The sequence below is a fragment of the Ectothiorhodosinus mongolicus genome (genome assembly GCF_022406875.1).
In the GTDB taxonomy this organism is placed as follows: Bacteria; Pseudomonadota; Gammaproteobacteria; order Ectothiorhodospirales; family Ectothiorhodospiraceae; genus Ectothiorhodospira; species Ectothiorhodospira mongolica.
Window position 1 is genome coordinate 1,486,926 of record NZ_CP023018.1, and the last position, 55,122, is coordinate 1,542,047.

62 protein-coding genes and 1 tRNA gene (2 of these 63 running past the window's edge) are annotated in these 55,122 nt (G+C 55.9%); 45 read left to right on the top strand and 18 right to left on the bottom strand.

The genetic code is table 11. From position 1 onward, the window contains the following. From CKX93_RS07205 to CKX93_RS09585, 4 genes are all read left to right on the top strand, one after another. Positions 1–1,001: the 3' portion of an ATP-binding protein gene (locus tag CKX93_RS07205; RefSeq protein ID WP_076756045.1), read on the top strand. The gene continues 4 nt to the left of window position 1, outside the view; only the last 1,001 of its 1,005 coding nucleotides appear in the window; the start codon falls outside the window, past its left edge; its stop codon occupies positions 999–1,001. Continuing rightward, positions 998–2,110 (top strand): metal-dependent hydrolase, encoded by a 1,113-nt coding sequence (locus tag CKX93_RS07210; RefSeq protein ID WP_076756046.1) that lies wholly within the window; start codon positions 998–1,000, stop codon positions 2,108–2,110. Before CKX93_RS07205 ends, CKX93_RS07210 begins: the two co-directional genes overlap by 4 nt. A 124-nt stretch (positions 2,111–2,234) precedes the next feature. Next, positions 2,235–2,411, top strand: coding sequence for a DUF1016 N-terminal domain-containing protein (locus CKX93_RS07215; RefSeq protein WP_159435531.1), 177 nt, complete (start codon positions 2,235–2,237; stop codon positions 2,409–2,411). Between the two features lie 12 nt (positions 2,412–2,423). Then, positions 2,424–2,597: a PDDEXK nuclease domain-containing protein gene (locus CKX93_RS09585; protein ID WP_420828615.1), complete on the top strand. Its 174-nt coding sequence runs from the start codon at positions 2,424–2,426 to the stop codon at positions 2,595–2,597. On the opposite strand, the gene CKX93_RS07220 is transcribed toward CKX93_RS09585, so the two are convergent. The 6 genes from CKX93_RS07220 to CKX93_RS07240 all read right to left on the bottom strand — a co-directional run bounded on the left by CKX93_RS07220 (position 2,548) and on the right by CKX93_RS07240 (position 6,399). Next, complete coding sequence (locus CKX93_RS07220) at positions 2,548–2,727, bottom strand: hypothetical protein (RefSeq protein ID WP_159435532.1); 180 nt, start codon at positions 2,725–2,727, stop codon at positions 2,548–2,550. The genes CKX93_RS09585 and CKX93_RS07220 overlap by 50 nt on opposite strands. Then, positions 2,658–2,978, bottom strand: coding sequence for a hypothetical protein (locus CKX93_RS09590; protein WP_420828616.1), 321 nt, complete (start codon positions 2,976–2,978; stop codon positions 2,658–2,660). Before CKX93_RS09590 ends, CKX93_RS07220 begins: the two co-directional genes overlap by 70 nt. 127 nt (positions 2,979–3,105) lie before the next feature. Beyond that, positions 3,106–4,473, bottom strand: coding sequence for a hypothetical protein (locus tag CKX93_RS07225; RefSeq protein WP_076756047.1), 1,368 nt, complete (start codon positions 4,471–4,473; stop codon positions 3,106–3,108). Between the two features lie 102 nt (positions 4,474–4,575). Beyond that, positions 4,576–5,502 (bottom strand): metallophosphoesterase, encoded by a 927-nt coding sequence (locus CKX93_RS07230; RefSeq protein ID WP_076756048.1) that lies wholly within the window; start codon positions 5,500–5,502, stop codon positions 4,576–4,578. 10 nt (positions 5,503–5,512) lie between these two features. Further along, positions 5,513–5,791 carry a hypothetical protein gene (locus tag CKX93_RS07235; protein WP_076756238.1) on the bottom strand — a complete coding sequence of 93 codons (279 nt, stop codon included), beginning with the start codon at positions 5,789–5,791 and terminating at the stop codon, positions 5,513–5,515. Between the two features lie 14 nt (positions 5,792–5,805). Further along, positions 5,806–6,399 (bottom strand): hypothetical protein, encoded by a 594-nt coding sequence (locus tag CKX93_RS07240; RefSeq protein ID WP_143339962.1) that lies wholly within the window; start codon positions 6,397–6,399, stop codon positions 5,806–5,808. Positions 6,400–6,532: 133 nt separating this feature from the next. On the opposite strand from CKX93_RS07240, the gene CKX93_RS07245 reads away from it, so the two are divergent. After that, positions 6,533–7,237, top strand: coding sequence for a HEPN domain-containing protein (locus CKX93_RS07245; RefSeq protein ID WP_200799833.1), 705 nt, complete (start codon positions 6,533–6,535; stop codon positions 7,235–7,237). A 27-nt stretch (positions 7,238–7,264) separates the two neighbouring features. Here CKX93_RS07245 and CKX93_RS07250 read toward each other — a convergent pair whose 3' ends face one another. Continuing rightward, complete coding sequence (locus tag CKX93_RS07250; RefSeq protein WP_076756050.1) at positions 7,265–7,591, bottom strand: hypothetical protein; 327 nt, start codon at positions 7,589–7,591, stop codon at positions 7,265–7,267. A 342-nt stretch (positions 7,592–7,933) separates the two neighbouring features. Between CKX93_RS07250 and CKX93_RS07255 the strand changes: the two genes are divergently transcribed. From CKX93_RS07255 to CKX93_RS07275, 5 genes are all read left to right on the top strand, one after another. Then, on the top strand, positions 7,934–9,361 hold the full coding sequence (locus tag CKX93_RS07255; RefSeq protein WP_076756051.1) for a COG3014 family protein: 1,428 nt from the start codon (positions 7,934–7,936) through the stop codon (positions 9,359–9,361). Positions 9,362–9,366: 5 nt separating this feature from the next. Then, complete coding sequence (locus tag CKX93_RS07260) at positions 9,367–9,807, top strand: putative periplasmic lipoprotein (protein ID WP_076756052.1); 441 nt, start codon at positions 9,367–9,369, stop codon at positions 9,805–9,807. 56 nt (positions 9,808–9,863) lie between these two features. Continuing rightward, entirely contained in the window at positions 9,864–10,478 is a 615-nt protein-coding gene (lpoB, locus tag CKX93_RS07265) for a penicillin-binding protein activator LpoB (RefSeq protein ID WP_076756053.1), read from the top strand. A gap of 66 nt (positions 10,479–10,544) precedes the next feature. After that, on the top strand, positions 10,545–11,972 hold the full coding sequence (locus tag CKX93_RS07270) for a hypothetical protein (RefSeq protein WP_076756054.1): 1,428 nt from the start codon (positions 10,545–10,547) through the stop codon (positions 11,970–11,972). Between the two features lie 2 nt (positions 11,973–11,974). Continuing rightward, on the top strand, positions 11,975–13,195 hold the full coding sequence (locus CKX93_RS07275) for a CsgG/HfaB family protein (RefSeq protein ID WP_084178704.1): 1,221 nt from the start codon (positions 11,975–11,977) through the stop codon (positions 13,193–13,195). Positions 13,196–13,283: 88 nt separating this feature from the next. On the opposite strand, the gene CKX93_RS07280 is transcribed toward CKX93_RS07275, so the two are convergent. Then, positions 13,284–13,676, bottom strand: coding sequence for a porin family protein (locus CKX93_RS07280; RefSeq protein ID WP_076756056.1), 393 nt, complete (start codon positions 13,674–13,676; stop codon positions 13,284–13,286). Between the two features lie 127 nt (positions 13,677–13,803). Between CKX93_RS07280 and CKX93_RS07285 the strand changes: the two genes are divergently transcribed. The 6 genes from CKX93_RS07285 to CKX93_RS07310 all read left to right on the top strand — a co-directional run bounded on the left by CKX93_RS07285 (position 13,804) and on the right by CKX93_RS07310 (position 17,512). After that, the gene (locus CKX93_RS07285; RefSeq protein WP_076756057.1) at positions 13,804–14,805 is read left to right on the top strand and encodes a helix-turn-helix transcriptional regulator; all 1,002 of its coding nucleotides are present in this window, start codon (positions 13,804–13,806) and stop codon (positions 14,803–14,805) included. A 204-nt stretch (positions 14,806–15,009) separates the two neighbouring features. Further along, on the top strand, positions 15,010–15,303 hold the full coding sequence (locus CKX93_RS07290) for a HigA family addiction module antitoxin (RefSeq protein ID WP_076756058.1): 294 nt from the start codon (positions 15,010–15,012) through the stop codon (positions 15,301–15,303). Then, the gene (locus CKX93_RS07295) at positions 15,245–15,658 is read left to right on the top strand and encodes a hypothetical protein (protein ID WP_200799845.1); all 414 of its coding nucleotides are present in this window, start codon (positions 15,245–15,247) and stop codon (positions 15,656–15,658) included. Before CKX93_RS07290 ends, CKX93_RS07295 begins: the two co-directional genes overlap by 59 nt. Before the next feature lie 447 nt (positions 15,659–16,105). Further along, positions 16,106–16,564, top strand: coding sequence for a type IV toxin-antitoxin system AbiEi family antitoxin domain-containing protein (locus CKX93_RS07300; protein WP_076756060.1), 459 nt, complete (start codon positions 16,106–16,108; stop codon positions 16,562–16,564). Positions 16,565–16,607: 43 nt separating this feature from the next. Next, positions 16,608–17,009 (top strand): DUF3293 domain-containing protein, encoded by a 402-nt coding sequence (locus CKX93_RS07305; RefSeq protein WP_076756061.1) that lies wholly within the window; start codon positions 16,608–16,610, stop codon positions 17,007–17,009. A gap of 32 nt (positions 17,010–17,041) precedes the next feature. Beyond that, a complete protein-coding gene (locus CKX93_RS07310; protein WP_076756062.1) occupies positions 17,042–17,512 on the top strand; it encodes a Dps family protein in 471 nt (156 codons plus the stop codon). A gap of 66 nt (positions 17,513–17,578) precedes the next feature. Here the strand turns inward: CKX93_RS07310 and CKX93_RS07315 are convergent. Continuing rightward, a tRNA-Leu gene (locus tag CKX93_RS07315) sits at positions 17,579–17,665 on the bottom strand. Between the two features lie 105 nt (positions 17,666–17,770). On the opposite strand from CKX93_RS07315, the gene rnr reads away from it, so the two are divergent. From rnr to CKX93_RS07365, 10 genes are all read left to right on the top strand, one after another. Further along, positions 17,771–20,005, top strand: coding sequence for a ribonuclease R (rnr, locus tag CKX93_RS07320; RefSeq protein ID WP_076756063.1), 2,235 nt, complete (start codon positions 17,771–17,773; stop codon positions 20,003–20,005). 4 nt (positions 20,006–20,009) lie between these two features. Further along, positions 20,010–20,753 carry a 23S rRNA (guanosine(2251)-2'-O)-methyltransferase RlmB gene (rlmB, locus tag CKX93_RS07325; RefSeq protein WP_200799834.1) on the top strand — a complete coding sequence of 248 codons (744 nt, stop codon included), beginning with the start codon at positions 20,010–20,012 and terminating at the stop codon, positions 20,751–20,753. Positions 20,754–20,864: 111 nt separating this feature from the next. Next, positions 20,865–21,290: a 30S ribosomal protein S6 gene (gene rpsF, locus CKX93_RS07330; protein ID WP_076756241.1), complete on the top strand. Its 426-nt coding sequence runs from the start codon at positions 20,865–20,867 to the stop codon at positions 21,288–21,290. Positions 21,291–21,321: 31 nt separating this feature from the next. Further along, positions 21,322–21,546: a 30S ribosomal protein S18 gene (rpsR, locus tag CKX93_RS07335; RefSeq protein ID WP_076756065.1), complete on the top strand. Its 225-nt coding sequence runs from the start codon at positions 21,322–21,324 to the stop codon at positions 21,544–21,546. A 68-nt stretch (positions 21,547–21,614) separates the two neighbouring features. Continuing rightward, on the top strand, positions 21,615–22,493 hold the full coding sequence (locus CKX93_RS07340; RefSeq protein ID WP_234982845.1) for a YybS family protein: 879 nt from the start codon (positions 21,615–21,617) through the stop codon (positions 22,491–22,493). A gap of 39 nt (positions 22,494–22,532) precedes the next feature. Next, on the top strand, positions 22,533–22,982 hold the full coding sequence (gene rplI / locus CKX93_RS07345) for a 50S ribosomal protein L9 (protein WP_076756066.1): 450 nt from the start codon (positions 22,533–22,535) through the stop codon (positions 22,980–22,982). A 51-nt stretch (positions 22,983–23,033) separates the two neighbouring features. After that, positions 23,034–24,431, top strand: a complete 1,398-nt coding sequence (gene dnaB, locus CKX93_RS07350; RefSeq protein ID WP_076756067.1) for a replicative DNA helicase — start codon at positions 23,034–23,036, stop codon at positions 24,429–24,431. Next, a complete protein-coding gene (gene alr, locus CKX93_RS07355; protein ID WP_076756068.1) occupies positions 24,428–25,507 on the top strand; it encodes an alanine racemase in 1,080 nt (359 codons plus the stop codon). Before dnaB ends, alr begins: the two co-directional genes overlap by 4 nt. A 45-nt stretch (positions 25,508–25,552) precedes the next feature. Further along, positions 25,553–26,746, top strand: a complete 1,194-nt coding sequence (locus tag CKX93_RS07360) for an O-succinylhomoserine sulfhydrylase (RefSeq protein WP_420828603.1) — start codon at positions 25,553–25,555, stop codon at positions 26,744–26,746. Next, a complete protein-coding gene (locus CKX93_RS07365) occupies positions 26,736–27,881 on the top strand; it encodes a DUF4147 domain-containing protein (RefSeq protein WP_076756069.1) in 1,146 nt (381 codons plus the stop codon). Before CKX93_RS07360 ends, CKX93_RS07365 begins: the two co-directional genes overlap by 11 nt. Here CKX93_RS07365 and CKX93_RS07370 read toward each other — a convergent pair. Then, positions 27,878–28,603: a UDP-2,3-diacylglucosamine diphosphatase gene (locus tag CKX93_RS07370; protein WP_076756070.1), complete on the bottom strand. Its 726-nt coding sequence runs from the start codon at positions 28,601–28,603 to the stop codon at positions 27,878–27,880. The genes CKX93_RS07365 and CKX93_RS07370 overlap by 4 nt on opposite strands. A 9-nt stretch (positions 28,604–28,612) precedes the next feature. Further along, positions 28,613–29,122 (bottom strand): peptidylprolyl isomerase, encoded by a 510-nt coding sequence (locus tag CKX93_RS07375; protein ID WP_084178707.1) that lies wholly within the window; start codon positions 29,120–29,122, stop codon positions 28,613–28,615. Between the two features lie 180 nt (positions 29,123–29,302). Here CKX93_RS07375 and gltX point away from each other — a divergent pair, with 180 nt between their 5' ends. After that, the gene (gene gltX, locus CKX93_RS07380) at positions 29,303–30,724 is read left to right on the top strand and encodes a glutamate--tRNA ligase (RefSeq protein WP_076756244.1); all 1,422 of its coding nucleotides are present in this window, start codon (positions 29,303–29,305) and stop codon (positions 30,722–30,724) included. Between the two features lie 10 nt (positions 30,725–30,734). Then, complete coding sequence (gene cysS / locus CKX93_RS07385; RefSeq protein ID WP_076756245.1) at positions 30,735–32,129, top strand: cysteine--tRNA ligase; 1,395 nt, start codon at positions 30,735–30,737, stop codon at positions 32,127–32,129. 16 nt (positions 32,130–32,145) lie between these two features. On the opposite strand, the gene folD is transcribed toward cysS, so the two are convergent. After that, positions 32,146–33,009, bottom strand: coding sequence for a bifunctional methylenetetrahydrofolate dehydrogenase/methenyltetrahydrofolate cyclohydrolase FolD (gene folD / locus CKX93_RS07390; RefSeq protein ID WP_076756072.1), 864 nt, complete (start codon positions 33,007–33,009; stop codon positions 32,146–32,148). A gap of 276 nt (positions 33,010–33,285) precedes the next feature. Between folD and CKX93_RS07395 the strand changes: the two genes are divergently transcribed. The 9 genes from CKX93_RS07395 to CKX93_RS07435 all read left to right on the top strand — a co-directional run bounded on the left by CKX93_RS07395 (position 33,286) and on the right by CKX93_RS07435 (position 40,190). Continuing rightward, positions 33,286–34,836: a 2-isopropylmalate synthase gene (locus tag CKX93_RS07395; protein ID WP_076756073.1), complete on the top strand. Its 1,551-nt coding sequence runs from the start codon at positions 33,286–33,288 to the stop codon at positions 34,834–34,836. Next, positions 34,829–35,629 (top strand): uracil-DNA glycosylase, encoded by an 801-nt coding sequence (locus CKX93_RS07400; protein WP_234982846.1) that lies wholly within the window; start codon positions 34,829–34,831, stop codon positions 35,627–35,629. The genes CKX93_RS07395 and CKX93_RS07400 overlap by 8 nt, the downstream gene beginning before the upstream one ends. Continuing rightward, the gene (gene rimI / locus CKX93_RS07405; protein WP_076756075.1) at positions 35,626–36,090 is read left to right on the top strand and encodes a ribosomal protein S18-alanine N-acetyltransferase; all 465 of its coding nucleotides are present in this window, start codon (positions 35,626–35,628) and stop codon (positions 36,088–36,090) included. Before CKX93_RS07400 ends, rimI begins: the two co-directional genes overlap by 4 nt. A gap of 69 nt (positions 36,091–36,159) precedes the next feature. Further along, a complete protein-coding gene (locus CKX93_RS07410) occupies positions 36,160–36,579 on the top strand; it encodes a hypothetical protein (RefSeq protein ID WP_076756076.1) in 420 nt (139 codons plus the stop codon). Further along, entirely contained in the window at positions 36,572–37,114 is a 543-nt protein-coding gene (locus CKX93_RS07415) for an RNA polymerase sigma factor (protein ID WP_076756077.1), read from the top strand. The genes CKX93_RS07410 and CKX93_RS07415 overlap by 8 nt, the downstream gene beginning before the upstream one ends. Continuing rightward, entirely contained in the window at positions 37,111–37,491 is a 381-nt protein-coding gene (locus CKX93_RS07420) for a hypothetical protein (protein WP_076756078.1), read from the top strand. The genes CKX93_RS07415 and CKX93_RS07420 overlap by 4 nt, the downstream gene beginning before the upstream one ends. Further along, positions 37,491–37,949 (top strand): DUF3106 domain-containing protein, encoded by a 459-nt coding sequence (locus tag CKX93_RS07425; RefSeq protein ID WP_076756079.1) that lies wholly within the window; start codon positions 37,491–37,493, stop codon positions 37,947–37,949. Before CKX93_RS07420 ends, CKX93_RS07425 begins: the two co-directional genes overlap by 1 nt. A gap of 33 nt (positions 37,950–37,982) precedes the next feature. Further along, on the top strand, positions 37,983–39,584 hold the full coding sequence (locus tag CKX93_RS07430; RefSeq protein ID WP_076756080.1) for a peptide chain release factor 3: 1,602 nt from the start codon (positions 37,983–37,985) through the stop codon (positions 39,582–39,584). A 33-nt stretch (positions 39,585–39,617) separates the two neighbouring features. Then, a complete protein-coding gene (locus CKX93_RS07435; protein WP_076756081.1) occupies positions 39,618–40,190 on the top strand; it encodes a hypothetical protein in 573 nt (190 codons plus the stop codon). A gap of 10 nt (positions 40,191–40,200) precedes the next feature. Here CKX93_RS07435 and wrbA read toward each other — a convergent pair whose 3' ends face one another. Further along, positions 40,201–40,800 (bottom strand): NAD(P)H:quinone oxidoreductase, encoded by a 600-nt coding sequence (gene wrbA, locus CKX93_RS07440; RefSeq protein WP_076756082.1) that lies wholly within the window; start codon positions 40,798–40,800, stop codon positions 40,201–40,203. A 73-nt stretch (positions 40,801–40,873) separates the two neighbouring features. On the opposite strand from wrbA, the gene CKX93_RS07445 reads away from it, so the two are divergent. Then, positions 40,874–41,614, top strand: a complete 741-nt coding sequence (locus tag CKX93_RS07445; RefSeq protein ID WP_076756083.1) for a LysR family transcriptional regulator — start codon at positions 40,874–40,876, stop codon at positions 41,612–41,614. A gap of 13 nt (positions 41,615–41,627) precedes the next feature. On the opposite strand, the gene CKX93_RS07450 is transcribed toward CKX93_RS07445, so the two are convergent. From CKX93_RS07450 to CKX93_RS07460, 3 genes are read right to left on the bottom strand one after another with little or no spacing between them, the layout of a single operon-like run. Continuing rightward, positions 41,628–44,393 carry a valine--tRNA ligase gene (locus CKX93_RS07450; protein WP_076756084.1) on the bottom strand — a complete coding sequence of 922 codons (2,766 nt, stop codon included), beginning with the start codon at positions 44,391–44,393 and terminating at the stop codon, positions 41,628–41,630. Positions 44,394–44,436: 43 nt separating this feature from the next. Next, on the bottom strand, positions 44,437–44,865 hold the full coding sequence (locus CKX93_RS07455; RefSeq protein ID WP_076756085.1) for a DNA polymerase III subunit chi: 429 nt from the start codon (positions 44,863–44,865) through the stop codon (positions 44,437–44,439). A gap of 10 nt (positions 44,866–44,875) precedes the next feature. Continuing rightward, positions 44,876–46,369, bottom strand: a complete 1,494-nt coding sequence (locus CKX93_RS07460) for a leucyl aminopeptidase (RefSeq protein ID WP_076756086.1) — start codon at positions 46,367–46,369, stop codon at positions 44,876–44,878. A 99-nt stretch (positions 46,370–46,468) separates the two neighbouring features. Here CKX93_RS07460 and lptF point away from each other — a divergent pair, with 99 nt between their 5' ends. Continuing rightward, on the top strand, positions 46,469–47,569 hold the full coding sequence (lptF, locus tag CKX93_RS07465) for an LPS export ABC transporter permease LptF (RefSeq protein WP_076756087.1): 1,101 nt from the start codon (positions 46,469–46,471) through the stop codon (positions 47,567–47,569). Continuing rightward, on the top strand, positions 47,566–48,624 hold the full coding sequence (gene lptG / locus CKX93_RS07470; protein WP_076756088.1) for an LPS export ABC transporter permease LptG: 1,059 nt from the start codon (positions 47,566–47,568) through the stop codon (positions 48,622–48,624). Before lptF ends, lptG begins: the two co-directional genes overlap by 4 nt. Here lptG and CKX93_RS07475 read toward each other — a convergent pair. Then, positions 48,598–49,119, bottom strand: coding sequence for an RDD family protein (locus CKX93_RS07475; protein ID WP_143339965.1), 522 nt, complete (start codon positions 49,117–49,119; stop codon positions 48,598–48,600). The two genes, lptG and CKX93_RS07475, sit on opposite strands and share 27 nt — an antisense overlap. A 122-nt stretch (positions 49,120–49,241) precedes the next feature. Between CKX93_RS07475 and CKX93_RS07480 the strand changes: the two genes are divergently transcribed. The 4 genes from CKX93_RS07480 to CKX93_RS07495 are packed head-to-tail and all read left to right on the top strand — an operon-like array spanning position 49,242 to position 53,136. Beyond that, positions 49,242–50,720: an NfeD family protein gene (locus tag CKX93_RS07480; protein ID WP_200799835.1), complete on the top strand. Its 1,479-nt coding sequence runs from the start codon at positions 49,242–49,244 to the stop codon at positions 50,718–50,720. After that, on the top strand, positions 50,717–51,487 hold the full coding sequence (locus tag CKX93_RS07485; protein WP_076756089.1) for a slipin family protein: 771 nt from the start codon (positions 50,717–50,719) through the stop codon (positions 51,485–51,487). Before CKX93_RS07480 ends, CKX93_RS07485 begins: the two co-directional genes overlap by 4 nt. Further along, complete coding sequence (gene xerD, locus CKX93_RS07490) at positions 51,484–52,380, top strand: site-specific tyrosine recombinase XerD (protein ID WP_076756090.1); 897 nt, start codon at positions 51,484–51,486, stop codon at positions 52,378–52,380. The genes CKX93_RS07485 and xerD overlap by 4 nt, the downstream gene beginning before the upstream one ends. A gap of 27 nt (positions 52,381–52,407) precedes the next feature. Continuing rightward, positions 52,408–53,136, top strand: a complete 729-nt coding sequence (locus CKX93_RS07495; protein ID WP_076756091.1) for a DsbC family protein — start codon at positions 52,408–52,410, stop codon at positions 53,134–53,136. On the opposite strand, the gene trxA is transcribed toward CKX93_RS07495, so the two are convergent. Beyond that, positions 53,133–53,969, bottom strand: a complete 837-nt coding sequence (trxA, locus tag CKX93_RS07500; protein WP_076756092.1) for a thioredoxin — start codon at positions 53,967–53,969, stop codon at positions 53,133–53,135. The genes CKX93_RS07495 and trxA overlap by 4 nt on opposite strands. Before the next feature lie 138 nt (positions 53,970–54,107). Here trxA and parE point away from each other — a divergent pair, with 138 nt between their 5' ends. Then, on the top strand, positions 54,108–55,122 hold the 5' portion of the coding sequence (gene parE / locus CKX93_RS07505) for a DNA topoisomerase IV subunit B (protein ID WP_076756093.1). The gene runs 878 nt beyond the window's last position; the window shows 1,015 of its 1,893 coding nt (coding positions 1–1,015); the start codon lies at positions 54,108–54,110; its stop codon lies beyond the right edge, outside the window.

The window sequence follows — 55,122 nt, forward strand, 5'->3', positions numbered from 1 at the left end:
CAGCGATATCTCATGCCACCCGACCGCCTCAGCTGGAAGATCAGCCTGAGAGCTTTAATCCGCTTGTCGGTCGCAATTACGAAGTCAATCGTCTGTTAGAGACTTTGCAAAAAGACCTCAGCGTCCTCGTTACAGGCCAGGAGGGCATCGGCAAAGTCAGCGTCCTGCGTCGCGTTTATGAAAAGCTCAGCGAGACAGACATTTGTATTTGGGTGCCGCGCAGGAGCACCAAGGAACAACTTGTAGAGTGCATCCGACAGCTGCACGAAAAGGTAGGCTTTCCGGAGGGGCACGGCCTGATACCCGAGCGGCTGCGTCACAAGGCATCGACTCATGCAGAGCGTTGGGAATGGATGGAGCGCTCGGTCAATCGCCTGCGCATTTCGGATTGCATCAAACTTATTGAGACGGTCATCGCCAGTGCCGACCAGCCAATCGTCCTATTTGTCGAGAGCTTGGATGTCACTCCAACCCAAGCAGAACATCTGGTCCGGGTATTTGGCCCTGCCACAGTGGCTGCCGCGATGATCACTACCAATTGCCGCATTCGTGTAAAAAAGCTCCTGTGGAAATTCCAGTCAAGCAATCGTTTGGAGCTTAAGCCACTCAGTGCTGATGCCACGAAAACCATTGTCCGGCGGTGGCTCATCGACAATCCTTTGACGTTTGAGGGATATGTCACGCCAAAGAAGTTTGAAAAGATGGTGGTGCGTGAAAGTAGGGGCATACCGGCGGCGATTGTGGGCATCCTTCAAGTGGCTGCCGCGGAGAAGGTCATCACAGAAGAGAACTTTTACGAGCTCAACCATCAAGCCAGCGAGCGTGGCATTGATTTAACGCCGTTTCTCATTATTTTAATCGCAGCGGCGGTGGCGTCCAAGTTTATAGGTCGGGGTATTAGCTCTACCGAGCTGTACCTGGTTGCCGGTATTGGCATCGGTTTGGGCATTATCGTGCGCTACATCCTCTTTCCACTGCTCGCGGACCCGAAAAAGAAATGATCGCGCCGACTCATATCATCGGTGGTCAGCTATCCTATTTCATAGCGTGTTGGTTGAGCGGGCATCCCCCAGATTTGGTTGAGACGCTGGTGGCTGGCTTTGCGGCTTTGTTACCCGATCTGGACCACCCAAAAGCCTTTATTGCTCGGGTTACTCCCCTGCCTAAACAGATAAGAGCGCTTTTTGGGAAGCATCGCACGGTCACTCACAGCTTGATTGCCATTGTGCTGGTCTGGCTAGTCACTAGGTTAGTACCTGATGGCATCGGTCTGGCCATCTTTGCCGGGTACTTATCTCACGTCTTTCTCGACATACTGACCAAGTCAGGCGTGGCGCTATTCTGGCCATCGCGAGCCACGATTTACTTCCCAGGCAATATTGATTACCGCATTACAGTCATGGGTCGAAGCGAACTAGGCTTCGCGCTCTTGCTATTAATTTTGTGGGCTCCCGCCCTTTGGGCTGCTCATCATAATGCGGGTTTTCTTGGCACGGTCCGCGACATGATCGGCGACATGCAAGCCGCACGCGATCACTTTGATCAACATCGCCACGAGGCGGAGTGGTGGCTCAACGTCCGTGGGATGCATAACCTGACCTATGAAACAATCGATGGGCACTACAAAATCATGGGCCACTACCGCGCCGATGGATTAATCCTAGAGACCCCCGAGGGGCCGCGGTCCATTTGCCGATCCAATGCGTGTGACTGGTTTGCCACCCACGCTGTTATTCAAAGAGGCATGCCGGCTCGGACTTCCAGCAAGTATGTGAGAACCCGCGCTATCCGTGCCGAGACCTTGCGCGATCTTTTAGAGCTCTACGAGCAAATTGGCGAGGTTTACCTCATTGGCCAACTTCAAGCGGAAGGGATTCGTGCCGACCCGCCGACGATTACAGTCAGTGAAAGTGGGGTTAGACTCAACTTTGCCCAACCTTCTCAAATCTGGCATTGGTCGGGCCGGATCACTGAGGTCAGCTTGAGAGTCCAGATTCGTCATGAGCCAGGGGTTCGAGTACCTCCCTTGGAGGTACCTCCAGCATTAGAGGAGCCTCCAGATCCCACTATCGGTATCCACCCACTCATGTTGCCATACTTCCCGGACTAGTAAGATTGTTTGAGTGATTTTTGGTTTTGCTGCACAGGTGCGCCTGAAACCAACCATGACCTGATCAGCACTCATCGGTAACGCCGACTATCAAGCATGGTTGAAGGAGATCAAACAGCGCCTGATGTCTGCGTCCAACCTCAAATACTGCTTGCGCTTCTACCTTTTCTTCGCCAATGACCTCGGATCACCAGCAACGCCATTTGGTCAACAGCCTGTTGACCAAATTCCTTGGGGGCATAACATCCTGATCTTTACCAAGTGTGCCAGCGTGGACGAAGCAGGTTTCTATATCGCCTAGACCATCGGCCTGCTGCTGTGCCGAGACAAGAACAATATCGAGGTGGAGTTCGCCCTGCGCGATTTAAGCAAACCCATGGGGGTGAGTGAATACACTCTCGTGGAAACTCTGCCCGATAACCTGAAGGGTGCGTTGCCTACTGTTGAGGAAATGGAGCAGGATTTGCGGCTTCTAAAAAGTGGTTGAGGCGTGTTTCCCAGTCTTGCATGGTCATGGGGATGTTGCGCTCGGCCATGGCATAGATTTTCATGGTGAACTCTTTGATGATGCCCGTGGCCCATTTGCGAGACTGCTCCTCGCCTTCAATCTCGGCCACGATGGCAGCGCGACCTTTGCAAACAACCGACTGGGGTAGATGAAAGAGTCTTTGGTTTTGATTGCATCGTCTTTGATATGGGGCGTGATGACGTTATCGGGTAATTCGGCATAGCGAATGCTGTCGTCGCCAGCTTCGATATAGCTGGCGAAGTTTTCTCTGATAAAGCGATAGAATTGCACGCCAAGTACATATTGCTTGAAACCCCAGCTATCCACAGCCCCACGAACATCATTGACGATGGCCCAGATCTGGCGTTGGAGGCCTGCGGCATTGAGCTAATGAATCACTTGGACCAATACCGCCGGGGAAGTGTCTACTTTGAACTGTGCGCTTGACGGAGAGGTTTACGATTCGATTGATGCCCGCCTAGGGGTGCTATACAGCATCCTCTTCGCTTGATTCCTCGGCATTCGCACGCATCTTCGGTGGTGGCGCGACCCATGCCTTGAGGTGTTGACCAACATGCTCATAGAAGCTCGGCACGATCTGCTCCAACTCCTCAATGAATTTGCTTCGCCCCGTAAAGGCCCTATGGTTCGTAGACTCCATCCAAATCTCAAAATATGCAGGGGCGGGAGTTTCTTGCTGATCTTTCGGGTATATGAGCAATGGCTCCTTTCGCAAAATAGCCAGCCGCACTGGCGAACCATCCGCAGATCGACCTGGAGCTTTGGCCCGCACCCAAATGTCAAACGGCACATCCACACCGCTTGAGGCCTCAGGGATTTGCCTTAATAACCAGTTCACGCGGGCTTGCGTCGACTTTTTGTCCTGAGGAGCAGTCAGCGTCATCTGGCAGGTAATGACCTTGCTGCATAAATCAGCCTTCACGTCTAAAGGCGCGGCAGCATCAGGCACCACAATCTGGGTGCGAAGGCACTTCTCCTTGACCAGCAGATCACAGTCATCATTCAAGCGCTGCCCGGGATTCTGCCGATGCGCACGTGGCAACTTCGTTTCGGCGCGCGCTTTAACCTTAGTCCACAGTTGAAGACAGAGCTCACGTTGCTCTTGATGCCAGCTTGCTACGGTATTCTGAACCTCCGGAGATGAAGCCTTAAGCTTGCTATCGCGTCGGCACCTTTGCGCCAGTTCGGTCCATTCCGTATTCATCTGGGTGAAACCTTTCACACCACTTTTGGGTGAATTGAAATAGGCCACGACCTCCTGAAGGATATAACGCTGATCCGGGTTATCAATATCATCACTCTCAAGCAGAACCTGAGCTTGCGTCAGTAAGAAGGTCCAGGACCAATGGTACAACTCAAGCTTCTGCAGCCGACGCCGATCAATCGCTACCGGATGATGATCCGGCATCGCTACAAATTGATTACTGATGGTGATGACCGCATCGAACCCATATTTCTTCGCATAATCTACATACTGACTGACCTGCTTTTCCTTCAGATCATCCGAGTCTGTTTTCGCCTCGATAAGCGCTTTCCACTCTTTCTGGCCTGTTCTAAGCACCAGGGCACCATCAGGCCGACCATTGTCTTCTTGTTCAAGTAACGGTCGATCCCCCAAGAAAATCACTTCGGTCAAAGCCGAGATAAGGGTACGATCACCCACCCGACGCCCAATCGACTGCAGCATCACGCGACGGAATGCCTCAACTGAAATCAGTGCAGAAAGCAAAATAGAAACAGCTCTGCGCTCTACCGCGCCTGGAGATACAGTAGGGATCAGTCTAGCCGGAAGACCTTTGAAATTTGGTGTGGCTTTTTTCGCATCTTTCTTCATTACTTTCATTCTCTTTATTGGTTTTACCAAGAGTATCAGATATGTAAAGTGCCTGCTTTATTCCGACATCAGTGTACCTAAGGGCTCTACTAGCGACACCAATCACTCGACAGCAACAAACCGATCCTGGCGCAGCTTGGTCTCGCCATCCCAGCGGTAGGCCACCAGCTGGCCTGGCTGATGTTTATTGGCGATGCTGTAATCCAAGCAGGCCACAGTATCGGTCAGTGGTCCCACCGGACCACTCCACCAGTAATGACCGAAGAGAACCGGCATGGCGTTGTCATAACCCAAAAAGCTGGAGGCCTCGATAATCTTGTCGGGTAAGTCCAGTTGCTCTATATCTGGAATAATCAGCGCATCTTTGAGGAGCAGATCCCTGTCCTCCCACCAACGCAGCCTGGCCATGGTGCGCACAGTGCCGCCCTTGTCCTTAAACGACAAACCATTGGGCAGCTTCAGCTCGTATCCCTTGATCAGGTTCTCCACGGCATTGTAGACAGCATCACCCTTAGCATTGGCTGGCGCCCAAGCCTCCGGGGTTAACTGGTTATTGGCGGTGAGGTAGGGGGCTAGATCCTGGATGCTCTTTCCGCACCAAGTCGCATGCACAATGCGTAAGCCCTCGAGTTCCAGAAACAAGGGCAGGGTGGCAAACCATTTAATCGCATCGGCATATTGCTCAGAGCCTTCACCCAGTTGATCGAGAAACCGCTGATGATCCGCCCGGCGATGCGTGGTGTGTTTGCGTAGGTGCTCACCTGAGTTGTCGGGGTGTGGGGTGGCAAAAGACACGGCATTGAACTCATGGTTACCCATGACCGCCAGCGCATGGCCGCATTCCACCATCTCACGAGCAATCTGGATCACCTCCACCTGAGCCGGCCCGCGATCCACGAAGTCCCCCAAAAAGACTGCCTGGCGCTCGGGATGCTGCCAGCCTGAGTCGGAGGGCTTATAGCCAAGCTTCGTCAGGAGCCGCTTTAGCGGATCTGCATACCCGTGTATATCTCCGATAACGTCGTACATGTATTTTCCTTTACGTGCTGACTTTCCATCCGCCAGCGATCAGATCATCTATTGTGTCATAGGAAGCCAGCGGTATATGGGACTGGACATCGAACAAGCGAAACCGGCAGTTCAGCGCATCTTGAAATTCCATATACCCATACCGCCCATCGAGGTGATTAAAACAGCACCCCTGGTTCTCGCCGGCGGCGCTGAATAAAAAGGCCACTGGGTCCACCTTTTCCAGAATCTCGCGGGTATAGGCCTGCTGCTCTTTGCTCCAAGCTTTTCTCTTCTCTTGATGCACCATCACCCGCTCTCCCATTAAATCCAGAGGGCCCAAGCGTCTTGAAACACGGCCGGAATCCCCGCCTGCTCACACACGCGCACCGTATGCCCCGTGCCACCGGCCATCGGGTCGGTCGGGTCCACGTAGAACAAAGCGCAGATCGGTTTGGGAAACTCATCAGAAAACCCCGCCACTTTCATCGTGTCCCGAATCAGATAAGCGGCCTTCGCCCCGGCGCGGCCAGGCTTGTCGGCTTGTTTCACCAAGCCGGCATTGCGCGGTGTCGCAGTGACGGTTAACTCCATCATTGAGCGTTTTTGTTCATCGCTCAGATCCTCGGGTGATACATAAGTCGCCCCCGGGTATTGGGCACTTTTGCGATGCCCAGGGTAGGGCGTGATGATTTGTAGGCGTTGGCTATCCACTTGTGCCACCCCATCAGAGAACGCCGCATCTGCTCCTTCGGCATTACCCGAGCGAAAGCGGAGTTGTAAATAGCGCGATGCCAATAAGGCAGCCACTTGTGTGGCCTTCAAAGCCGCATCGGCAGGAATATCTCGTCGGCCCTCAAGAAGCACCACCCCATCGGGTGATGCCTGAACCCATTGATCGAATGTGTTGAGTGTCATTTTGCCCATCCCATTACTTTACCTTTGACCTCAGTATAGGGATGGCAGCGTCATTTCATGTCGCCCGGATCAGAAACTAGACATCAAGAGGCGATCGCGCGAGGATAAACCTCTATCGGAAATCATCTGGGGGATGGCGTTGGATCTGGATTACCCTTCTTTAAAAGAGCGCCACCGTGCCCTCCGTGATGGGTTCGATCCTTCGCTATCCCTGCGTATCCACCGAGCCCTTAGCTGGCTGCAGCGTGCGGAGCAGGAAACCGACGATCCCGATGCGCGGTTTATCTTCCTGTGGATTTCATTTAACGCCGCTTATGCCAACGAAATCCCCGCGGACCTTGCCAGAACCCCAGAGCAATCCCGGTTCCTGCAATACCTTCAGCGCTTGGTGGATGTCGACCGCGAGAAGCTCCTCTACAAGCTGATCTGGGAACAGTTCCCAGGACCCATTCGCCTGCTCATCGATAACCCCTATGTCTTCAAACCCTTCTGGCAGTTTCAGAACGGCCATATCAGCCAAAGCGAATGGGAAACCGCCTTCAGTAAAGCCAAGTCAGCGGCTCATCGCGCTCTGTCAGAAGGCAATTCCTACATTGTGTTATCGATCGTCTTCCAACGCCTGTATATCCTGCGCAACCAAGTGGTCCACGGCGGTTCCACCTGGAATAGCGCTGTGAACCGAGAGCAGCTCAACGATGGCGTCGCCATCATGACCCAGCTCGTTCCCCTCATCATCGATCTGCTGATGCAGCATCCCAATGAAGACTGGGGTAAGCCCATCTATCCTGTGGTGGAGGATGTCACCACGGGGCGGGGCAGCAGTGCCCGATCTGCTTAATCGATCTTAGATCGGGCGCACCCAACATCACTCCTCGAGCATTTTTCGGATTTTCTTTTCGATCAGCCGCTCCATGGGGTCGGTCTGCAGCTGACTTTTCTCCCAGTCAATCCGCCAATCCTCCATGGGGATGCCTTTGAGTTCGCAGCAGGAGAGCTCGTACATGAGCGTCAGGTCGTAATCGCTGCGGGCGGTATCGAGCCGCCGATGCGGCCACAGCGCCTGCACGCGGCCATCAACCATCGAGACATCATCAAAGCGCTCGGCAAAGAAATCAAAATGCTGGGGTTCCGCGGTGATCACAATGGTCACTGGAAGCCCGAAAGGACCATAGGGTTTGGGTGATTCAGTCATGGCTATTCCTTAAGAGAGACGGCGCTTTTGCACCAAGATGCCTGTATTGGAGCATGGCCTAGCGACATTTTGTGTCGTTCTGCATGACGGGTATTCAGCTCACTCAGGAGGACTGGTAATGCCCTTCCATGAGATGAGTTCCAATCGTCAAACAGCCAATGCCTGGCTAGGTTTAAGAATTTTTTAATGAGCAAGATTTTTTTCGATAAATGTCTGCTATGCTTTTCGCGTGATCTTGATATATTTTTGGGGAATATTTTTTAAATTAACTAAATCAAGACATGATATAAATAATTTAACTTGTTGTTTTTCTTAAATTTTGGGTCTTCAGGGGTCGGCATCATGTTCTTTGTAGGTATGCAACGCAGAATCGTAAGCGTGGTAAGCAAGCGCAATGGGAAAGTGGCAGCTCTTCTGTTGGTGCTTGCATTGGGTTTGCAGGGCTGCGGCGCAACTTTACAAACAAGAAACGCCAACCTCGACAACCAACTCGCCACTGGTGATTTTGTTGGAGCTGCTCTTGCGGTTGAACAAAGCATGGGTTTGGCCTCTCGAGACGTCAATAATCTGCCACCGGTTGAGTTCAAATCGCGTAACGTTTTGGACCATCTTGATGCGGCGAAAGCATGGCTGCTTGCTGGGGACGATCAGAGGGCAATGCAGCACTTCGAAGCCGCAGAAATTGTCCTGGGAGATGTAGATCGAGATGGTAACATTGCTCGCGGGGCGCAACAGGTGGGTGGCGCATTGCTGGGTGATGGCGCCATGGTTTACCGGCCTAGCCCTTCCGAAGCAGTGCTTATCAACTACTACAAAGCTATTCTATTTATGAGAGACGGCCGTCATGACGATGCGCGCGTTGAGCTCAATCGAGCTGACGAACGTACTCGCAGGGCCGTCGCGCGTTACAGTCGGGAACTCGATGAGGCTCGTAGCGAGGCTCGACAACGAGGAGCGTCGGAGGTCAATGCAAGCTCTTTTGCCGCAACGCATTACCCCGAGATGCAGACCTGGCAACCTTATACCGATTTTGTGTTACCGCCAGCGACTTATCTGCAGGCACTTTTTCTCGGGTTACAGGGAAATGCTTCAGATACTGAGTCAGCGCGAAATCTGATGCAGCGAGTTGTGGATATGACCGACAACCCCTCTGCGCACCGTGATCTGCAAATGCTTTCTCAAGGAAACTTGTGTCCTGAGAACAATTGCGTTTGGGTTATTTCAGAGCACGGACTCGGGCCGACTCTGGTGGAGAAGCGAGTGGATTTGCCTGTTCCCACCTCCAACGGATTCGTGGTCGTAAGCATAGCTCTTCCGTCGCTAGTCACTCGCACCAATGATGCCACCCCCTACTTTCGACTCGTAAGCGGACAGAACGAATTCTCTTTAGAACCGTTAGCATCTATGGATCGCACGGTTCAGACTGAATTTACCAAACGATTCCCCGCTATGGTAGCCCGAGCCACTGCTGGAGCAGTGGCAAGAGCAGTGGTCCAAGATGAGATTGGCAGAAGACATGGCGCCTTAGCTGGTTTTGTGGCAAGCGTGGCTTCTATGGCTACGACCAATGCGGATGTGCGCATGTGGCGCTCCATGCCCGGCGGCTTTTCAGCAGCACGTTATAGCTATCAGCCCGGTTCAACCATTACTATTCGGTCTGTCTCCGGCGATCAGACGGTGACGCTCAACGGTACCGGACCTCAGATTATTTACATCAAGCAAGTTGGTCCGACCGCCGCACCCATCGTTACACAGCTGCTGGGAGCTTGATTATTATGTTTGCGATCTTTAATCGTCACGGCAATCAGTCTGGCGTGGTTCCACCATTCCAGTTGATTTTCATCTCTTTTGCACTGCTATCAGCCCTTTTTCTCACAGCTTGTATGCCGCCTCCGATGGATGATCGCCCATTTTGGTACGATCGAGTCGCCGTTGCCGATAATGTGCGCAGTCTTGAGTTGCTTGATGTTCGCGAGAACTATGCTCCGGATGGCACACCAATGGTTGTTCTAGTTGCCAGGTCGGGCGCTGTCAGCCGCCAGAATCTTCGAGCTAGGGCTCTTTGGTTCGATGGTAATGGGACGCCGATCAGAACAACGGTATCCAATTGGCAGCAAAGAACGATCGACAGGGGGCAGCAATTTGAGATGACCTTCGTTGGCCCTGGATCGATGGCTCGCTCTTACCGCATTGAAGTGCAGAGAAACCCTAACTAGCGTTTTGCACCTCAAACTATGATCTTTTGCTCTGGTGCTCTTGGAGAAACTTGGTAATGAAATTCACTCCTCATATTCTTTTCGGTCTCATCGTTTTGTTTTTCTTGTCGGGTTGTGCCACAGGCGTGCAAATGGTGGATACTCGCAACGACCGTGGTGAAGCCGTGGTGGGCTTGGATTATCGCGATTTTGAAGATGCCGCTTCAGACGCGGTTCAAGACATGCTAGCTCGCGGTGCCCTCAATCACTCAGGTGGCGGGCGCTATGTGGTGATGATCAGCCGCATCGTGAATGACACCATGCAGCGGATTGATACAGACCAGCTGGTCAGAAAAATACGTGTGGAGATGCTGAATTCGGGCAGAGCGGTGGTGACAACTGCGGTGGGCCTTCAAGGAGCGGAAGATCAGGCTAACTTCGCTGTCCGTGAGGGTTTGCGCGGCAACACCGAGTTTGATCAATCCCGAGTTCAGAGGGCAGGAACCTTGCAGGCTCCAGATTTGAGCCTGTCAGGTAAGATTATTCAGCGCAATATCCGAATGTCAGGCAATCGTCAGCAGATTGAATATTACTTCATGCTGACCCTCACAGACCTCGGCAGCGGGCTAGCTATCTGGGAAAACGAATACCCCGTTATTAAGCGCGCCAGTGCCCGTGAGGTTCCGTGGTAGTGCTCATCTTTTTTGAATCATGCCAGTGCAGCTATTAGTGCAGCTATTAATTAGAGGTAAATTCCAATGATCCCGTTTAAACCCGCAATGCTGGCAAGCCTTCTATGCAGTGTCATCGCTTTTCCGGGAACTGCGCTGAGCAGTGACTCTGCTCCTCCGGCCATGCCCAGTTTTGAAGATAATGCTAATGATCTCGCTACCGTTTTTTCAGAGTGGAGTGAGACATTGGAGAGCTTCTTTTCTCAGAGACGCCCAGGTTATACCGTTGTTTATGGCATTGGTGCATTGGACAACACCGATCGCACGAGCAGTCGTTACATCGAATCTGTTCAAGCGGCCTACAGGCAAGCACTGATGAACGCCTACATGAATCTCTCCACCGTTCTGAATCGTGACGGTGTGGATATCGCCACTTCGGGAGTCCAACGTGAGTCTCGGGCCACTGGTGACGCAATGTTTGATAGGATCGTGGCGGAATGCCGCGAAGAGGCGATGCAGGCGCATCAGGCGTATTTGAGGAGTCAAGACAGAGAACGTGCGCAACGTGAGTCTCTAGTCGGTTCTCTAGCGGCTCGGATCCGTGGGGAAACGGGTGAGACCGAGAATAGTCCGGCGGAGCCCGAGGGTGATTTTATTCATACATGTGTTAAGCCAGGCCCCACATATGAGCAGGTTTCGACGGAGACGCAGCAGTTGGCTGACGTCCTCAGTGGCGGCCGCATCTGGGCATCAATTCTCCACAATAACACTCTAGGGGTTATCCTAGTCCGGTCTCCAGATAGCACGGAAGTGGCCCAAGTGTTACAAAACCAATTGGCGCCTGCGCGTGTGCTAGCCAGCGCGAGAGAAGAGGTGAGAAACCGAGTCGCGGCTGAACTCGAGCAGTTTGGTGATGACATACCCTACGGCATGGTTGGCACTCGAATGATGCGCTTGAGCAACTCAGAGTGGGCGATCTATGCGTTTGGCGCAGCTCAGGTGGTTTCCTCGGGTGGCAGTAGGTTTATGGATACCATAACCCAAGATAGTCAGAGGCAGCAGTCAATTGCCAGAGCTCAGTCAGAGTTGTCACGTTTCTCATCTTTGTCTATCTCGTATTCGAACCAGACGCAGGATGTTAGATCTGTGCGCGTTATGTATCGAATCGAGTACAACGTCACGCAAGATAGATTTACGAGTCGGGTTGACGAAGAAAGCACTTTCGGCCAACTAATTGATGCCGTTTATACTTCAAGCTCCACGCTGACTTTGCGAGGCAGTAGAACCATCAGCACGCGATTGGTAAAAGATGAAAACCTCGATTATTACCTTTCGGTTGTGGCATGGAGTCCGAGCATCATGGCAGGTCAGCTCGCAGATCGGTCTGTGCAGGACGCTGCCGGTGCTGACGCCGTAAGGTCCGGTCGCTACCAAACGCCAGGTCAATCCCGTTCATCGCAGGATGGTGAGGCCTCGGAGCGTTCTCGCGTCATTATTCTTAATCAGGACTGGTGATTATGAGCAAAAACATTGCGTGCCTGATGATTCTCGGAGTGGCACTGTTTTGGTTTCACAGTGCTACCGCCAGTGGTCTAACCGAAATTACGGTGACCGGCGAGGGAACGGGTCCCACTGAAGAAATTGCGACCCGGAATGCGCTGGCTAACGCAGTGAGCCAGACCGGTTTAAGTATCTCAATCGATTCGGTTCTCGATACGACGGTAGCCCGTTCCGCAAGCAGTGGGGGCGCTGAGACGATGAGCGCGCAGCAGCGTCGTTCTGAGACCACATCGCTGCAGGCTGAGGGGGAAATCAAATCCTGGCGTAAAATAAGCTCCAGACGCATAGAAGGGTCGCTTTATTCGGTTCAGGTCAGTGCAGTGCTCCATCATTTCGAGCAAGGCCCTAGTGCTCAGCGCATGCGCATTGCTCTGTTGCCAGTGGAGGCTCGTGGCTCAGGTATCAGCGCCAACCACCTCCGTGAGCTAGAGGCTGAAATTCAGAAACATCTTGTTCAATCAAGACGTTTTGCTGTGCTCACACGATCCGATATCAACCGAGTGTTAAGCGAACAGAACTTTATTGCCAATCAAAATGTATCGCGCGGAGAGCGTGCGCGTTTGGGTAATCTGTTAGGAGCAGACGTATTACTTTTGGTGAATGTCTCAGAAGCTTACTACTCAGAGCGGACCGAGACCGTAGCAGTGACTGGGCAGATCCGAGTGATCAAGAACGGGGCCGTGCGCATTAATGTGAACATTATCGATGCCGCCACCGGGCAAATTAGGTTCTCCAACAGCTATGCGACGGAACTGGGTCGGCCGGCTTCCTCCATGGGAGGTATGTTGAGCACTGTGGCAACAAATTCAATTGCCGATGTGGTGCAGCGGATCTATCCCTTGCGCATCATCCAAATCACCGACGGTGGCAACGTGTTCTTGAATGCGGGTGGTTCAATGTTGCGCCCGGGCATGACCTTTACGGTCTATTCGGAGGGTGAGGCCTTGGTAGACCCTTACACTGGTGAATCTCTTGGGGGGGCTGAGCAAGAGATCGGAGTTATCGAAGTTACCCGGGTCGAGTCGAGATTCTCTGTGGCTAAGATTCGTAGCGGTGAGGGATTTCAAGAGATGATGATAGCTAGGCCGACCTCGGCGGCTATTCCTGGCCAAAGGTCCCAAGCGCCGGCCGAGGCGCCACGAGCGAACACTGGTGTAGCCTTGCCTTTCGATAGATAAGAGGTATCGGCTGTTTCGAATGTAAACGAAATCAGGCGCGCTGATTGGCTCAAGCGCGCCCGACTTACTCGAAAGTTAGTGTTTTTAATTAAAAGTTGTATGTCAAACCAAGTGAAAAAGCTGACAAGTCATAACCCGATTCGTCTAAGTACTGAACGTACTCAGCATTAACTCCTAGTTGCGGCGGGGCAAAAAAGTTAAAGCCCGTACCCCAAGTCAGGCCAGAGTCAGTGTCACTCTCTGAAAATCCGGGCACTGATATCGTGCCTTTGCCGCGAGTGAAACCGATTAGCCCGTATACCGAAGCTTGGTCTGCTAACGGCAGATGCCCTAACACATATCCGCCGAAAAAGTTATCTATCTCGAGCTTGGCATCGATCCCTGCAACGCTTACGGTATCATCATCAATCCCGAAGCCGAAACGACCTTCCACAGAGACGTTAGATAACTCATCCTCTGCAGGGCCTTTGGCATGCGCCATCACATCGAAGACGCACGCTTTTTTTTGGGCTTTGCCAGAGGTAAGTCACTCTAAACGCCACATTATGTCGCGCTCTTGATGTTTCCTGTCTATAAAAGTATAGATCAGGCGAGAAGAAGAGGGGTTTATGCCGCAGAACAAAATACACTTTACCCTCGCGCGTCAATGGGAGTTGCTAAAGCAGTTGCCGGCCCGTGGGGAGGGGCGTAGCTCCGCTGAGTTGACGGATACCCTAGTCAGCGCCGGCTTCAAGGTCAGTAAGCGCCAGATCGAGCGAGACCTGTGGGAATTGGAAGAGCGCTTTCCGATTGACTGTAATATGGATGTGCGGCCTTATCTGTGGCGCTGGGCTGAGGATGCGAGCTTTGATCTGCCGGGCTTGTCTTTGGCTGAGGCGCTGTCTTTGCGCTTGATCGAAGAGACGCTCACCCCGGTGCTGCCCCAGTCGATTATGTCGGTGATGCAGGCGCGCTTTAGCCGTGCCCGGGAATATCTGGACAACAGTCCTCAACTGAGGCTCTCTCGCTGGGTGGATAAAGTGCAGACCATTCATCCCAACCTGCCGATGCAGGTCCCTGATGTTGATCCTACCGTGCTTGAAACCGTTCAAGCTGCGCTAATCGGCGATAAACAACTCGTCGTTGAGTACTTCAGCCTCAAGTCCGACGAGTATCGCGAGATGACTTTGAACCCGCTGGGTTTTGTGCAGCGAGGGTCCATTAGTTATCTGGTGGCCACGGTGGATGGCTATGGGGATGTGCGCCTGTTTGCGATTCATCGTATGCGTAAAGCAACAGCGCTGAGCCTATCGGCCCAGCGCCCCGAAGGCTTTAATCTCGAGACCTATATTCGCGAGGGTGCTTTAGAGTTTGGCAATGGCCAGACTATTCAGATTGAGCTCAAGGTGGAGGGGCCGCTGAGTCGAGTGCTGGCGGAAACGCCGCTGTCTGCGGATCAAGAGCTCAAGCCTAATGGTGGGGATTACTACCTGACTGCCACGGTCATCGATTCCTGGCAGCTGGACTGGTGGTTGTTATCGCAGATTGATCACATTGAAGTGGTTGCTCCGGTGGCGCTGCGTCAGTCCATTGCTGAGCGTCTGCAAAAAGGGGTCAGTAAGCATCGCTAGTATGAGGTTCGATGGGTCGACCACCACTGCATGCGACCAGCCAAGCGGTCGCGCGAATGGGGGTATTAGGCGCGTGACGCTCGTTGCGCGCCACGCTACACTTCCTCGATGATTCAATCCTTCCGCCACAAAGGGCTGGCTAATTTCTATGAGACCGGTTCAGTGGCAGGAATTCAGTCGAGCCATGCCAGAGGACTATCACTAATGGCAATGCATAATCCCCCGCATCCCGGAGAATTCATCCTTGAGGTTTACCTAGAGCCTCACTCCATGACTGGACGCCATCTGGCCTCGAAGTTGGGTGTTTCACCGTCCACCTTGAATCGAATCTTGCAAGGACGAAGTGGCATTAGCCCGGAAATGGCGCTTCGCTTGTCCAAAGCGCTTGGCCGTTCGCCCGAAAGCTGGTTGCTGATGCAAGATAACTATGAGCTCTGGCATGCTCGACAAACTGTGGATCTGGGATCCGTCGAGAGAGTCGACTTCTGTGCAGCCTAAGCAAGTGATCAACAGAGCAGCTCTACTGCTTCGGTATAAAGAACCGGCGGTTCAGTGGATCAACGAGGCGGATCCCCATCCAGATAGTCGAATGATTTCCCTTGACGAGATCAATGAGGACCGGCTCATATATCTCATCAGAGATGAGGATGCCGACTCACCAAGCCACGTAGAGAAATGGGTAAGGCGAAATTTCAAATCTCTCTTCGAAAATGAATTGAACGGCTGGTATACAGATCCGAGCCTTTGGCCAAACCCACTTACCTACCAGCTGTTTCAAGGCTGGTTCGAAGTTGAATGCCATTCAATGGTCATCGATACTGTTGGTGGAGTAATAGAGAGCGATGAAACATAACGACTCGCTCAAATACGTTTAGCATCGGCCTCGAGCCGAGCATTGCGATCATCGCGCCCATACGGTTGCCCGTGGAAACGGTGGCTCCGGTTCGACTGATGCGCAGGTATTTGCCGCGATGTTCAATGCGTCGCTGTTTGCCATATTCATCTTTGTGACCGATATTTCCTAAGCGCATAAACATATCCTAATATGTTTTATTGGGAGGCTCTAATGTGCGCAAATATGGTGAGTGCGTGCGGTGAAAAATTTCTACCTAAATCTCTTTACTAACCCATCATGTCGTCATAGTATGTCGGTCCTATCGTCTCATTTCTTGAATGGTGCAACGCACAGTCAATATAGGTGTGATTGAACTATTCTGTTTAATGCAAGTCGATAGATATAGAGCCCCATTGGGTGCACTAAATTATCCGGAATGTCACAAAAAGGAAATGCAGACCGACCATGAGTAATGATATCCACAATTTATCTGCCAAAGAGCTGTTTGACCTGGCGAGAAAGCGTGAACAAGAAGAGTGGGAAAAGACCCGCTCCGAGCGCCAAGCTAAGATCCGTGCGCTGCGTGCAGAACGCAAAAGCCTGCAGAAACGCCAGGCCAAAGCACTGAAACAGATCCAACAGGCCCATGCCGCAGAACTCGCTACGATCGACTCTCAAATCGCTGAGCTCACCGGTAAATCCGCTGCCAAAGGCGCCCGACGGGCCGCCACCGCTGGTGTCACCGCCACCGGCGCGGTGATGGATTATCTCGGTGAAGCCCAGCAGGCCAGCTCCAAGGCCATCAAGGCAGCCATGGAAGATATGGGTGCGCCCACCCAGCATGTGTCCCAGACGCTGGCTTATCTCGTCCGCCAAGGGCAGATCGAGCGCCTGTCGCGCGGTCTGTATCGCGTCGCTGCTTAACCAAACGGGGTACGACCCCAGTTGGGGTCGTACCCCATTCTTAATGAGTATCCAGCAGGCTTATCGGGACGCCGAATACTGGGTCTTAGCGGATCAGCGGTTTTGTCTTGCGATCGATGTGCCCAGCCACTCTTTGCAGCGGCTGTATAAACGGTATGGTGTGACTTGTAGCGCGCTATTGACCGCCTTTAATCCGCAAAGTGAGCGATTAAAGGATGATCTTAATCAGTCTCGACAGCATTCTTTGCTCAAAAGGCTGCGGTCCATGGGATTGAATACTTGTCCGGCGATAAACTCTGATCCAAAAGGCGTATGGCCAGACGAAGAAAGTGTTTTGGTCTTTGGTATAGAGCGCCATGATGCCGAGACGCTGGCTAGGCAGTTTCAACAAAAAGCTTTTTTGTGGATTGGTGATGATTGGCGTCCGCAACTTATTTGGATCTAACTTTCTCCACCCACTTAATAGGAAGGTGATTTATGACACAAACAGCTCAAGTGTTAGCACCATCAGCCCAAGAAGCCATCTGCGAAGCGCTGAACCAGTGCTTGGCCGATGCTGCCGTGGCAACCATGCTGGCACAGAATTTTCATTGGAATGTGACGGGTATGGCTTTCGGGCCTTTGCATGAATTGTTTCAGCAGATGTATGAAGACCATTTTGCGGCGCAGGATGAGATTGCCGAGCGCATCAAGGCCCTGGGTGGACATGCTGAGGGACAATTGGCACTCATGCTCAAGCGCTCAAAGGTGGTTGAAGATGCGGGTAGCTCGGGGTCCGAGGCGATGATCAAAGCCATGGCTCAAGCTCAAGAGACCCTGGCACGCACCATGGCCGATACAGCCAGCTTGGCTGAGCAGCATGGCGACAACCTCACCGAGGATCTATTGATCGCACGAGGGCAGGTGCACGAGAAGTTCGCTTGGATGATGCGTGCATACTTAGGATAAGTGTGACTTGAATTAACAAGGGGTACGACCCCAGCAAAGGGGTCGTACCCCTTTTTTCTGCTAATATGGTGCCGAGGAGAGGACTTGAACCTCCACGGGGTCTCCCCCACTAATACCTGAAACTAGCGCGTCTACCAATTCCGCCACCCCGGCAAGGGTCTGGCCCCGATGCGGACAGGGCCCGCAAGGATCGCGAACTTTAAGATCATCCCTGAGGGTTGTCAACTCTCAAACCGTTTAGGAAAGCCAGAAAAAGTTATGCCAAAAAGCAAATCCGCCGGCCTCAAAGATCCCAACTTTGAACGTGAGGCCAGTAAATACGAACGCCCCATCCCCAGTCGCGAATTGATTCTCCAGGTGCTGGCTGATAGTGACGGCCCCATCATCTTTGAAAGACTTGCTGACACCCTGCAACTCGCCTCCGATATTGACCTAGAGGCGCTGCGGCGGCGAGTACGTGCCATGGAGCGCGACGGTCAGATTGTCTGCAATCGCGCGGGCGGTTGGTTGCCGGTGAATCAATCGGATTTGGTGCGCGGCCGCATCATCGGTCATGCCGATGGCTTTGGCTTTTTGGTGCCGGATGAGGGCGGTGATGACTTGTTTCTTTCGCCCAGACAAATGCGCACCCTGATGCATGGGGATCGCGCGGTCGCCAGGGTCGTGGGCGTTGATCGTCGCGGCCGGCGCGAGGGCTCGGTGATTGAGGTGCTTGAGCGCAACACCCAACAGGTCGTGGGGCGTCTGCATTTAGAGGGCGGTATTGGCTTTGTGGTGCCCGATAATAAACGCCTGCCGCAGGATGTGTTGGTGCCGGCCGATGGCCTGAATGGCGCGCAATCCGGGCAGATCGTGGTAGCGCGTATCAAACAACAGCCCTCCAAGCGCAGCGGCGCCATTGGCGAGATTATTGAGATCTTGGGCGAGCACATGGCGCCGGGTATGGAGATCGATATCGCCGTACGCGCTCATGGTCTGCCGTTTGAATGGCCTGAAGCCGTGCTCGAATCAGCGGACGCGTTTGGTGTTGATATTCCCCAAGAGGCGATCCAGGGTCGTGAGGATTTGCGGGAACTGCCGTTAATCACCATTGACGGCGAGGATTCACGGGACTTTGATGACGCGGTGTATTGTGAACCGGCGGGTCGCGGCAGCTACCGACTTTGGGTAGCCATCGCGGATGTCTCTCACTATGTGCGTCCGGATGATGCTTTGGATCAAGAGGCGCGGGTGCGCGGCACTTCGGTATATTTCCCGGAGCGAGTGATACCGATGTTGCCCGAGGTGCTCTCAAACGGCCTGTGTTCTTTAAACCCTCATGTGGATCGCCTGTGTCTGGCGTGCTGCTTGCAGATCAATGCTCAGGGGCAGATCCGGGATTTCAGTTTTCATGAGGCCGTGATGCGCTCGCAGGCGCGCATGACCTATACCAAGGTCGCGCAAATGCTGATCGACAGACGCGCGGATGTGATTCGCGAGCATGAGGCTTTACTGCCGCATCTGGAGCACCTGTATGCGGTCTACAAACTGCTGCGTAAGGCTCGGGATCAGCGCGGCACTATCGATTTTGAAACCACCGAAACCAAGATCATTTTTGGCGCCGACCGCAAGATCGAGCGCATTGTGGCCTATGAGCGCAATGAGGCACATAAGATCATTGAGGAGTGCATGATCGCTGCCAATGTGGCGGCTGCACGGTTTTTGAAAAAGCACCGCATGCCAACCCTGTATCGCGTGCATGAAGGGCCGCGCGCTGAGAAGTTGGCGGACCTGCGCCAGTACCTGGGGGCTATGGGTTTATCGCTGGGCGGCGGTGATGAGCCCGAGCCGCAGGATTTTGCGCGGTTGTTGGAGTCGGTGCGTGAGCGTCCAGATGCGCATTTAGTACAAACCGCGCTGCTGCGTTCCCTGTCGCAGGCAGTCTACAGCCCTGAGCTTTTGGGGCACTTTGGTTTGGCGCATGAGGACTATCTGCATTTCACCTCACCGATTCGCCGCTATCCCGATCTTTTGGTGCATCGCGGTATTCGCCATGTGCTCTCAGGAAATAAACCCGGGCAGTTTCGCTACACGGGCATCGATATGGCCTCCTTGGGCGAGCATTGCTCCATGTCAGAGCGGCGCGCGGATGAGGCTTCATGGGATGTCGAGGCTTGGCTTAAGTGCGAGTACATGCAAGATCGGGTGGGTGAGGTATTCGAAGGGATTGTCAAAACCGTCACCTCGTTTGGCTTGTTTGTTGAGTTGAGTGAGATTTATGTCGAAGGGCTGGTGCACGTCACCAGTTTGTCGCGCGATTACTATCACTATGACCCCATGGCGCAGTGTCTGCGCGGTGAGCGCAGCGGCCGACGTTTTCATGTGGGCGACACTCTGCGGGTCAAGGTGGCCCGGGTAAATTTGGATGATCGCAAGATCGACTTTGTACCGGATGAGCCTGAACCTGAGGCCAAAGCCCCTTCCGGAAAACGTCGTAAACGCCGTAGGAGATAGTTCGGTGTCGGCCCGTGAAATGATCTTTGGGTTGCATGCGGTGCAGGCCATTTTGGAACGTTCTCCTGAGCGCGTGCTCGAGCTTTTTGTGCTTAAGGGCCGCGATGATCAGCGCCAGCAGCAGGTCTTGGCGTTGGCGCGCCGTCAGGGTCTGGCTATGACAGGGCGTTCCCGCCAACAATTGGATGATCTGGTCGCGGGTGCCAACCATCAGGGGGTGGTGGCGCGGGTGCGTCCAGCGCCGTTGGCCAATGAATCGGACTTGGCGGATCTGGTGAGCGCTGCGGGCGACAAAGTGCTGTTGCTTGTCTTGGATGGAGTGACCGATCCGCATAATTTGGGCGCTTGTTTGCGCACCGCTGATGCCGCCGGGGCCACTGCGGTGGTAATCCCACGTGATCGCGCTGTTGGCCTGACGCCGGTAGTGCGCAAAGTGGCTTCCGGAGCCGCTGAGCATTTGCCCTTGGTGGCAGTCACCAACCTGGCGCGCACCTTAGATGCCCTCAAGGATCAGGGGCTGTGGATTGTCGGCACCAGTGATACCGCCGATCAGGATCTGTACGCCATGGATCTGCGTCAGCCCGTGGCTTTGGTGATGGGCGCTGAAGGCCAGGGCATGCGCCGCTTGACCGCTGAGCGCTGCGATATGCTGGTGCGTTTGCCGATGCGGGGCAGTGTCGAGAGTCTCAATGTCTCGGTGGCTGCCGGCGTGTGTCTTTACGAGGCCCTGCGCCAGCGCGCATCTTGATTGCTTGAGCCCGCGCCGCGGGTTATCATGTGCGGCTTTTATGGCGGCGAAGGCCGTCTCTTCCTTGCCTCACCGGATGGTCCGGGAGGCTGTTACCCGAAAGGAAACAACATGCGTCATTATGAAATCGTCTTTCTGGTCCACCCGGATCAGAGTGAGCAAGTCCCTGCGATGATGGAGCGCTACCGCGGCATTATCGAAGGTGCCGAGGGTGAAGTGCACCGCCTGGAAGACTGGGGTCGTCGGCAGTTGGCTTACCCCATTCAAAAGCTGCACAAAGCTCATTATGTGCTGATGAACATCGAATGCCCTGAGGCCGCTTTGGCCGAGTTGGTTAGCGCATTCCGGTTCAACGATGCCGTCATTCGTCACATGGTCATGAAGATGGATAAGGCCTTCACGGAAGTCTCGCCTTTGGCGCGTGGCCGTGAGGATGAAGAGCGCAGCAGCAGCTCTTCATACAATGATGATGACGATGGTGATGATGATTCGGATGAGTCAGATGAGCGCCCTAGCCGCGCCGCTGCTGCCGAATAATCCGCACCGTTAACCGCATAGAGGACTGACCATGTCACGTTTTTTCCGTCGCCGTAAATACTGCCGTTTCACTGCCGAAGGTGTGGAACAGATTGACTATAAAGATCTGAACACCCTGAAAAATTACATCACTGAAACCGGCAAGATCGTGCCCAGCCGTATCACCGGCACCAGCGCTCGCTACCAACGTCAGTTGGCAGCAGCGATCAAGCGGGCTCGCTATCTGGCCTTGTTGCCCTTCTCGGATAATCATTAATCGGCTTGCCCGCAACGCTGTTGCGGGCGCCTTTTTTTTTTTCGATGCGGGCACTGGCCTCATTTATTATGCAGGGCCGCCTGCGGGCGGTGACCGCCACGACCGGTTTGGGCGTGGTGGGCTTGCTGCTGCCGCCATTGGCATTGGTCAGCAGTGCGGCCGTGGGCTTGGTAGGCCTGCGCGCCGGATGGCAACAGGCACTCATAGTGGCCGTGATCGCTGCCGCGGTGATCACTGGCATGGTGGCTGTGGCGGGATTGCCTTTGCCGCTGGGTATTCTGACTGCCGTCATTCAGTGGGCGCCCATGCTGTTATTTGCTGAGATATTGCGCCGCTCTTCCTCCTGGGATTGGGTGTTGCATATTGGTATGGCACTCGGCACTGGCGTGGTGCTTTTAACGTATTTGCTGGTGCCTGATCTGAGTGGTTTTTGGATTCGGGTGCTCGAGCAGTCAGTGGGACAGATTTTCCAGCAGACGGGTATGCCCGCTGCCGAGCGTGAATTGGCTTTTCAGCAAGTCGCCAGCCTGATGACTGGGATGGTGGCAGCCATCAGTGTCTTGAGCTTTGTGCTAGCGCTTTTGCTGTCTCGCTACTGGCAGGCGCTGCTTTATAATCCGGGCGGTTTTGGCGCGGAATTTAAAGCGCTGCGGCTGAGTAAAGCGGCGGCGGGTTTGTTGGTGGCTTTATTGCTGTTGGCTTGGCTGGCTGAGGTCACGCTGTTTTTTGAATTGGCTTTGGTTTTGCTGGTGGGATTTTTTCTGCATGGACTGGCGGTGCTGCATGCGGTCAATACGCTACTGGGGCTGAGCCGCTTTTGGTTGGTTGGGGCTTATGTCGTGATGGCTTTGGCGCTGCCGCAGATGATGATTGTGCTGGCTACTGTCGGTATGCTGGATACCGTGATTGATTTACGTGGTCGTCTGGATCGTTCAGATTCGGTTTAAGCGGACGACTTTTGTGATTTTTTGTCGAGGATAGGTTCAATGGAAGTCATACTGCTGGAAAAAGTAGAAAATTTGGGTAACTTGGGTGACAAAGTGCGCGTACGTTCGGGTTATGCGCGTAACTTCCTGCTCCCTAAGGGCAAAGCCAAGTTCGCCACCGAAGCCAATATCGCTGAATTTGAAGCGCGCCGGGCGGAGCTGGAAAAAATGGCAGCCGAGTCTTTGGCCACGGCTGAAGCGCGCCGCGATAAGTTTGAGGCGGCCAGCATCAGTATCACCGCGCTGGTGGGTGGTGAAGGCAAACTGTTTGGGTCTATCGGTCCTGGGGATGTGGCTGAGGCAGCTCAGGCAGCTGGTTTGGACTTGGAGAAACGCGAAGTTCGCATGCCTGATGGCCCTTTGCGCATGGCGGGCGAATTTGAGATTGCGCTGCAACTGCATACGGACGTGAAGGCAACGCTGAAAGTGACTATCACTGCCGAGGAGTAAGATTCGGCCCCCGGAGCCGCAGCAACGGGTTCCTTGGATGGGAGGTTGAGCATGGCTGAGTTGGAGCCTGCCATTGCGCGCGAGTCGGCAACGGCGCAGTTAAAGATTCCGCCTCATTCAATTGAGGCGGAGCAAGCCGTTCTGGGTGGTCTGATGCTCGACAATCAGGCCTGGGATAAAGTCTCCGACCGTGTCTCGGAAGTGGATTTTTACCGCTTCGACCATCGCCTGATTTTTCGTGCGCTAGAGGAACTGGCCGAGCGCAACTCGCCCATGGACTTAGTGACCGTCTCCGAGCGGCTTGAGGCTTGGGGTGAGCTGGATAAGGCGGGTGGCTTGGCTTATTTGGGCTTGCTGGCCCGTGACACCCCGAGTGCCGCCAATATCGTTGCCTATGCCGATATCGTGCGCGAGCGCTCGGTGCTGCGCCAATTGATCGCAGTAGGTACGGATATTGCCAGCAGTGGCTTTAACAGCGAAGGCCGACCGGTCGACGAGCTGCTGGATGCCGCTGAACAGCGCGTCTTTAAAATTGCCGAACAAAGCGAGCGCTCGCGCCAAGGGTTTCGCAATATGCGCTCGCTGTTACAGTCCACCGTCAGTCATGTCGAAATGCTCACCGAGCGCGATAGTCCCATTACCGGACTGCCTACTGGCTATGACGACTTTGACGAGATGACCTCCGGCCTGCAGCCGGGTGATTTGGTGATCGTCGCCGGTCGTCCCTCGATGGGTAAGACCTCGCTGGCGGTCAACATGGCGGAGTATGCCGCCCTGAAACAGCAGCATCCGGTTGCTGTTTTCAGTATGGAAATGCCCGGCGAGCAACTGGCCTTGCGTTTGGTGTCTTCTTTGGGACGCATTAACCAACAGCGACTGCGTACCGGGCGCCTCGAGGATGATGATTGGCCGCGCTTCACCAGCGCCGTGTCCATGCTCAATGAGGCGCAATTATTTATCGATGACAGCCCAGCTTTGTCTCCGGGCGACCTGCGTACCCGGGCGCGACGGCTGATGCGCGAACACCAGCAGCTCTCGCTGATTGTGGTGGACTATCTGCAGCTGATGCAGATTAAAGGTACCTCAGAAAACCGTGCCACTGAGATCTCGGAGATTTCGCGTTCACTTAAGGCCTTGGCCAAAGAGCTTAAAGTGCCGATTATTGCTTTGTCTCAGCTCAATCGCAGCCTTGAGCAGCGCCCCAATAAGCGCCCCGTAATGTCGGATCTGCGCGAGTCTGGCGCTATCGAGCAGGACGCCGATTTGATTGTGTTCATCTACCGCGATGAGGTCTATAACTCAGACAGCCCCGACAAGGGCACGGCGGAACTCATTATTGCTAAGCAGCGTAATGGCCCCATCGGCATGGTGCGCCTGACCTTTCTGGGACAGTACACGCGCTTTGAAAGCTATGCGCCTGAGATCTACGGCAGCGAGGGCTTCTCATGAGGCGAGCAGCCAGCGCGCACTTGCGCCTGGAGGCTTTGCTGCATAACACCCAGGTGGTGCGACGTCACGCGCCGGCCAGTGGCTTACTGGCAGTGATCAAAGCAGAAGGCTATGGTCATGGCATGCTGAGAGTGGCCGAGGTATTGGCCACCGCCGTGGATGCTTTTGCCGTCTCGCATATAGAAGAGGCAGAAGTTCTGCGCGCCGCCGGTCACGATAAACCGATAGTGGTGCTTCACGGTTGCCAAACCCGCGAACATTGGCAGCAGGCCTTTGCTTTGGGGCTGAGCCCAGTCATCCACCATCTGTCCCAACTCGAGACGCTTGAATCCTTGCCGATGCGGGCACGCCTGCCGCTGTGGGTGAAGATGGATTCCGGTATGACGCGTTTGGGGTTTGCGCCCCAAGAGATAGCGGCGGTGTGTGAACGTCTTAATGCCAGCGGTCGTTGTGCTGAGGCGCCTGTGGTGATGAGTCATTTTGCTTGTGCTGATGAGCCACAGCGGCCCGAGAACGCTCAGCAGCTGCAGCGTTTTATGGACGCTACTGCGCCTTTGCCAGTGTCTTTGAGTATGGCCAATTCGGGGGCGTTATTGACCCAGCCCGAGACGCATCTGAACTGGGTGCGTCCCGGCATCATGCTTTATGGCGCCTCGCCGCTGCGCGCTCAGAGCGGCGCTGAATGGGACTTAAAGCCTGTGATGACGCTTAAGGCTCCGATTATCAGTATCGAGGATCGGGAGCAGGGGGCGGCGGTAGGTTATGGCAGCATCACTACTTTGCACAGGCCCTCGCGCATTGCTGTAGTGGCGATTGGCTACGCCGATGGTTACCCGCGCCATGCGCCGCCTGGTACGCCGGTTTTGCTGCACGGCCAGCGGTTGCCGTTGATGGGACGGGTCTCCATGGATTTGATTTGTGTGGATGTCACCGATGTCCCGGCAGCAGGGCTGGGTGATGAGGTCACGCTCTGGGGTGAGGGGCTGCCCGTGGAAGAGATTGCCCACGCCGCGGGCACCATCAGTTATGATTTATTGTGTGGGGTGGCTGATCGGGTGCAGATCAAGACCCAGTGAAGTGGCTACTCCTCCAGTCTCTTAGTTTTTCAGCCCAGGGCAGTCATGATGCAGGATGATTCATTCGACAATTACGGTTTTTCGACCCGCGCCATTCGCAGCGGTCATCATCGCAGCGCGGAACAGGAACATGCAGAGCCGATTTTCACCACCTCAAGCTTTGTTTTTAACTCCGCAGCCGAGGCGGCGGCGCGCTTTTCGGGGGAACAGCCAGGCAATATTTACGCGCGTTTCACTAACCCTACGACACGCACGTTTCAGGATCGCTTGGCCGCCTTAGAGGGCGGTGAGGCTTGTGTGGCCACAGCCTCGGGCATGTCGGCGATTTTGGCGACTTGCCTGAGCCTGCTGCGCTGTGGCGATCATATTCTGTCTTCGTCATCGATTTTTGGCTCGACCACGGGGTTGTTTGAGAACTATCTGACCCGCTGTGGTATGGAGGTGGACTTTGTGCCGCTGACTGACTTGGCGGCCTGGGAGGCAGGGTTTAAACCCAATACCCGCATGCTCTATGTCGAGACGCCCTCCAATCCGCTGACTGAAGTGGTGGACATCGCTGCCTTGGCTGATTTGGCCCACAGCAAGGGCTGTTTATTGGTGGTGGATAATTGTTTTTGTACGCCGGCCTTACAACAGCCGCTGGCTCTGGGCGCCGATATTATTATTCACTCGGCCACCAAGTATTTGGATGGGCAGGGCCGCTGTGTGGGTGGTGCTGTAGTGGGTGATGCCGAGCGCGTGGGTAAGGAAGTGTTTGGCTTTTTGCGCACCGCTGGACCGACGATGGCGCCGTTTAATGCTTGGGTGTTTCTCAAAGGTTTAGAGACTCTAGCATTGCGCATGCGCGCCCACAGCGAGGCAGCGATGCAGCTGGCCAGTTGGTTGGAGTCTTTGCCCATGGTTAAGGCCGTACATTATCCCGGCTTGGCATCGCATCCCCAACATGCATTGGCGGCTCGCCAGCAAAGTGGCTTTGGCGGGATCGTGGCGTTTGAGGTGCATGGGGGGCGCGAGGCCGCCTGGAAAGTGGTGGATAGCACGCGCATGCTCTCGATCACTGCTAATTTGGGTGATATGAAAACCACCATCACCCATCCAGCGACCACCACCCATGGGCGTCTTAAGCCCGAGCAGCGTGAGGCTCAGGGCATTCGTGAGGGCCTACTGCGTATCGCCGTGGGTTTGGAGGACATCGGTGATATCCAAGCGGATCTGGCGCGCGGGCTGAATGCCGGATAAAGCCTCGCCCCAAGGGCCTAGAGCGCAGCTGCTGGCGTGTTTTGCAGCCGCATTAAAAGCCGTTCATGGGCAGTCTTTGGTGCATGAGGCGCTGCAGGGTGCAGATTCTCCCGGGCATGTAGTGGCCATCGGTAAGGCCGCAGCCGCCATGGCTCGCGGTGCGCAAGAGCTATTGGGTAGCCGCCTGTCGCGGGGCTTGTTGATGACCCGTGAGGGTTATGGGGATGAGCGCTTGGGGGCCACTGCGCGCTTTGTGTGCCTCGACTCTGATCATCCGGTTCCCGGGGCGCGAAGCCTAGAAGCGGGCGAGGCCTTATTGCGGTTTATCGCCGAGACCCCGGTCGATGAGCCCCTGCTGTTTCTCATCAGTGGGGGAGCCTCAAGCTTGGTGGAGGTCTTGGCCGATGGTGTGTCTTTGCGGGAGCTGCAAAATCTGAACCAAAGCCTGTTAGCCGGTGGGCTGGATATCGCGGCGATGAATGCCCAGCGCAAAGCCATCTCGCGCATTAAAGGCGGCGGCTTGAATCATTATTTGGGGGAGCGTCGCGCGCGGGTGTTGTTGCTTTCGGATGTGCCCGGTGATGATCCGGCGGTGATTGGCTCGGGCTTGCTGGCCGCCAGCGCCCGGGTGCAGCTACAGATTGTGGGCAATAACCTTAGCGCGCAACAAGCTGCGGCGGCAGCCGGTCAGGCTCAGGGCTTATCGGTGCACGTGCATCCGCAAGCGCTGGCCGGTGATGCCGTGCTGCAGGCCAAAGCGATTGTCGAGGAAATGAAAATAGCTCCAGCAGGGCTGCATATTTGGGGTGGTGAAACCCATGTGTGCTTACCTCAGCACCCCGGCTTGGGCGGGCGCAATCAGCATTTGGCGCTGGCGGCGGCTATTGCCTTGCAGGGAGATGCATCAATCACGCTGCTGGCCGCTGGCACCGACGGCAGTGACGGTAATACCAGTGTGGCTGGGGGCATGGTCGATGCAGGAACGCTCGAGCGCGGCATGGAATTAGGTGGGGACGCCCAAAAGGCTTTGGCGGCGGCGGATTCTTATCGCTTTTTACGGGCCAGTGGAGACTTGGTGGATACCGGGCCCACGGGTACCAACGTCATGGATGTGGTGCTGGCTTTAAAAGGCTAGTGGACGCCGTCAATCAGTGTTAGGCCATGTTCATCGGCGCGCAGATAACCTCCACCTGAGAACCAATCCGGCAAAACCCAGCGAGTCACCTCTCGACCATCGATGCTCAGTTCATGACGGGCGGGACGATGCGTATGGCCGTGGATTAACACATTGGCGCGGTGGCGCTGTATCGCCTCGGTCACGGCCGTATCATTGACATCAATAATGTCGCTGGCCTTGCTCACTTGGGCTTCTTGGCTTTGGGCGCGTAGGGCCCGAGCTTGTTCGTGGCGCTGGGTCAGCGGCAGGCTGAGAAAGGCCTGTTGCCACTGCGGGCTATGTAGCTGATGACGCAGCTTTTGATAGTCCGTGTCATCGGTGCATAGGGTATCGCCGTGCATTAATAATACGCGCTGGCCTTGATGTTCGATCAGGGTTTCATCGCCTAAGAGCTCGGCTCGCATACGCTCAGCCAAAGCCGGACCGACGAGAAAGTCACGGTTGCCGTGACAAAAAGCGATCTTCAGACCATCGGCCGCTAGGGCCTTGAGGCGTTTGATGGCCGGGTCAAAAAACGCCGCTGGGTCATCATCACCGACCCAATATTCAAACAGATCCCCGAGGATATACAGCGCATCGGCTTGACGTGCCGGGCCATCTAAGAAGGTCAGAAAATGATCGGAGGCAGCCGTTCGGGCTGCCTCCAAATGCAGATCAGCAATAAAAAGCTGAGTGCTCAATTAAGGCGATCAGTTCACGGTGACGCTGTTGATCACGATGGCCTCACGCGGAACGTCTTGGTGCATGCCATGGCTGCCGGTGGGTACTTCGACAATGCTTTCCACTACGGACATACCCTCGACGACGCGACCAAATACCGCATAGCCCCAGCCTTGAGCAGTTTCGGCACTGAAGTCCAAAAAGCGATTGTGGGCGACATTGATAAAGAACTGCGCGGTGGCTGAGTGCGGATTGGGCGTGCGCGCCATGGCCAGGGTGCCCACTTCGTTAGACAAGCCATTGTTGGCTTCATTACGAATCGCCTCACGCGTGGGCTTTTGGTTCATGTCCTCGGTGAAACCGCCTCCTTGCACCATAAAGCCTGGGATCACGCGATGAAAAATCGTGCCGGCATAAAAGCCATCGCGGGCATAACTGAGGAAGTTCTCAACGCTGATGGGGGCTTTATCGGCATACAGCTCGATAACGATACTGCCTTTATTGGTATCCAGTGTGACCTGAGGATTGGTATCTGCCATTGTCGAATTCCCTATGCTGATGGACAGAAGCGCGATCATGGCGGCAGCGTATCGAAGCGTTGATGTCATGGCCCTTGCCCGTGAATGAAAGTGATTGGGGGGACCATCATAGCGGTAGGATGTCGATTTGCCAAAAGTCTATTGGTCACTGATGCCGTGCTTCGGCTAAACTGTCGCGCCATGTCATCGCTACCTGCTAAGAGCCGCTTCGCGCCCAGTCCCACCGGATGGTTACATCTGGGCAATCTCCGTACCGCGTTGTTCAGCGCGCTGATGGCTTGGCGTCATGGCGGGCATTTTTTGTTGCGCGTCGAAGATACCGATGCCGAGCGCAGCGAACAGGCGTTTACTGAGGCCTTATACGAAGATCTGCATTGGCTGGGTCTGGACTGGCAAGAGGGCCCGGGAATCGGCGGTGCGCAGGGCCCTTATTTGCAGTCTGAGCGCGCTGAGATTTATCAGCGGTTTTATGATGAGCTCGAGGCTAAGGGCTTGGCCTATCCTTGTTTTTGTTCCGCTCAAGCTCTAAAACTCTCGCGCAAAGCCCAACTGACATCTGGCCAACCGCCGCGCTATGCCGGCACTTGTGCACATTTATCCAGCGATGAGGTGCAGCGCCGACGGGATCAGGGTATTGAACCCACCTTGCGGTTTCGTGTGCCGCCCGGTAAAGAAGTGCGGTTTACCGATTTGGTGCGCGGCGAACAAGTTTATCGCTCTGAGGACATTGGTGATTTTGTGATTCGTCGCTCAGACGGCACTCCCGCGTTCTTTTTCAGTAATGCCATTGATGATGCTTTGATGGGGGTGACCCATGTGTTGCGCGGCGAGGATCACCTCACCAACACCCCCAGACAACTGATGTTGCTTGAGGCGCTGGGGTTGCCAACGCCCAGCTATGCGCATATCTCGCTAATTTTGGGCAGTGATGGTGGCCCCTTGTCTAAGCGTGCTGGCGCGTTGAGTCTTCGGGCACTGCGCGAGCAGGGTTATTTGCCCATTGCGATTTTGAATCACTTGGCGCGACTGGGGCATGTTTATGAGCGCGATGATTTATTGCCATTAGATGATTTGATTGGCGATTTTGATGTGGCGCGCTTAGGAAGGGCGCCGGCGCGTCATGACCCGACGCAGCTGGATCATTGGCAGCGTCTGGCGGTGAATCATGCCGATGATGCCGTGTTACTGGGGTGGTTGGACGATCAGGATGTGTCGGCAGAGCAGGCGCAGCAGCTGGTGGCAGCGGTGCGCGATAACGTGCAATTCCCTGCCGATCTTCGGGCTTGGGCGCAGCGTTTATTGAAGGGCTTGCCGGAGTTTGATGCCGATGGCCAGGCCTTATTGCGCGCTGCGGGGGCTGATTTTTTCCAGCAGGCGTTGCAGGTGTTGGACTCCGCGCCCGACGACTTTAAGGCTTTTGCGCAAGCGGTGGGCGAGCGCAGTGGGGCGCGGGGTAAAGCTTTGTTTCAGCCGCTGCGTCTGGCTTTGAGCGGTGTAATGTTTGGCCCAGAGATGCACCGCATTTGGACATTGCTGGGACCTGCTGCATGTCGTGCGCGTCTTGAGCATGCCGCTGTCATCGCCGCCTTTTCCTCTCAATGATCCGCAGACCATGTTGCACATACACAATACGCTAAGCCGGAAAAAAGAGCCGTTCACTCCCATAGAACCGGGCAAAGTGCGTATGTATGTCTGTGGCATGACGGTTTATGACGACTGTCATCTGGGTCATGCGCGCGTTTTGGTGGTGTTCGACATGGTTTATCGCTATCTCCAGGCCAGCGGCTTGGAGGTGACCTACGTGCGTAACATTACCGACATCGATGACAAGATCATTCGCCGCGCCTCAGAAAACGGCGAGACCATCGAACAGCTGACCGAGCGCGTGATTGCGCGTATGCATGAAGACGCCGATGCTTTGGGTGTATTGCGCCCGACGATGGAGCCGCGCGCCACGCAGCATGTACAAGAAATTATCGATCTCATCACTAAGCTCATCAGTAGCGGTCATGCCTATTTGGGCAACAATGGGGATGTCTATTACAGCGTCTCTCAATTTCCTACTTATGGGCAGCTCTCGGGTAAGCGCGTTGAAGATTTGCGCGCTGGGGAGCGCGTGGCGCCCGATGAAGCCAAGCGTGATCCCTTGGATTTTGTGCTGTGGAAGTCGGCCAAGCCAGGTGAGCCTTTTTGGGAATCGCCTTGGGGCCCGGGCCGGCCGGGCTGGCATATCGAGTGCTCAGCGATGTCGATGTGCTATTTAGGTGAGCATTTTGATATTCATGGCGGGGGGCAGGATCTGCAATTCCCGCATCATGAGAACGAGATTGCGCAAAGTGAGGCGGCGAGCTGCTCACATTTTGTGAATGTCTGGATGCACAACGGCTTTGTGCGCATCAATGAAGAGAAGATGTCCAAATCCTTGGGCAATTTTTTCACCATTCGCGAAGTCTTGGCGCACTATCGCCCCGAAGAAATCCGCTACTTCATACTCGCCAGTCATTACCGCAGCCCGCTGAATTACGACGATCAGGCTTTACATGCCGCACGTCAGGCGCTCACCCGCTTGTATACGGCGCTTCGTGATTTGCCCGAGCATGCATCGGCAGCGGTTGATGGCGGCTGGCGCCAGCGCTTTAGCGCGGCAATGGATGATGATTTCAACACCCCCGAGGCGTTGGCGGTATTGTTTGACCTGACTAGGGAAGTCAACCGTTTACGAGATGCCGGCGAGGCTGTTGCGGCGGCTGGGGCGGCTTCGGAGTTGCGCGATCTAGGCAGTATTTTAGGGTTGCTGGGCGATGATCCACAGGCCTTTTTGCGCGGCGGTAGCGGCGCTGACCAAGGGCCTAGCGATGAGCAGATCGAAGCACTGATTGCCGAGCGTTTGGCGGCGCGTCAAAACCGCGATTTTGCCCGCGCCGATCAGATTCGCGATGAGCTTAAGGCGCAGGGCGTGGTACTTGAGGATGGTCCGCAAGGCACTACTTGGCGGCGCGACATTTAGACTTTTTGAAGTGGCGTTAGCCTTGCGCAGAGTCGGTCCATGCGCAGGCCTGTAAGGTGTTTTTCAAGAGCATGGCCACGGTCATTGGACCGACGCCGCCGGGCACTGGGGTGATCCAGGCAGCGCGCTCAGCTGCGGAGGCAAAGCTGATATCGCCGGCCAAAGATCCATCGGCGAGGCGGTTGATACCCACATCAATCACGGTGGCGCCGGGTTTGACCCAAGCGCCGTCAATGAGATTGGGTTTGCCCACGGCCGCCACTAAAATATCAGCACGCGCAACGTGCTTGGCGGTATCGGCGGTGAAGCGGTGGCATATTGTCACGGTGGCACCGGCCAGCACCAGCTCAAGGGCCATGGGCCGGCCAACGATATTAGAGGCGCCCACCACCACGGCGTGACGGCCTTTATAGATCTCGCCGGTATGCTCGAGAAGGCGTAGCACGCCATAAGGGGTGCATGGTCGTAGCCGCGGTAAGCGCAGGGCCAAACGACCCATGTTGTAGGGATGGAAACCATCCACATCCTTGGCTGGATCGATGCGTTCGATGATGCGCTCTGCATCGATCGCTTTAGGCAAGGGCAGTTGCACCAAGATGCCGTCGATGGTGTCATCGGCATTGAGTTCATCGACGATGTCCAGCAGCTGTCCCGCTTCGGTATCAGCGGGTAAGTCGATGGAACGCGAGGTCATACCCACAGCTTCACAGCTGCGGCGCTTATTGCGCACATAGATTTCCGAGGCAGGGTCTTGCCCCACCAGCACCACCGCGAGCCCCGGTGCGCGGTGGCCCGCAGCTACGCGCTTAGCGACAGTGACACGCACTTCTTCTTGAACGGTTTGCGCGATGGCGCGGCCATCGATCAGCTGAGCGGGCATGTAGATTCCAAAACCTCAAGGAAAGCGGGATTTTCCCATTGAATGTGCGCGGCGTCCAATGTTCTTGGGGATTTTGCATTGCGGACGCGGCTTTGCTACATTCCTGACTATGACAATTCCTTCCGCCACGCTGTGCCTGTCTGCGCTGCTGCGACTGCCGCGCTAGCGGCTATTCTTTGTGCCTGGCGAGGCGATACGCACCCCTTAACATCTCAAACGCTGCGCCCACGGGCCAGTGGCGTGTAGAATTGCGCATCGAATGCGGAGTTGGAATCCATGGCAGGCAAAGACAAACTGATTATTTTTGACACCACGCTGCGCGACGGCGAGCAAAGTCCCGGCGCATCGATGACGCGTGAGGAAAAACTGCGCATCGCTAAGGGACTGGAAAAGATGCGTGTGGATGTCATCGAGGCGGGTTTTCCAGCCGCCAGTCCCGGTGATTTTGAATCGGTTAAAGCGGTGGCGCAGGCGGTTCAAGACAGTACTGTCTGTGGTCTGGCGCGCGCCAAAGAGGGCGATATCGAACGCGCCGGTGAGGCCATTAAGCCAGCCAAATCCGGGCGTATTCACACCTTTTTGGCCACCTCGCCCATCCACATGCAGTACAAGCTGAAAATGACAGCGGATGAAGTGGTGGAACAGGCTGTTAAAGCCGTGGGCTGGGCGCGCCGCTATACCGACAATGTCGAGTTCTCGCCGGAAGATGCGGGCCGCTCCGAGCTGGATTTTCTGTGTCGGGTGATTGAAGCAGTCATCGATGCGGGAGCGACCACCATCAATATCCCCGATACGGTGGGTTACAACATTCCTCAGCAGTTCGGTGAGCTGATGAAGAACTTGCTGGAGCGTATTCCTAACTCCGATAAAGCTGTGTTTTCTGTGCACTGTCATAACGATTTGGGATTGGCGGTGGCCAACTCGCTCGCGGCAGTGTTGCAAGGTGCGCGTCAGGTAGAGTGCACCATCAATGGCTTGGGCGAGCGCGCCGGCAATGCCGCTTTAGAAGAAATCGTCATGGCTGTGCGCACGCGCCAAGACGTGTTTCCTTGTGACACTGATTTGGATACCACGCAGATTTTGCCGTGTTCGCGATTGGTTTCGACCATCACCGGGTTCCCGGTGCAGCCGAATAAAGCCATAGTCGGTGCTAATGCCTTTGCCCATGAGTCGGGGATTCATCAAGATGGGGTGCTCAAACACCGCGATACCTACGAGATCATGCGCGCCCAAGATGTGGGCTGGTCGGATAATCGCATCGTTTTGGGCAAACACTCAGGCCGTAATGCGTTCCGCACCCGTTTAAAAGAGTTGGCCATCGAGTTTGACTCAGAAGAAGAACTGAATGAGGCATTTGCGCGCTTTAAAGACTTGGCCGATAAAAAGCACGAGATTTTCGATGAAGATTTGCAGGCATTGGTCACCGAGGCCTCCATGGCGATGGAGCAGGAATCCCTGAAGCTGGTTTATCTGCATGTCGCCTCTGAGACCGGTGAAACGCCCTATGCCCGCGTGACTTTGAATGTCGAGGGTGAGGAGCGTCAGGGTGAGGCCGAAGGTGGCGGTCCTGTCGATGCGGCTTTCTGCGCCATTGAAACCGTGGTCGATAGTGGTACGCGCCTATTGCTCTACTCGGTGAATAACATCACCAGCGGCACCGATGCGCAGGGCGAGGTCACGGTGCGTTTGGAAAAAGCCGGGCGCATTGTGAATGGCCAAGGAGCAGATACAGATATCGTCATTGCCTCAGCTAAGGCTTATCTCAATGCATTAAACCGTTTCGTCGGTCCAGACCGGCGTGCTCATCCGCAGCGTGGAGATGTCTGAGACTCGGGCATCGATGACCCCGCAGCAGCGCCAGCGGGCGCTGCGGGCGATGGGTATTGATGTATGGGTGCCGAGGGCGGCGCAGCCGGAGGCTGCGGCGGCCGCGGTGCCGGAGCCGGCGGTGACACCCATCCCGGTGTCGCAACCGGCGCCGCCGGTGGGATCGGCGCTCGTGCCGGTCGCCAAGGCATTGCCCGCTGTCGAGTCACCCCAGGATGACTGGCAGAGCTTGATGCGGGAAGTGGCCGCCTGTCAGCGCTGCCCTGAATTGGCGGGTTCACGCACGCAGACGGTCTTTGGTGCGGGCGATCCTCATGCCACTTGGATGTTTATCGGTGAGGCGCCCGGGGCTGATGAGGATCAGCAGGGTGAGGCTTTCTTGGGTCGTTCCGGGCAGTTGCTGGATCGTATGCTAGCGGCCTTGGGTATCAGCCGTGAGCAGAATGTCTACCTCGCGACGATGGTCAAATGTCGACCACCGAAAAACCGCGATCCTTTGCCGGAAGAGGCCGCTCGGTGCCGAGCTTATCTGGATCGGCAAATCGCGGCGATCAAGCCCAAGGTGTTGGTGGCTTTGGGGCGTGTGGCAGCGCAGAACCTACTGGATACTGAGGCAACGCTGGCCAGTCTGCGCGGTCAGGTGCTGAGTTATCAGGGCATTCCATTAATTGTCACTTATCACCCCGCATATTTGCTGCAGCGTCCGGCTGACAAGCGCCATGCCTGGGATGACCTGTGTCTGGCTCGTGGCGTGCATGCACGTTTAACTGCTGGAGCGGGAGGCCATGCATGAGCGCGCTGACCGCGCCCGGGCTGCAGCTGCGGCGCATGCAGCTGGATGACGTGCCACGCATTATGGATGTGGAAGTGCGGGCCTATCCTTATCCTTGGACCGAGGGTATTTTTCGCGATTGTTTGCGCGTCGGCTATTCCTGTTGGGTCCTCGAGTCTTTGGAGGGCATGCTCCGCGGCTATGCCGTAATGTCGATGGCCGCTGGTGAGTGTCATTTGTTGAATATCAGTGTGTCTCCCGATTATCAAGGCCAAGGCCATGGCCGCTATTTGCTGCGCTGCTTATTGGACGTCGCGCGTGAGCGAGCGGTGGAGATGCTGTTTTTGGAAGTGCGGCCCTCCAATACGCAAGCCCTTTCTTTGTATCACTCCGAGGGCTTTAATGAGATTGGCATTCGCAAGCGCTATTACCCCGATGCCAAAGGGCGTGAAGATGCCTTGGTCATGGCTTTGAGTCTGTGATGTCAACCAAAGACGTGCTGTGACGTATTGCTCTATGAAGGTTAGTTCATTCCATCAGGGAGCATTGTCATGAGTGATACAAAGAAACCATACACGCGACGTCGCTGGTTATTAACGGGTGCAGCCGGTCTGGTGATTTTGGCCATGGGCGTCAGTTTGCCGATGAGTGCTTTGGCACAAGACCGCGGTATGCCGCGCAATGAGCCGGGTCTGACCCTAGAAGAGCGGGCGCAGATGCGGGAAAATCGGCGCATTGAGCGCGAAGATCGCCAACGAATGCGCGATGAGCGGCGTTCCATGCGCAAAGATTACTGCCCTGCACTGGAACAGATGAGTGAGGCCGAGCGTGATGCTTGGCGTCAGGAGATGCGGACTCAGCGTCAGCGTATGATGCGCATGAATCCCTCTGAGCGGCAGCGCATGCGGGAGCAGATGATGAATAGGACTCCGGGTGAATGCGTTGAGTGGTGGCGACAGCAGGGTGAATGATAGTTCCTCGGCGGACCTGGAGGGGTTTTTCCTCCAGGTCCAGGGGAGGGCAGTGACGATGGCGGCAATGGCAGTGGGTGACCGTGAAACAGCGCTGGATTTGGTGCAAGACACCATGGTGCGTTTACTGGGTTCGTACCGACAGTATCAACCCGATGCTTGGCCGCCGTTGTTTTGGAAAATCCTGCAAAACGTGATTCGCGATACCTATCGTCGGCGCCGCGTGCGTCAGCGGATTATGGCTTTTTTTCCGGCAAGGGATGGTGAGGAAGATCCCGACCCGCTTGCCGGGCTGGCTGATGAGCACTCACCTCAGCCGGATGGGGCGCTAAGTGACGCGCGTTTTTCAGCAGATTTGCAGCGTGCTCTACAAGCTCTACCACTGCGCCAGCAGCAGGCGTTTTTACTGCGCCATTGGGAAGGTTTGGATACTTCAGAAACCGCTGCAGCACTCGGTATCAGCGAGGGCAGCGTCAAAACCCACTTATCGCGGGCGATGGCGGTGCTGCGCGAGCGCTTGGAGGCACATCAATGAATCCGCAAGACAAGACAATCGATTCGGCCTTGCTGGCGCGGATGCGCGAAACGCTGGATGTGCTGCCCGGTCTGAGCCTGGCTGAACAGCAGCGCTTGCAGCAGGCCCGCCAAGCTGCTGTCCATGGCTCGGGGAAAGCACCATCACGCTGGCGTTTGCCGCTGTGGCGGCCCATGGGCGCCGTAGCTTTAGCGGCTTCTGTCATGTTGGCCGTGGTGTTGATCTGGGATGTGGGCAATGGCCTGGGACCAGAGGGTCTGCCGGCGCTAGCAGTAGATGGCGCTGAGGTCGAGTGGCTGCTGGCGGGTGATGAGGCTGACTGGCTGTCTGTGGCTGATGATGTGGCTTTTGTCTTTTGGGCAACGCAGGGAATCTGATGAATTTGAGAGCAATCACCGTGACCACTTTGGCATTGCTGATGCTGGCTCAGCCGCTGGCAGCGCAGGTCAACTCCTGGGGTGAACTCAGCCCTGAACAGCAACAGGTGCTGGCGCCGATGGCCGGGCACTGGGAAGGTTTGCGCCCCGGGCAGCGGCAGCGGCTGGTGGAGGCCGCAAACCAATGGCCCGAGATGGACGAGCAGCAGCGCTCACGCTTGATGGCGCGCATGGAACGTTTCGCGCAAATGCCGCCCGAGGAGCGCGGTCGTCTGCGCGAGCGTGCCCGACACTATGAAACCCTCAGTCCAGAGGCGCGCGAGGCTGTGCGCGAGCGCTGGCAGCGCTTTGAATCCCTGCCGCCGGAAGAACAACAGCGTCTGCGCCGCGAATGGCAAGAGCGCATGCAATCAGGTCATGAGGGGCGACGTGGTCAGCGGCGGGGCGAAGGCCTATAATGTGCGGCTTTTACTTGCCTAGCGCCCCAATTAATGCCATCCAAGCACGCCACAGAGACCGCCCGTCGCCGCACCTTTGCGATCATCTCGCATCCTGATGCTGGGAAGACCACGGTCACCGAAAAACTTCTGCTGTACGGCGGTGCTATCCAGTTGGCCGGAACGGTTAAAGGCCGCAAGGCGGCGCGACATGCCACTTCTGACTGGATGGAGCTGGAAAAAGAACGCGGTATATCCGTGACCTCCTCGGTGATGCAGTTTCCTTACAAGGACTGCATCGTTAATCTGCTGGATACTCCTGGTCACCAAGACTTCTCAGAGGATACCTACCGGACGCTGACTGCGGTGGACTCGGCGTTGATGGTGATCGATGTGGCCAAAGGCGTGGAGGAGCGCACCATCAAGCTGATGGAGGTCTGCCGGCTGCGCGATACGCCCATCATGACCTTTATTAACAAGCTCGATCGTGAGGGTCGCGAGCCCATTGATCTGCTCGATGAAGTCGAGCGCGTGCTGGGTATCGCTTGTGCGCCGGTGACCTGGCCTATTGGTATGGGTAAACGATTTAAAGGGGTCTATCACTTGGCTCGTGATGCGGTGCATCTGTTTAGCCCCACCCATGGCGGCAAGGTGCAGCAGGGCGAGATCATTCAGGGATTGGATAATCCTCGGTTGGATGAAGTCTTGGGTACCCAGGCCGCTGAGCTGCGCGAAGAACTCGAGCTGGTGATGGGCGCCTCCCATAGCTTTGATGCCGAGGCCTATTTGGCTGGACAGCAAACACCGGTGTTTTTCGGCTCGGCCATCAACAATTTCGGTATTCAGGAATTGCTGGATGATTTTGTGGTGTACGCGCCCGCGCCTCGCTCGCGCGCGACGCAAAGTCGCGAGATATTGCCTGCAGAAGAATCATTTTCGGGCTTCGTATTTAAGATTCAGGCGAATATGGATCCGCAGCACCGGGATCGTATCGCCTTTATGCGCATTTGCTCGGGCACCTTCCGCAAGGGAGCCAAACTGCGGCATGTACGCATCGCTAGAGATGTGCGCATTGCGGATGCCCTGACCTTTATGGCCTCAGAGCGTGAGCATGCCGAAGAAGCTTATCCCGGCGACATCATTGGGCTGCACAATCACGGCACAATTCGCATTGGCGACACATTTACCGAAGGCGAGGCTTTGGCGTTTACCGGTATTCCGAACTTTGCCCCGGAGCTGTTTCGCCGCGCCCAGTTGCGCGACCCGCTGAAAATGAAGCAGCTGCAAAAGGGCTTGCAGCAGCTGTGCGAGGAGGGCGCCACGCAGTTGTTTAAACCGCTGACCAACAACGACCTGATACTCGGCGCCGTGGGTATTTTGCAGTTTGATGTGGTGGCCCACCGGCTGCGCCATGAATATAACGTCGATGCCAGTTTTGAGACGGTGAACGTGCAGACGGCTCGCTGGGTGAGTTGCGCTGATGAGCGCAAACTGGAAGAGTTTCGGGAGAAGGCGGCGGCTAACCTGTCCATCGATCATGGCGGCGACTTAGTGTACATCGCTCCGACCCGGGTTAATCTGCAAATGGCTCAGGAGCGCTGGCCTGAGATTACCTTCAGTGCCACTCGTGAGCATGGCATCGCCGTGGCTGCTTGAAGATTTTGTGACAAGAATGCGATCGAGAACCTGATGAAACCAATCGAAAATCGTGAAGCCTGGTTTTTTGCTTCCAAGGAGTTTGAGGAAAATCGCCACCCGGAGCTTTGGCAGCGCTGCCTGAGTGAATGCGGTGATGATGAGAATCTGGCGCGGGCGCGTTATCTTCAAGAAGCAGCCGCTTTGTATGATGGGTTTTTGGCTGAGGGCCAGCGAGATGGGTCGCCGCATGCCGATGGGCAGGGCGGCGTTAAGTGGGCTCGTGATCCCAATGCGGGTAAGAAGGCGAAGATGCCTCTGTACCGCGAGTCAGCCTCGCTGCTGCTCGCAATCCCAGCGATGGTCATAGCCGCTTGGGTGAATTATCTGTATTTCATCGCTCAGGACCGTTTTCCCTTTCAGGTCTGGGCGGTGCTTTTGGCGGTTTTATTGATTCCCGCTGCGGGCGTGTTGGTGTATGCCGGCAGCTTTGCTCTACGTTACCGGCTCAGCGAATCCTTTCGCCAAGCCAGAACACAGAGACTGATGGACGCCCTGGCCCTGCGCGGCATTATCGCCGCGGTGGTGGTGGGCATGATCGGGATGTACCTGATCTGGGCGTTTTAAGCCTTTTTTGTTAGCCCGCCATGCGCGCGGCAATACCGGCCACATGACTGCCTTGGAATCGAGCGATGGTGAGCTCTTTTTCGCTGGGCTGGCGGCTGCCATCCGGGCCTGCCAGAGTCGCTGCACCGTAGGGGCCACCACCACGAGTTTCGGATACGTCGGTCAGCTCGGGGATCGCGTAGGGCAGGCCGACGATCACCATGCCGTGATGCGCCAAAGTGTTCCAAGTTGAGGTGATGGTGGTCTCCGCGCCGCCGCCGGTGCCGGTGGAGGTGAATACGCTGCCGACCTTACCGACCAGCTTGCCTTGTGCCCAAAGACCACCGGTGCGGTCGAGGAAATTGCGCATCTGTGAGGCCATGTTGCCAAAGCGGGTCGGCACGCCAAAGATGATCGCATCGTAGTGCTCCAGATCTTCGGGCTGAGCAATGGGTGCGACCTGATCCAACTTCGCGCCGGCGGCACGGGCATCCTCTTCGGACATCAGTTCAGGAACGCGGCGCACATCAACCTCAGTTCCGGAGACGCTGCGCGCGCCTTCTGCCACAGCTTCGGCCATGGTTTCTATGTGACCGTACATGGAGTAATACAGAACCAATACCTTGCTCATCGATGTTGCTCCTTATCCTTAGGATGGATTAGAAAAAATTGACATTAAGCAGTGTGCCTTGGGCACTCGGCTGATGCACCGTACCACGCGGCGCCAGTCGCTGACCGAGGCGGGGGCCGCCTTTTACCCTAAGGCTGTGCAGATTCTGCAGTTGTTGCAGGAAGCCGAGCAGGATGTCGCTGCCGATACCCAACGGGTGAGCGGTGGGCTGCGCCTGAGTGCGCCGGTGAGCTTTGGCATCACCCACTTGGCACCGGCTTTAGCCGAGTTTCGCCGCCAATACCCCGAGGTAACGCTTGATGTGGTGCTCAATGATCGCCAGGTCAATCTCGTGGAAGAGGGCTATGACTTGGCCATTCGCATCGCCAGTTCGCTTCAGCCCAGCTTGGTGGCGCGGCCATTGATGTCCGTCGAGATGCTGCTGTGTGCCTCTCCCGATTATCTTCGCGCTCACGGTAGCCCCAAGCACCCGCGCGACCTCGCGCAGCATGATTGTCTGGTGTACAGCAATGATGCCAGCGCCCATGAATGGCAGTTTCAACAGGGTCAGGAACAAGTCAGTGTGCGGGTATACGGCAGCGTTCAGTCCGACAATGGCGAAATTCTGGTGGCTGCTGCCGAAGAGGGCATCGGTGTGGTGCGCATGCCGCGCTTTCTGTGCCAAGCTGCCCTAGACTCCGGGCGATTGCAGCCCATCCTCACCGACTGGCAGCTGCCTACCCACACCGTCTACGCTGTCTACGCTGACCGCCGCTGGCTGCCGCCGCGGGTGCGCGCGCTCATCGACTTCTTGGTCGCCCGCTTCGGTGAATAAAACTACCCCGTTTTTATATCTGGCGGATTTTGCTGTGCTGGGCTTGCAGTTCCTGGAGGGCGTTGCGCATTTCGGCGACGCGGGCGCGCTCTTTGTCGACGACTTCGGCGGGGGCGCGGGCGACGAAGCTTTCGTTGTTGAGCCGGGTCTCGGATTGCTCGAGGTTTTTCTCCAGCTTGGCGATTTCTTTGGCGAGGCGGGCCAGTTCGGCGTCTTTGTCGATCAAGCCAGCCAGCGGAATCAGCAGGCGCATCTCACCGACCAGAGCCATGGCTGATTCGGGTGGGGTATCGGCATCTTCCAGCCAGGTGAGGGATTCGGGGCGGGCCAGAAAGCCGATAAAAGCGGCATTGGCCTCATAGCGCTGGCGATCAGCCGGTTGGGCATTTTGCAACAGCACGGGTAGGGGCTTGCCGGGGGCAATGTCCATCTCCGCGCGGATACGCCGCATGCCGAGAATAAAGGTTTTCACCCATTCCAGTTCTTGTTCGGCGGCGGTATCGGTGAGCGCTGTGTCGGCCTCAGGATAGGCGCGCTGCAGTATGGTTTCACCGTCGACGCCGGCTGGGGTTTTCACCTGTTGCCAAATGGCTTCAGTGATATACGGCATCATCGGATGCAAGAGGCATAGGAGCTGTTCGAGAACGCTCACCAGCGTATGACGGGTGCCGCATTTTTCCTCATCGCTGACGTTTTCGCCGGTCAAAACGGGTTTGCAGAGCTCGAGATACCAGTCGCAATAGTCATACCAAGTGAATTCATAGAGCGACTTGGCGGCCAGATCAAAGCGATACTCTCCCAGCTGTCGGTGCACCTCGGAGATGGTGTTTTGCAGCCGCGAGAGGATCCAGCGATCCGCCAGTGATAGGCGCATCTCGCCGCCCTGAGTGCCGGTGTCTTGGCCCTCGGTGTTCATCAAGACATAGCGCGCCGCATTCCACAGCTTGTTGCAAAAATTGCGGTAACCCTCGATGCGGCCCAGATCAAACTTGATGTCGCGGCCACTGGAGGCCAACGCGGCCAGGGTGAAGCGCAGGGCGTCGGTACCAAAGGTCGGTATGCCATCAGGAAACTGTTTTTTCGTGGCTTGGGCGATGCGTTTTTCCATTTGTGGTTGCATCAGGCCTGTGGTGCGCTTGGCCAGTAAATCCTCAAGGCTGATGCCATCGATCAGATCAATGGGGTCGAGCACATTGCCTTTGGACTTGGACATTTTCTGGCCCTCGGCATCGCGAATCAGGCCGGTGACATAGACCTCGCGAAAGGGCACATCGTCCATGAATTTCAGGCCCATCATGATCATGCGTGCCACCCAGAAGAAGATGATGTCAAAGCCGGTGACCAGCACAGATGTGGGATAGAAGGTCTTCAGCTCCGGCGTCTGTTCCGGCCAGCCCAAGGTTGAGAACGGCCACAGCGCCGAGCTGAACCAGGTATCGAGGACGTCGGCGTCTTGGCGCAGCGTGACCGACGCATCGAGGCTGTATTTCTCGCGGGCCTCGGCTTCATCGCGAGCGACGTAAATGTTGCCTTGTTGGTCATACCAAGCGGGGATGCGATGACCCCACCAGATCTGCCGGGAGATGCACCAGTCTTGAATATTGCGCATCCATTCAAAATAGGTCTTGCTCCAGTTCTCCGGCACAAAGCGAATCTGGCCGTCTTCTACCGCCTTGATGGCCGGCTCAGCTAGCGGTCCGGCTTTCACATACCATTGATCGGTTAAGAAGGGCTCAATGACCGCGCCGGTGCGATCGCCTCTGGGCACCATGAGCTTGTGATCATCAATGCGCTCAAGAAGATCTAAAGCCTCGAAATCGGCGATGATCTTTCTGCGGGCCTCATAACGCTCCATGCCGCGATAGGCTTCGGGGGCCTCGTCGTTGATACAGGCATCCACGGTAAAGATGTTGATCAATGGCAGGTCATGGCGGCTGCCCACCGCATAGTCATTAAAATCATGGGCCGGGGTGATCTTCACGCAGCCAGAACCAAATTCGGGGTCGACATAGTCATCGGCAATCACCGGGATTTGCCGACCGGTTAACGGCAGGTCGACGGTCTTACCGATGAGATGCCGATAGCGTTCATCTTCAGGGTGCACGGCCACAGCGGTATCTCCCAGCATGGTTTCTGGGCGGGTGGTGGCGACCACCAAATGCCCGGAGCCATCACTTAATGGATAGCGCAGATGCCAGAGATGGCCTTGCTCTTCTTCGGAGAGTACCTCGAGGTCAGAGACAGCGGTGTGCAGCACCGGATCCCAGTTCACCAAGCGCTTGCCACGGTAAATCAGACCCTCGTCATACAGCCGCACAAAGACTTCGGTGACGGCCTGTGATAAGCCTTCATCCATGGTGAAGCGCTCGCGGCTCCAGTCAATGGCGGTGCCCATACGGCGCAGCTGTTTTTGGATTTCGTTGCCGGAGTGCTCGCGCCATTCCCAGACCTTGTCGAGGAAGGCCTCACGACCCAGATCATGGCGGGAGATGCCGTCTCGCGCCAGTTGGCGCTCCACCACCATTTGTGTGGCGATGCCGGCGTGGTCGGTGCCGCCCTGCCACAGCGTGTTGTGGCCGCGCATGCGGTGGTAGCGAATCAGGGTGTCCATCAAGGTGTCTTGAAAGGCATGACCCATGTGCAGCGTGCCGGTGACATTGGGCGGCGGCAGCATGATGCAGTAGGGCTCGCCCTGACCACTGGGCGCGAATCGCCCCTGACTCTCCCACTCGGCATAGATTCGGCGTTCGATGGCGTGTGGGTCGTAGGTTTTTTCCATGGGGCAGTCGGCTTAGGCAGGCAAAGTCGGGATTATAGGTTTTTTAGGAACGAATCGGGTGATGATGTAACTCCAACCCCTGTTCGCGAAAGAAGCGAAAATGGTCGCGGCCGGTATCACGGATGGCGGGATCCTGATTAACGACCTCAATCAGCCGCGCGAAATGCGTATAGAAATCTGGCACTTGGGTAGCCAAATTGATCAATATATCGGCAGCCGCGACCGGACCGGATTGCAGGCCGATGCGCACCGGCAGGGGCTCATCTTCCGGCGCATCCACGGCGTGCGGGATGAATGCATCATCGCGGAACGTCCACAGGCAATCGTCAATCATGCTGGCGGTAGCCGGCGAGTCGGTATGGATATGCACCTGATGACCGCGCTCCAGGGCTTTTTCCACCAGCCGACAGACGGTGAGCAGCCGCGGATGCAGCTGCTCGTCTTCCAATACATAGAAGTCAACGCGTGGCATGCAATCGGCTTTAAGACCCAGCGCGGTTAAAAAGGTACTGCATCAGCAGCGGCACGGGGCGGCCGCTGGCGCCTTTCTGTGAGCCGCTTTTCCAGGCCACCCCGGCAATGTCTAAGTGTGCCCAGCGGTATTTTTCGGCGAAGCGCGAGAGAAAGCAGGCCGCGGTGATGGTGCCCGCCGCCCGACCACCGATATTGCCCATGTCGGCGAAATTGCTTTTTAGTTGTTCTTGATACTCATCCCATAGGGGCAACTCCCAAGCGCGATCGAAAGCCTCCTGACCAGCGTCCAAAAGCGCCTGGACCAGAGGCCGATGATTGCCCAGCACGGCCGTGGTTTGATGGCCCAAAGCAATAATGCAGGCGCCAGTGAGGGTCGCCATATCGATCACCACATCGGGATCAAAGCGCTCTGCGTAGGTCAGGGCATCGCTCAATACCAGTCGACCTTCGGCATCGGTGTTCAGCACTTCCACAGTCTTACCGGCCATGGTGGTGATGACGTCGCCGGGTTTAACGGCCTTGCCGTCGGGCATGTTTTCCGCGGCAGCGATAATGCCGACGACGTTGATGGGCAGGCGCAGCTGCGCCACCGCTTTCATCGTGCCCATGACGGCCGCGGCGCCGCCCATGTCAAACTTCATCTCATCCATGGCCTGGGCGGGTTTAATTGAAATGCCGCCGGTGTCAAAGGTAATTCCTTTGCCCACCAGCACGATCGGCTTGTCGTTTTTCTTGCCCCCTTGATGATTGAGGACAATCAGGCGAGGTGGTTCATCCGAGCCGCGGGCCACAGCCAGCAGGGCACCCATGCCCAGCTCTTCCATGGCATTTTCATCTAGCACCTCGACTGATAGTCGTTTATTGCCTTTTTTCAGTTGCTTGGCTTGTTCTGCCAAGTGGCGGGGGGTGCAGATGTTGCCAGGGCGATTGGCCAGATCACGTGCCAGACTGACGCCATCAGCGGTGGCCATGGCTCGGGCCAGCTGTTGGTCCAGTGCGATGGTGTCAGCGTCATGTGGCACCTGCAAGGCCATATGCTTGAGCTTTGCTGCTTTGGGTTTTTTGCCGGTTTTGAGCTCATCAAAGCGATAGCGGGACTCTTCCATGAGCAGCACGGTTTGCACCAATGGCCAGCGCAGATCATGGCCTTTCACCGTTAAGCTCGTGAGCGTGTTGTAGACCTCATCCGCTGCGGTCTTTTGCAGAGTCTTTGCCACCGCGGTGGTGATTTTGCGAAAGCTGGATTCGCTCAGCGTTTTGGTCTTACCACAACCCACCAGTAATAAGCGCTCAGCAGGGATTCCTGTCACATGAGGAACCCACAGTAATTCGCCTTCCTCACCGCTGATGTCGCCGCGCTTACACAAACTGCTGAGCAGCCCATCCAGCGCTTGATCCAAGGCGGCGGCAGCCTCCGAAAGCTTGCCTCGTTCGTAAATGCCGACGATGATACACGCGCTTTTCTGAGTTTCCGGGCTGCTGCTGCCAATTGAAAATTCCATGCTTTTCCTCGTCTTTGCGGTGTGATGGTCGATGGCCTCCCGTGTATTCTATGGAAAATAATCAACGGCAACCAACACGCCTGAGCTATTGAGACATCCTTGAGCCTGATTTATCGGTACATTTCCCGGGAAATTCTGCTTTCGCTGCTGGCAGTGATGGTCGTGCTGTTTTTGATCATTATGGGCGGCAGCTTGACGCGCTTGTTGGAGCTGGTTGCTGAGGGGCGTATTCCTGCCGATACCCTGCCATGGGTCTTGTTGTTGGGATCATTTAATACCCTGTTATTGCTGATGCCGGTGTCACTTTTTTTGGCGGTGATGCTCAGCCTGGGGCGCCTCTACAAAGATAGTGAAATGGCTGCTTTGAGAGCGTGTGGCGTGGGTATGCGCCAACTCTATGGGGCGATTTACACCGTAGCCTTGCCCTTGGCTCTGATTCTTAGTGTGCTGGTATTGCTGCTGATGCCCGTGGTCAGTCAGCAGGTAGAGCAGCTCAGAGCCATAACCCATGATCGCAGTGATTTAGCAGGGATTGTTCCCGGTCGATTCATGCAGGCTGGGGTGGGGACGGGCACGGTGATCTTCGTGGAATCTTTGTCCGCGGACAAACAGCGATTGCAAGGGGTTCTTATCGAGCGACGCGTGCGCGGTGGGCCCACACAGGTGATTCGCGCCGAAAGCGGGGAGCGCCGTATCGACTCAAGTACTGGAGATGCCTATCTGGTACTGGTGGATGGCTATCGCTATGAAGGTGATCCCGGCAGTGCTGATTTTCGCATTGTGCGCTTTGCGGAACATGGTTTGCGGCTGCCCGAGCAGACTGAGGTATTTATGCGCCAGCGCACCTCGATGTTAACGACAGCTGAGATTTGGGGTTCGGCGCAGTTGGATCATCAAGCCGAACTTCAATGGCGCTTGTCCGCGCCTGTTTCTTTGCTCATTCTGGCCCTACTGGCTTTGCCTCTGGCGCATACCACCCCCAGGCAAGGGCGTTTTGCGAAATTGGCTTTGGGCATCTTGGTCTACGTGCTTTATGCACAATTACAAATCAGCGGCCGCTCATGGTTTGCTGAGGGGGTGACGCCCGCTTGGTTGGGGATGTGGTGGGTGCATGCGGTGATGTTGTTGGTAGCTTTGAGTGTTTTGCTGCGTCAGTTGCCCCTGGGTCGCGGTAATCGCTTGCGCCAGAGGCCGGCATGAGCATCCTCAACCGCTATCTCACAATGCAAATCATTGGTGGGGCGCTGCTGGCCCTGTTGGTGCTTTTGGCGCTGGATGTAGCCGCGACCCTCATTAATGAAATGGAGCAGATGAGCGAGACCTATGGCTGGCTGCAGGTCTTGACCTACACCCTGCTGACGATTCCGGGGCGTTTGTATTTGTTGTTTCCACCTGCGGTATTGATTGGCGCCTTGCTCAGTTTGGGAGCGGTCGCCGAAAACAGCGAGTTGACCGCCATGCGCTCGGCGGGGCTCTCTATAGGACAAATCAGCCGCAACACGCTCACCGCGGGCATGATCCTCATGCTCATCGCTGTTTTTTTGGGGGAGGTAGTGGCTCCGGCCAGTGAACGTCAGGCCCAGCAATTGCGCACCTTTGGCGTGGCCGGACAGGTACATCTGGGCGGCACGGGCCTATGGGCACGCGATGAACAAAAATATATCCATGTGCGCCGCATCCTGCCTGATTTGCATCTGCGTGACGTGCGGGTCTACACCTTCGATCGGCAACAGCTAGTTGAGTCCGTGCAGATTCGCGATGCGTTTAACCGAGGCGCTTCAGGTTGGGAAATGCAGGGCTTGGTGCGCAGCAGCATCAGCACGACCGGAGTCTTGACCGCACGCGTGGATCAGGAAATTTGGCCGCGACTTCTGGCGCCTGAACTGTTTGACGTGATTGTGGTGGAGCCTAGCCAAATGTCGGGCTTAGCACTGTGGCGCTATATCAGCTATCTGCGTGTCAATCAGTTGGAGTCCTCGGTTTATGAACTGGCCCTGTGGGGTCGAATTGCGACCCCCATGTCGAGTTTGGTGATGCTGCTACTGGCATTGCCGTTTATCTTTGGACCATTGCGGGCTGGCGGTACAGGACAGCGTCTTTTTGTGGGCATGCTGCTGGGCATTGGCTTTCACTTGGTGAACCAGACGCTGGCCCATGGTGGATTAATTTGGGGGCTGCCGCCTGCATTGAGCGCGACCCTGCCGATGCTGATTTTTCTGGCATTTGCCTTATGGGGTCTTTCCCGGGTGCGGTGAGTGCGTGAGTTCTGTGCCGGATAGCCAGTCGTGCAACATCAATTTGCGCGGATGGCGCCAGGACAGAATTAAGCCAATAACGATCAGCAGTACCAAGCCTTTAGTCAGTAGGAAAAGATCCAGGCGCCAAGCCTGGAAAGCCCCCAATACCAAGATCCATTGCGCCAGGGCTACTGAAAAACGCCGCAGCGCCTGCCACCAAGTGACCGCTGTGCCATCGCTGCTGACCAGGCGTATTTGCCAGGTAGTCATCGCCAAGGTCGTGCCACTGTGAGTCCAAAACCAGCCAAAGTAAGTGAAAGCTACACCGAAATAGACTGCCGCAAGCGCTAGCATGGCCGGCTGAGTCCAACTGGCCTGTTCGATTTCTAAAGCGGTTAAAGCGGTAATGGCTAGGCTGGTGAGCATCAGCGCAGAGAAGGCCAGCAGACCGTCATAAAACATGCAGGCCATGCGCTTGAGTAGGCCAATGGGTTGGGATGAGTCATCAGTCACGGCAATCGTCTCGCAGGCCACAGTCTTGGAGGGGTATCTGATGCATTATACGGATGCGTCATAAAACTTCCGACGCAAGGCGCGGTCGAATGGGCAATAGGACATGATATAGACTCGGGTGTATGAAGCGACTGGCCATTTGGGTAACACTGATTCTACTGGGTATGTCTTTGCTGCTACTTGGGCAGGCGGGTAGCCGTGAGCGGGTGGCGGTGATCCTCAATATCGAGGGTGCCATCGGGCCGGCCAACAGCGACTACTTCATGCGGGGTTTGAACCGCGCGCAAGAGATGAATGCCGAGATCGTTGTGGTGCGTATGGATACGCCGGGCGGGCTCGACAGCTCGATGCGCGACATGATCAAGGCCATTTTGTCTTCTACCGTCCCTGTGGCGACCTACGTGTATCCGCCTGGAGGCCGCGCCGCCAGTGCGGGGACGTATCTGCTTTATGCAAGTCACATTGCGGCCATGGCACCAGCCACCAATTTGGGCTCAGCAACCCCCGTACAAATGGGCGGGGGTGGCCTGCCAGGTATGCCGGGCGCTGACGAGCCCGATGCCGCCCCGGAGAGAAAGGGAGAAGACGCGGCGGCTGATGATGCGAGCGGAAACTTGGAAGAGGCAACAGCGCAAGAGGATGCTGCTGAAGCCCCGGCTCGCGGACCACGTCGCGGCGAGACCGCCATGGAGCGTAAGGTTTTAGAAGACGCGGTGTCCTATATTCGCGAGCTAGCTGAGCTGCGGGGCCGCAATGCCGACTGGGCGGAGGAGGCCGTGCGCGAAGCCATGAATATCGGCGCGACTGAGGCCTTAAAACTCAATGTCATTGATGTGGTGGCAGAGAGCATTCCCGAGTTATTGGCAGCGATTGACGGTCGCACGGTGAAAATGGAAATTGGCGAACGTGTCTTGGATACCAGCAGTTTGCAGTTGGTAGAAATCCTGCCTGACTGGCGCACCCAGCTGCTGGCGGTGATCACTAATCCCAACATTGCTTATTTGCTGATGTTGGTGGGTGTGTATGGGATTATTTTTGAGTTGGCCAATCCGGGGAGTATCTTCCCGGGTGTCATCGGTGCGATTTCTTTGGTGGTGGCTTTGTATGCTTTCCAGGTCCTGCCCATCAATTACGCCGGTCTAGCACTGATTTTCTTGGGCATTGTGTTCATGATTGCTGAGGCCTTTGTGCCCAGCTTTGGGATTTTGGGATTTGGCGGCATTGCTGCCTTTGTAGTGGGGTCGATAATCTTGGTAGATGATACGAATTTCGCCATCTCGATTCCGTTGATTGGTGGCACGGCTTTGGTCTCAGCAGGGTTTTTCATCTGGATTCTGAGTCGCTTGATTCGTATTCGCCGCAAGCCAGCAACGACCGGCCGGGAAGAGTTGATTGGCGCGCGCGCCGTGGCCTTAACGGACTTTGCTGATGGCAAAGGCCGGGTTTGGCTGCACAGCGAATCTTGGTTGGCTCATGCGGATAGCACGCTCGAGATTAACAAAGGTGATGTACTCGAAGTCACCGCCTTACACGATTTGACCGTGTCCGTGGTACCGAGCTCGGTCCCCGACGAAGCCCTCAGCAAAGGAGTTCAATCATGATTCTCTCGATTCTGGTGCCCATTGCCCTCGTTCTTGGGCTATTGGTCATGTCGATCCGCATCCTGCCGGAATACGAGCGGGGCGTGGTGTTCTTTCTGGGTCGTTTTCAGGCAGTTAAGGGCCCGGGTCTGATCATCGTGATTCCCGGGATTCAGCAGATCGTGCGCGTGGATTTGCGCGTGATCACGCTGGATGTTCCCAGTCAGGATGTGATCTCGCAGGATAACGTCACGGTGCGTGTTAACGCCGTTCTTTATTTTCGGGTGGTTGATCCCGAAAAAGCCATTATCCAGGTGGAAGATTATTACAACGCCACCAGCCAGTTGGCGCAGACCACCTTGCGCTCGGTGCTGGGTAAGCATGATCTGGATGAGATGTTGTCCGAGCGCGATAAGCTGAATAACGACATTCAGGCCATTTTGGACGTACAAACCGATGCTTGGGGCATCAAGGTGGCCAATGTGGAAATCAAGCATGTGGACTTGAACGAGAGCATGATCCGCGCCATTGCCCGTCAAGCCGAGGCAGAGCGTGAACGACGCGCCAAGATTATTCACGCCGAGGGTGAGCTGCAGGCCGCGCAAAAACTCACCGAAGCCGCAGGCATCATGTCCACCAATCCCCAGGCTTTGCAGCTGCGTTATCTGCAGACCATGGCGGATATGGCGACCACCAGTCAGTCGACAGTGATCTTTCCTTTTCCCATGGACTTGCTCAAGGGCCTGATGGGGAGTAAAGCCGATGGCGCGACTAAAGGCAGTGCGTGAGCTCAGATCAAGCCAGCATTGACCGGTTTTTGGACGCGCTCTGGATGGAGCATGGTTTGAGCCAGCGTACGTTGGATGCCTACCGATCGGATCTATCGGCGTTGGCTCAGTGGTTGAGCCAAGGGCGGGGTGATTTGTTGAGCGCCGGGCGCCCGCAGTTACTGGACTATTTGGCAGCGCGTATGGAGGGCGGCGCGCGTCCTCGAAGTCTGGCGCGTCTATTGTCTAGCCTGCGACGGTTTTATGGCTATGCCGTGCAAAATGCCTTGATTACGGAAGATCCTACAGCGCGCATTGATGGTCCGCGTGTGGGTCGGGGTTTGCCGTCTTCTTTGAGTGAAATCGAAGTCGATAATCTATTGGCAGCGCCCAGCCTCAAAACCGCAGAGGGGCTCAGAGATCGCGCCATGCTCGAGCTTTTGTATGCCACCGGGCTACGGGTCTCAGAGCTGGTCTCGCTGGAACTGGGGCAGGTGAGCTTAAAGCATGGTGTGGTGCGCACCATGGGCAAAGGCAGCAAAGAGCGGTTGGTTCCCTTGGGCGAAGAAGCCTTGGATCGTTTGCAGCAATACCTGCAAGAGTCGCGGCCGGCCTTATTGGCCGGGCATGGTCAAGCTGAGGCCTTGTTCGTCACCCGCCGCGGTGGTGCGATGACGCGGCAAGCTTTTTGGTATTTGCTGCGGCGTCATGCGCGCGCGGCTGGCATCAGTAAACACCTATCACCGCACACGCTGCGCCATGCATTTGCCACACATCTTTTGAATCATGGGGCGGATTTGCGCGTGGTGCAGATGCTGTTGGGGCATTCGAGCCTATCGACCACCCAAATTTATACCCATGTGGCGCAAGAGCGTCTGAAATCCCTCCACGCCCAACATCATCCGCGTGGTTAACTGCTGACTTTTTGATGAGTGATTGTGATGCGTAAAACTTTAGTAACGGGTGTTTGTTTGGCGGCGCTATTGAGTGCCGGTGCGGCGCTGGCCGATGCGGCGATGGATCAGGTGCGTGAGCGCGTGCAGCAGCTGGTTCCCGATGGCACACCCAGCTACATCGGTGCCACCGGTGTCGGGGATCTCTATGAGGTGCGCTATGGCGTGCAAACTTTCTACATCAGCGCCGATGGCCGTTTCGCCATTCAGGGCGAACTGGTCGAGCTGGAAACTATGGAGAATCTGACCGCGGTCAGCCGCGCTCAAGGGCGGCTTGAGCTGCTGGCGGAACTACCCACCGAGGGCATGGTGACCTATCCGGCCAGTGGTGAGCATCGCCATACGATCACGGTGTTTACCGATGTTGACTGTCCCTATTGCCGGCGTTTGCATGAAGAAGTTCCTGAGCTTAATGCCAATGGGGTGGAAGTGCGTTATCTGATGTTTCCCCGGGCTGGCGAGGGCAGTGCGACCTACACCAAGATGGTGAACGTCTGGTGTGCGGACGATAAGCGTGCCGCCATGGATCGCGTCAAAGACGGCGAAACCATCGAGTCGCGGCAGTGTGAAGTCCCGGCCGAGGCGCATGTGGCGGCGGGGCAGTTGATGGGAGTCAATGGCACGCCAGCAATGCTGCTCGAAAGTGGCGATTTGGTGCCCGGTTACCGTCCTGCCGATGAGATTAATCGTTTACTGGAGCAATTGGTCAGACGCTAGTACAACAGGGCCATCATGCGCTTGCGATAGGTGGTGACCACGGGGTCATTGCCGATCATCGTGAATCCAGCCACCAAGGCCTGACGCGCGGCGCTGTCGGCGAATTTGGGGTGTTGGCGCATCAGTTGCAACAAAGTCTCGAAACCCGACTCGGCTTGGCCATTGAGAAGTTGGGCACAGCCTTGTACGAGCATCTGCGCCGGTGCTGCTTCCGCCTTTGGATCCTCGCCGAGCTTTTGTAGCTGGGCCAACAGCAAGGTGGCCTTAAGTGGTGCGACCTCGGCGGTCTCATGTAAATCCAGCGGCAAGGTTTGCAGCAGAGCCTCTGCGGCTTCTAAATCACCCAGGGCCATGAGTTCGCGAGCCTCATCGATTTTCAGGGACTCATCATCGGGTGAGGCCGCTCGCAAGGCGCGAATGTGTTCTAGGGCGTTGGCATGATCGCCACTGGCGCCGATGTCACGGGCGATTTCCAAAGGGCTGGCTTCCGGTTTGGGGATATGCCTGTCGAGCAGGGCGCGAATCTCTGACTCAGGCTGCACGCCCATAAAGTGATCCACCACTTGGCCATTTTTGAACAGCATGACTGTGGGCAAGCTGCGCACGCCGGCTTGAGCGGCCAACGCCTGTTCCACGTCGGTGTTCACCTTGGCAAGAAAAAACTGCCCCGCATATTCCTCAGCCAAGTTTTGCAGGATAGGCATGAGCATCTTGCAGGGTTGGCACCAGTCCGCCCAAAAGTCGACCAGAACCGGCACTTGCATGGAGCGCTCCAGTACCTCGGTTTGAAATTGGCTGGCGGTGATATCGCTGTAATGGGCCTGTTGGCTCATGCCTTCTCCTAGGATTTCGTATGCTTGGATGATGCCCTATTGTTGGGATGATGGCTGCATTGTTCAAGAGAGGCGTGCTTGTACTTTGCAGGGATGTTTCATACAGTAGCGGCGCCTAACGACTATGAAATAGGGCGCATGAGCGCAACGACTTCCTACACTGCTTCAGATATTGAAGTCCTCTCAGGACTGGACCCGGTGCGCAAGCGCCCGGGCATGTATACCGATACCACCCGTCCCAATCATCTGGCCCAAGAAGTCATCGACAACTCGGTGGATGAGGCGCTGGCGGGTCATGCCGATCGCATCGATGTGGTTTTACATAAGGACGGGTCTCTATCGGTGACCGATAATGGCCGCGGTATGCCGGTTGATGAGCATCCTGGCGAGAAGCGTCCTGGGGTTGAGGTGATTCTATGTACTCTGCATGCCGGCGGGAAATTCTCTAACCGCAATTATGGCTTTGCCGGCGGTTTGCACGGCGTCGGTGTCTCTGTGGTTAATGCCTTGTCCACTCGATTGGAAGTCACCATTCGCCGCGACGCCCGCGAATATCAGATGAGCTTTGCGAGCGGGGATAAGACCAGCGATTTAACTGTGTTGCGTGAGGTCGGGCGCCGCAATACTGGGACTGCACTGCGGTTTTGGCCGGACCCGGGGTATTTCGATTCGCCGAAATTCGCCTTAGGTCGATTGAAGCATGTGCTGCGCGCCAAGGCCGTGCTGTGCCCAGGTCTGGCGGTGAGCTTTTTTGATGAGACTACGGGTGAGCGCTGCGATTGGCTTTATGCCGGCGGCCTGCGTGACTATTTATTAGAGACGCTTGAGGGTTTCCCGCGGCTGCCCGAGGAGCCCTTTATGGGCGAGATGGCAGGCGAGACTGATGCTGTGGATTGGGCGGTGGTTTGGTTGCCTGAGGGCGGTGAGGCAATCACTGAGAGCTATGTCAATCTCATTCCTACGGCGCAAGGCGGCACGCATGTGAATGGACTGCGTACCGGGCTGACCGAAGCCCTGCGCGAGTTTTGTGAGTTTCGTAATCTGCTGCCGCGCGGCGTGAAGCTAGCGCCTGAGGATGTTTGGGAGAATCTCTCTTACGTCTTGTCCTTTAAGATGTTGGATCCCCAGTTTGCAGGACAAACCAAGGAGCGTC

Coding starts and splice junctions, on each gene's coding strand:
- CKX93_RS07210 (WP_076756046.1), top strand. CDS start 998: ATGATCGCGCCGACTCATATCATCGGTGGTCAGCTATCCTATTTCATA.
- CKX93_RS07215 (WP_159435531.1), top strand. CDS start 2,235: ATGTCTGCGTCCAACCTCAAATACTGCTTGCGCTTCTACCTTTTCTTC.
- CKX93_RS07225 (WP_076756047.1), bottom strand. CDS start 4,473: ATGAAGAAAGATGCGAAAAAAGCCACACCAAATTTCAAAGGTCTTCCG.
- CKX93_RS07230 (WP_076756048.1), bottom strand. CDS start 5,502: ATGTACGACGTTATCGGAGATATACACGGGTATGCAGATCCGCTAAAG.
- CKX93_RS07235 (WP_076756238.1), bottom strand. CDS start 5,791: ATGGTGCATCAAGAGAAGAGAAAAGCTTGGAGCAAAGAGCAGCAGGCC.
- CKX93_RS07240 (WP_143339962.1), bottom strand. CDS start 6,399: ATGACACTCAACACATTCGATCAATGGGTTCAGGCATCACCCGATGGG.
- CKX93_RS07245 (WP_200799833.1), top strand. CDS start 6,533: ATGGCGTTGGATCTGGATTACCCTTCTTTAAAAGAGCGCCACCGTGCC.
- CKX93_RS07250 (WP_076756050.1), bottom strand. CDS start 7,591: ATGACTGAATCACCCAAACCCTATGGTCCTTTCGGGCTTCCAGTGACC.
- CKX93_RS07255 (WP_076756051.1), top strand. CDS start 7,934: ATGTTCTTTGTAGGTATGCAACGCAGAATCGTAAGCGTGGTAAGCAAG.
- CKX93_RS07260 (WP_076756052.1), top strand. CDS start 9,367: ATGTTTGCGATCTTTAATCGTCACGGCAATCAGTCTGGCGTGGTTCCA.
- lpoB (WP_076756053.1), top strand. CDS start 9,864: ATGAAATTCACTCCTCATATTCTTTTCGGTCTCATCGTTTTGTTTTTC.
- CKX93_RS07270 (WP_076756054.1), top strand. CDS start 10,545: ATGATCCCGTTTAAACCCGCAATGCTGGCAAGCCTTCTATGCAGTGTC.
- CKX93_RS07275 (WP_084178704.1), top strand. CDS start 11,975: ATGAGCAAAAACATTGCGTGCCTGATGATTCTCGGAGTGGCACTGTTT.
- CKX93_RS07280 (WP_076756056.1), bottom strand. CDS start 13,676: ATGGCGCATGCCAAAGGCCCTGCAGAGGATGAGTTATCTAACGTCTCT.
- CKX93_RS07285 (WP_076756057.1), top strand. CDS start 13,804: ATGCCGCAGAACAAAATACACTTTACCCTCGCGCGTCAATGGGAGTTG.
- CKX93_RS07290 (WP_076756058.1), top strand. CDS start 15,010: ATGGCAATGCATAATCCCCCGCATCCCGGAGAATTCATCCTTGAGGTT.
- CKX93_RS07295 (WP_200799845.1), top strand. CDS start 15,245: ATGCTCGACAAACTGTGGATCTGGGATCCGTCGAGAGAGTCGACTTCT.
- CKX93_RS07300 (WP_076756060.1), top strand. CDS start 16,106: ATGAGTAATGATATCCACAATTTATCTGCCAAAGAGCTGTTTGACCTG.
- CKX93_RS07305 (WP_076756061.1), top strand. CDS start 16,608: ATGAGTATCCAGCAGGCTTATCGGGACGCCGAATACTGGGTCTTAGCG.
- CKX93_RS07310 (WP_076756062.1), top strand. CDS start 17,042: ATGACACAAACAGCTCAAGTGTTAGCACCATCAGCCCAAGAAGCCATC.
- rnr (WP_076756063.1), top strand. CDS start 17,771: ATGCCAAAAAGCAAATCCGCCGGCCTCAAAGATCCCAACTTTGAACGT.
- rpsF (WP_076756241.1), top strand. CDS start 20,865: ATGCGTCATTATGAAATCGTCTTTCTGGTCCACCCGGATCAGAGTGAG.
- rpsR (WP_076756065.1), top strand. CDS start 21,322: ATGTCACGTTTTTTCCGTCGCCGTAAATACTGCCGTTTCACTGCCGAA.
- CKX93_RS07340 (WP_234982845.1), top strand. CDS start 21,615: ATGCAGGGCCGCCTGCGGGCGGTGACCGCCACGACCGGTTTGGGCGTG.
- rplI (WP_076756066.1), top strand. CDS start 22,533: ATGGAAGTCATACTGCTGGAAAAAGTAGAAAATTTGGGTAACTTGGGT.
- dnaB (WP_076756067.1), top strand. CDS start 23,034: ATGGCTGAGTTGGAGCCTGCCATTGCGCGCGAGTCGGCAACGGCGCAG.
- alr (WP_076756068.1), top strand. CDS start 24,428: ATGAGGCGAGCAGCCAGCGCGCACTTGCGCCTGGAGGCTTTGCTGCAT.
- CKX93_RS07360 (WP_420828603.1), top strand. CDS start 25,553: ATGATGCAGGATGATTCATTCGACAATTACGGTTTTTCGACCCGCGCC.
- CKX93_RS07365 (WP_076756069.1), top strand. CDS start 26,736: ATGCCGGATAAAGCCTCGCCCCAAGGGCCTAGAGCGCAGCTGCTGGCG.
- CKX93_RS07375 (WP_084178707.1), bottom strand. CDS start 29,122: ATGGCAGATACCAATCCTCAGGTCACACTGGATACCAATAAAGGCAGT.
- gltX (WP_076756244.1), top strand. CDS start 29,303: ATGTCATCGCTACCTGCTAAGAGCCGCTTCGCGCCCAGTCCCACCGGA.
- cysS (WP_076756245.1), top strand. CDS start 30,735: ATGTTGCACATACACAATACGCTAAGCCGGAAAAAAGAGCCGTTCACT.
- folD (WP_076756072.1), bottom strand. CDS start 33,009: ATGCCCGCTCAGCTGATCGATGGCCGCGCCATCGCGCAAACCGTTCAA.
- CKX93_RS07395 (WP_076756073.1), top strand. CDS start 33,286: ATGGCAGGCAAAGACAAACTGATTATTTTTGACACCACGCTGCGCGAC.
- CKX93_RS07400 (WP_234982846.1), top strand. CDS start 34,829: ATGTCTGAGACTCGGGCATCGATGACCCCGCAGCAGCGCCAGCGGGCG.
- rimI (WP_076756075.1), top strand. CDS start 35,626: ATGAGCGCGCTGACCGCGCCCGGGCTGCAGCTGCGGCGCATGCAGCTG.
- CKX93_RS07410 (WP_076756076.1), top strand. CDS start 36,160: ATGAGTGATACAAAGAAACCATACACGCGACGTCGCTGGTTATTAACG.
- CKX93_RS07420 (WP_076756078.1), top strand. CDS start 37,111: ATGAATCCGCAAGACAAGACAATCGATTCGGCCTTGCTGGCGCGGATG.
- CKX93_RS07425 (WP_076756079.1), top strand. CDS start 37,491: ATGAATTTGAGAGCAATCACCGTGACCACTTTGGCATTGCTGATGCTG.
- CKX93_RS07430 (WP_076756080.1), top strand. CDS start 37,983: ATGCCATCCAAGCACGCCACAGAGACCGCCCGTCGCCGCACCTTTGCG.
- CKX93_RS07435 (WP_076756081.1), top strand. CDS start 39,618: ATGAAACCAATCGAAAATCGTGAAGCCTGGTTTTTTGCTTCCAAGGAG.
- wrbA (WP_076756082.1), bottom strand. CDS start 40,800: ATGAGCAAGGTATTGGTTCTGTATTACTCCATGTACGGTCACATAGAA.
- CKX93_RS07445 (WP_076756083.1), top strand. CDS start 40,874: ATGCACCGTACCACGCGGCGCCAGTCGCTGACCGAGGCGGGGGCCGCC.
- CKX93_RS07450 (WP_076756084.1), bottom strand. CDS start 44,393: ATGGAAAAAACCTACGACCCACACGCCATCGAACGCCGAATCTATGCC.
- CKX93_RS07455 (WP_076756085.1), bottom strand. CDS start 44,865: ATGCCACGCGTTGACTTCTATGTATTGGAAGACGAGCAGCTGCATCCG.
- CKX93_RS07460 (WP_076756086.1), bottom strand. CDS start 46,369: ATGGAATTTTCAATTGGCAGCAGCAGCCCGGAAACTCAGAAAAGCGCG.
- lptG (WP_076756088.1), top strand. CDS start 47,566: ATGAGCATCCTCAACCGCTATCTCACAATGCAAATCATTGGTGGGGCG.
- CKX93_RS07480 (WP_200799835.1), top strand. CDS start 49,242: ATGAAGCGACTGGCCATTTGGGTAACACTGATTCTACTGGGTATGTCT.
- CKX93_RS07485 (WP_076756089.1), top strand. CDS start 50,717: ATGATTCTCTCGATTCTGGTGCCCATTGCCCTCGTTCTTGGGCTATTG.
- CKX93_RS07495 (WP_076756091.1), top strand. CDS start 52,408: ATGCGTAAAACTTTAGTAACGGGTGTTTGTTTGGCGGCGCTATTGAGT.
- trxA (WP_076756092.1), bottom strand. CDS start 53,969: ATGAGCCAACAGGCCCATTACAGCGATATCACCGCCAGCCAATTTCAA.